We start from the raw sequence: 55,149 nt of genomic DNA, 5'->3' as shown, positions 1-55,149 counted from the left end.
ATGCAGACCCGTACCCCGGCAGGCCGCACCGGCCGCCCCCGCAGCGCCAGCGCGGACGCCGCGATCCTGGCGGCCACCCGTCAGGCGCTGGTGGAGCTGGGCTGGTCCAAGCTGACGCTGGGCGACGTGGCGACCCGCGCCGGGGTCGCCAAGACGACCCTCTACCGCCGCTGGTCGGGCAAGAACGAACTGGTCGTCGACGCGGTGGCGGAGCTCTTCGACGAACTGAGCCTGCCCGACCGCGGCTCGCTCGCCGCCGACATCGAGGGCGTGGTGCTCCAGTTCGCCTCGATCCTGGCCCGCCCCGAGGCGCGCAGCGGCCTGATGGCGGTGGTCGCCGAGGCCACCCGCGACGAGGCTCTTCGCGAACGCATCCGGGCGTCCATCGTCGACCGGCAGAAACGGCTTGTTCTCGCCGGGCGGTCCCGCGCGGAGCAGCGCGGCGAACTCCCGCCGTCCACCGATCCCGAGGAGTCGGCCCGCACGGTGGACCTGATCTTCGACATGGTGGCCGGAGCGGTCGTCCACCGCACCCTGGTCAGCGCGGAGCCGGCGGACGAGGCGTGGGTCAGGAGCTTCACCAGGGTGCTGCTGCAGGGCCTGGCGGCGGCGTAGCGACAGCAAAGCCGTCAAAGCGCCCGGAAGTCTCGCGAATCCACCGCCGCCCGGAAGCCCCGCGAATCCACCACCGCCCGGGAGCCCCTCGATCCACCGTCGCCCGGGACCTCGGAAGGACCCGGGCGACCGGTGTTTCAGTGCTCCGGCAGGACTCTCAGAACCTGGCGGTACCCGGCGGTACCCGGCGAGGTCTCAGAACCCGGCGGTACCCGGCGAGGTCTCAGAGCCTGGCGGTACCCGGCGAGGTCTCAGAGCCTGGCGGTACCCGGCGGGGCTTCTCAGAATCCCGCGGGCTCGGTGTACACGCCCCACTCGTCGCGCAGCGCACCGCAGATCTCGCCCAGGGTGGCCTCCGCCCGCACGGCCTCGAGCATCGGCTCGATCATGTTGGCGTCGGACCGGGCGGCCTCGATCATCGCGTCCAGGGCGCCGCGCACCGCCGCCTCGTCGCGGGCGGCCTTGCGCTCCTTCAGCAGGCGCACCTGCTCCCGCTCCACCTCGTGGCTGACCCGGAGGATCTCCAGGTCACCGGTGACGGAGCCGGTGTGCACATTGACGCCGACGACCTTCTTGTCGCCCTTCTCCAGCGCCTGCTGGTAGCGGAAGGCGGACTCGGCGATCTCGCCGGTGAACCACCCGTCCTCGATCCCGCGCAGGATGCCGGAGGTCATCGGTCCGATCGGGTGCTTGCCGTCGGGGTGGGCGCGCAGGCCGCGCTCCTTGATCTGGTCGAAGATCTTCTCCGCGTCCGCCTCGATCCGGTCCGTCAGCTGCTCGACGTACCACGAACCTCCCAGCGGATCCGCGACGTTGGCGACGCCGGTCTCCTCCATCAGCACCTGCTGGGTGCGCAGCGCGATCTCGGCGGCCTGCTCGCTCGGCAGGGCGAGGGTCTCGTCCAGGGCATTGGTGTGCAGGGAGTTGGTGCCGCCGAGCACCGCGGCCAGCGCCTCCACGGCGGTACGCACCACGTTGTTGTAGGGCTGCTGGGCGGTCAGCGAGACACCGGCGGTCTGGGTGTGGAAGCGCAGCCACTGCGCCTTCTCGGTCTTGGCGCCGTAGACGTCCCGCATCCAGCGGGCCCAGATCCGGCGCGCGGCGCGGAACTTGGCGATCTCCTCGAAGAAGTCGACGTGCGCGTCGAAGAAGAACGACAGGCCCGGACCGAACACGTCCACGTCCAGGCCGCGGCTGAGGCCCAGCTCCACGTACCCGAAGCCGTCCGCGAGGGTGTACGCCAGCTCCTGCGCGGCCGTCGCGCCGGCCTCACGGATGTGGTAACCGGAGACGGACAGCGGCTTGTAGGCGGGGATGTGCGCGCTGGTGTACTCCATCAGGTCGCCGATGAGGCGCAGATGGGGCTCCGGCTGGAAGAGCCACTCCTTCTGGGCGATGTACTCCTTGAAGATGTCCGTCTGCAGCGTGCCGTTGAGCACGGAGGCGTCCACGCCCTGGCGCTCGGCGGCCACGAGGTACATGCAGAAGACGGGCACGGCCGGCCCGCTGATCGTCATGGACGTGGTGACGTCCCCGAGCGGGATGTCCTTGAACAGGACCTCCATGTCGGCGGCCGAGTCGATGGCCACGCCGCAGTGGCCGACCTCGCCGAGCGAGCGGGGGTCGTCGGAGTCGCGGCCCATGAGCGTCGGCATGTCGAAGGCGACGGACAGGCCGCCTCCGCCGTTGCCGAGGATCATCTTGTACCGCTCATTGGTCTGCTCGGCGTTCCCGAACCCGGCGAACTGCCGGATGGTCCAGGTCCGCCCCCGGTACCCCGTGGGATACAGCCCGCGCGTGAACGGGAACTCACCCGGCCACCCGATCCGCTCGAACCCCTCGTACCGGTCCCCGGGCCTCGGCCCGTACACCGGCTCCACGGGATCCCCGGAGAGCGTGGTGAAGTCGGCGTCCCGCTTGCGAGCAGCGTCGTACCGGGCCTGCCAACGACGGCGGCCCTCCTCGATGGCGTCAGCGTCCATGCTTCAAATTTACTTGGACGTCCTACTAAATGTCGATGGCTGACCGCCGTGCGCTGCTCCGCACGGCGGTGACCAGCGAAAACGTTAGGCCTTGGCGACCACGGGCGACTCGCCGTCGACGGTCGCCTCCAGTTCGCGGCTGATCCTGCGCTCCACGAAGAATGCGGCCGTCGGGACGGTGCCGGCCAGCAGGACCCAGAGCTGCTTCTTCACCGGCCACTTCGCCTTGGAGCCCAGGTCGAAGGCGAAGATCAGGTACAGCACGTAGAGCCAGCCGTGGGCGATGCTGACCACCTGGGTGAAGTCGGCCGCGCCGTCCATCTTCAGCGCGTACTTGCCGATCATGCCGATCGTCAGGGCGACGAGAAGCACACCGGTGACGTAGGCCATGACGCGGTAGCGGGTCAGCACGCTCTTCTTCATGGAGTCGAGCGTAACCGGCGGTTCCGGGAGATCTTGGACCGGGGCACCGGAACCCGCGGTGACGATCAGCGGACGGCCCCATCGGGCCACAGGACGCGTACCGGAACACCGTTCCGCTTCGCGTATGCGACCACGTCCGCCGTGCCGCCGTAGCCCCGGGCGGGCTTGCCGTCCCACACGGCCAGCAGCTCGTCGGACAGGTCCACGAGGATCTCCGAGCCCGCCATGTGCGCCTCGGACGTCGACTCGCCCATCCCGGTCTCGTGGGTCTCGGACGCCTGCCGCAGCAGGGCGTCGTAGGTGGCGTGGTGCCAGTCCGGAAGGCCGTCCCGGTATCCGGCGGCCGGAATCACCGCCTCGAGACGGCCGCCGCGCTTCACCACGGCCTCGGCGAACCAGGAGTCGGGCCCGTCCGCGAGACACGAGACGCCGACCAGTCCGGCGGGGTCGTAGTCGCCCACCACCTGCTCGAGCATCGCCCGCACCCGCCGCTCCACCCCCGCGTCCAGTCCACGGTGCCCGGTGATCCCCACCCGCATGGCTGTCCTCCTACAGATACGCGCCGTGCAGGCGCTCGTCGAAGTCACGCACCACTTTGGGCGGTGCGCCGGTCGTCAGGGTGCGGCGCAAGGCCCGGGCCCGTTCCACCACACGCCCGGACTTGTACGTCAGCCCCGTGTCGAGCGCCCACCGGGCGAGCGCGAACGCCGGTTCGATCCGACCGCCGGCGAGGTGTCCGGCGGCGATGTCGAGCAGCAGCAGTGCACGCTGCTTCGCATGACCGGTGGCAAGGGCCTCCACGTCGTCCGAGAGCACCCAATCGGCCAGACCCAGCCGTGCTCCGCAGGTCACCCGGCATGCGGCCACCTTCTCCGGATCGAAAGCGAACACCCAGGGCCAGGGCGGAGGGTCCCCGGGCAGCGCCTCGGCCGCCGCACGGCTCGCGGTCAACGCTCGGTCGGTCGAACGGCGGTCGCCGCCGGCGGCATGGGCAAGGGCCTCCACGGACAGCAGCCAGGCCTCCGCGACCGGCGGACACCGGTCCCCCAGCACGCGCCGGGCTCGTCCAGCCAGATTGAGGGCCTCGGTGCCGTTGCCCGCGTGAGCCTCGAATTGGGCCAGACTGCCCGCCTGGTAGGCCACCAGGAGCGGGTCGCCGGAGGCCCGGGCCGCCTTGAGCGCGGATCCGTACCAGGTACGAGCGGACCCGTTGTCACCCATGTCCCAGGCCAGCCATCCGGCGAGGCTCGCGGCCTCACTGCCCACCGCAGCGAGGCGGTGGCGATCGCCTTCCCCCGTCGCCTTGGCGGTGATGCTCTGGATCAGCCGCATGTGCGACTTGACGGCCTCGGAAAGATCACGAGACGGCGTGGAACCGTCGAGTCTGCGATAGGCCGACGTCGAGAGTCTCAGTGCGGCAGCCCGTCCTTCCGAGGGGCCGTCCCTGTGGGGCAGCGCGGTCAGCACCGGCATCGCCGCTGTCGCCGCGACGCCGCCGAGAAATCGTCGTCGATCCACGTCATCATCACCGTTCACATGTCCTGGCGAGCGGCTGTCCGCAAGCCCCACCCACGAGGGCGGAATCCCAAGGTGGGCCGACGCCGCCGCCAGGACTTCCGTGCTGTAAGTGCGGGCGCCTCGCTTCTCCAGCCGTGAGACGGCCGACTGCGAGAGACCGATCGCGCCGCCGAGTTGCGCCTGGGTCATGCGACGGTCCTGCCGGACCAGTTCGATGACCTTGCCGTAGTCCCCCGCCCGGGCTGCCTCCCGGACTGCTTTCGCCTGCCACACAGCGGCACCCCCACGTAACGGCTTCCCTCACGTTAAGAGCCCTCGCGGCACCGGACGTCTGCCCGTACCCGCCATGCGGATATCCGTATGCGGGGGCCGCATGGGTGATGGTCCCACAGCGCAGCGTGACCGTTGACTGACTGTCAGACCAGCAACGAGCCCATGACCAGGGGACGTTCTGGACGCGGCGACCTCCCACCCGGCTCCGGCGGATGGTCGCCGCATGCCCCAGCCGCTCGAGCGTGAGGCCGCGATGCCCTGTATGACCGCGAAACGATCACTCCTCATCGTTCCCCGACTGCACGCCCGTGGTGCGGGACGCCCCGGCTACGACATGCACCTCGCCCGTCAAATCCGGAGCGCAGCGCTCGCTCGCCGGGCGGTACGCACCGTGCTGATGTGCTGGGGGCTCCCGGGTGCTCTCGTGTCGGACGCCGAACTGATCGCCTGCGAATTGGTCACCAACGCAATCCTGCACGCGGACCCCGCCCGAAGAACGCGGCCCGGACACTGCCGTCTGACCCTGGAGCGTCCGGCGCGGCACGCCGTCCGGATCGAGGTCTCCGACGATTCCCCGGCCCTGCCGGCGAAGCGTGAGCCGGGTGGGGACGAGCCCGGTGGCCGCGGCCTGGTTCTCGTGGAGGCCCTCGCCGCCGACTGGGGTGTGACGCTCCGTCCTCCCGGCAAGGTCGTCTGGGCCTTACTGCAGGTCCAGCCGTGAGCGGAGCTCATGCGCGCCCCCGGCCGAGCGGTCCTGGCTCCGCCGTCGCCGTCCTGGCCGTCCTGGGACTGACGCCACCCGTGGTCGTCCTCAGCCCGCACCTCTTTGACTCGCTCCCCGTGCCTGCACCGCCGTCAGGCTTCGACCCCTCACCGGCGGCGGAGCAAGCCGCTTGTCATCACCCGGCACAACCCTCGGAGGGCAATACATGACCGCCTCGACGCCGGATGGCTCGCAAGAAGGACCGCAACCAGGACGACCACGACATGATCACGGTGCCAGGACGTCTGGAGCGTCTCCGCGCGAACTTCGACGAAGTGGCCGCCAACGACCCCACTGCCGTCACCATCGACACGGACGACCGCACCCCCGGCGAACTCGCCGACATCATCACTCGTCACCTGACAGAACCGAGCACATGACCGAATCCCCGAATCTGCAGGACGCGTCTGTCATCGTCGCCGTCGACGATGACAGACGCGTCGCCGTCCTCAGCTCCGCCAGCGCCGGGCATGGCGAGCTGTTCCTCCCCGGAGGCCGGCGAGACCCTGGTGAAGAACCCGAGCAGTGCGCCCGTCGTGAACTTCGGGAGGAGGCCGGTGTCACCGCTGCGCGGTGGCGTCACCTCGGGACATACGCCATCACCCTTGGCAGCTCCGCCCGGGTCTCCCTCTACCTCGCCGAGGACCTCACCCTGGGGCACCAGGAGCTCCATGAGACGGAAGAGGACTTCAAGCTCTCCTGGTGGCCGCTGGACGAGGCGGTGACTGCGGCTACCAAGGGGCGCTTCCTGCTCCCCGCCGGACCTCTGGCGCTCCTGCTGGCCGAGCGGTTGATCAAAAAGAGCGAACTCGCGGGCAGCGCCCGATGACGCTACTCCTCCTTGAAGTCCCCCGCAGCCATGCGGAGGGGGCGGAGGATGGCGAAGAGTTCGGCGCATTCCTCGGCGTCGTAGACGCTGAGGCCGAAGTCCATGGCCATCAGGTCGCGCGTGGCGGACTCGACGACCTCGCGGCCCTTGTCGGTGATGGAGGCGAGGGTGCCCCGGCCGTCGTTGGGGTTGGGGCGCTTGGCGACCAGGCCGGAGCGGACCAGGCGGTCCACCGTGTTGGTGACCGAGGTGGGGTGCACCATCAGGCGCTCACCGATCTTGGACATCGGCAGCTCGCCGGACTTGGAGAAGGTCAGCAGCACCAGCGCCTCGTAGCGCGCGAAGGTCAGCCCGTACGGCTTGACCACCGCGTCGACCTCGGCCAGCAGGATCTGGTGCGCGCGCATGATCGACGTGATCGCCGCCATGGACGGCACATTGCCCCAGCGCTGCTTCCAGAGCTCGTCGGCGCGGGCGATGGGATCGAACGAGAGACTGAGCGGCTTCGGCACGGCACCGACCTTACCGGCCGGTCATATGCTGGTCAGCCCTGTCTCGCCTATCGGTCGGCGAGACGGTTCGCCGTGGACAAGACGGTTCGCCATGAACTGGACGGCCGTCAGCGCAGGACGTAGCTCCCCGCCCCCAGAACCGTGCGCAGGCGGCCCTCCTCCCGGAGGGCGACAACGGCCTTCTGGACCGTCGACTGCGTCACGCCGTACTCCGCTGCCAGCGTGACCGTGCCGGGGAAGCGCTCACCGGGCTTCCACTCACCTGCATCCAGACGGCGACGGAGGTCGGCGGCCACCTGGGGCCAGACGGGAACGGAGCGATCAAGTTCCATGTCCCAAGCGTCCGCGGGAATGCGGATACGAGCTACCGCGTAATCGCGTAACCGCGTAAGGTTGCCTCAGAAAAGGACCCCGGCGACCGCGGCGAACGGTCCCGGGGCGTGGCCGACGCTACGAGGGAGCGACGACATGCACGACACTACCCAGCTGCGACGCCTGCCTTGGCAAGAGGGCGATCGACCCGCCTTCGTCTCACCGGGCGATGGAATCGTCAGCCGACTGGCAGACGCTTTCGAGGCCGAACTGATCGAGACCGCACGATCGGACGCCCGGCGGGCACGGAGTCTGGCCGACGACGCCGGGGCGACACCACCGGAGCTGAGGACCGCTCTGCGCTTCGTCGCGCACTCCGCCGAGGACGCCATCCTGGTCGCGGTCCTGCGGGGAGAGCGGCTGGGACTGAACAGTCCTGAGCCGTCAGCCGGCGCACAGACAGGCGGGCCCGGCCGGTAGCGCGGGCGAGGGGCGTACGAACGAGGCCCAGGGACCCTGGTCACCGGGGCCTCTGGGCCTCGGTGATCACCCCCGCACCCGGCTACTCGGCCAGATGCCGTTCGACCGTCTCCACCTTGGAGGTCAGGCCGTCCGTCACGCCGGGGCGGATGTCCGCCTTGAGGACCAGCGAGACGCGGGGCGCACGTGCCTCCACCGCGGCCACCGCGCGCCGGACGACGTCCATCACTTCGTCCCACTCGCCCTCGATCGAGGTGAACATCGCGTCGGTGCGGTTGGGCAGACCGGACTCGCGGACCACGCGCACGGCGTCGGCGACGTACTCCCCCACGTCCTCACCGACGCCGAGCGGCGTCACCGAGAAGGCGACGATCACGCGTTCACCACACCTTCCTTGCGGGCGCGGGAGGCGATCACCGCGTCCTCGGCCTCACGGCGCAGCCTGCGGTCGGCGAAGAAGCCGCCGGCGGGCAGCACCGCCATCACGAAGTAGTAGGCGGCGGTCTTCAGCGGCCACTTGGTGCGGTTCCAGGCGTCCGCCCAGAAGAGCACGTACAGCGTGAAGAGCAGACCGTGGACCGCGCCCATCACCGGGACCGCGTTGAACTCCGTGGTCCGCTTCAGCACCGAGCAGACGAGCAGCAGCAGGAAGGACACGGCCTCCGGCGCGGAGACGAGGCGCAGCCGGCGGAGAGCGGTGGCGGTTTTGATGTCCACGGATCACCTTCGGGGGAGAGGCAGAAAGCGACTGTTCTTGTGAATGTACGCACAAGCGCTTGCGCCATTGTGGCAAACCGCGTTCCTGGGGGTTCGCTCAGGGTCCGTCTCCCCCTTCAGGCCCTGTTCGGCCGGGCAAACCGGCGGCTACCGTGCCATCCGTGGCGATGTTCCGACTTCAGAGCAGCAAGGTGCTCGCCGTCGACATGACCGGAGATGCCGTGAAGGCGAAGAACGGCTCGATGGTCGCGTACGACGGCGAGATGGCGTTCAAGAAGCTCACCGGGGGCGGTGAGGGCATCCGGGGCATGGTGACCCGCCGGCTGACCGGCGAGCAGATGACCCTGATGGAGGTGAAGGGACACGGCACCTGCTTCTTCGCCGACCGGGCCAGCGAGATCAACCTGATCACGCTGCAGGGCGACAAGCTGTATGTGGAGTCCAGCAATCTGCTGGCCACCGACGGCGGCCTGCGCACCGGCACCACCTTCACCGGCCTGCGCGGCGCCTCCCAGGGCAACGGCCTGTTCACCACGACGGTCGAGGGTCACGGGCAGGTGGCGGTGATGTCCGACGGCCCGGCGGTGGTGCTCCGGGTCAGCCCGCAGTACCCGCTCTCCGTCGACCCCGGCGCCTATGTCGCGCACCAGGGGAACCTGCGCCAGTCCTTCCAGTCGGGTGTGACCTTCCGCACCCTGATCGGCGAGGGCGGCGGCGAGGCCTTCCAGATCCGCTTCGAGGGCGACGGACTCGTCTATGTCCAGCCCAGTGAGCGCAACACCATCGCGGGGGACGTCTGACATGGGCTTCCGGGAGATCAACTCGAAGATGATCGAGGCGACCGTGGCGCCCGGTCAGCGGCTGTTCAGCCAGCGCGGCGCGATGCTCGCCTACAAGGGGGAGGTCAGCTTCACCCCCAACACCATGGGCGGCCAGGGCGGCGTGATGTCGATGATCGGCCGGCGCGTGGCGAACGAGGACACGCCCCTGATGACGGTCGAGGGCAACGGCACCGTCCTGTTCGGGCACGGCGGCCACCACATCCAGGTGATCGACCTCTCCGGCGACACCCTCTACGTGGAGGCGGACCGCCTGCTGGCCTTCGAGGGCACCCTGCAGCAGAGCACGGTCTTCCTGGGCTCCCAGGGCGGGGTGATGGGCATGGTGCGGGGCCAGGTCTCCGGGCAGGGCCTGTTCACCACCAGCCTCACGGGGCACGGCGCGGTCGCCGTGATGGCGCACGGCGGCGTGATCGAGCTCCCGATCACCCCGGGCCGCCCGGTCCATGTGGACCCGCAGGCCTATGTCGCCCACCACGGCGACGTCCGCAACAAGCTGTCCACGGCACTCGGCTGGCGGGACATGGTGGGCCGCGGCTCGGGCGAGGCGTTCCAATTGGAGCTGAGCGGCAGCGGAGCGGTGTACGTCCAGGCCTCGGAGGAGAAGCTGTGAGCACCTATCAGACGACCCCGGGCGCCGGCCCCGCCGTGTACGACCCGATGACCCTGCCGTCCGACGACAACGTGAACCCGTACACCTTCTGCGTGGAGCTCAAGGGGAACCAGTGGTTCCTGCAGAAGGGGAAGATGATCGCCTACTACGGCTCGATCGAGTTCAACGGCATCGGGCACGGCCGACTCGACCGACTTGTCCGAACCTCGTTCCATTCGCCACTGCACGCGAGCGACTGGGTGGTGGCCGGGGGCTCGGGCAAGATGCTCCTCGCCGACCGGGCCTTCGACGTGAATTCGTACGACCTGGATGAGGGCAACCTGACCATTCGCTCGGGCAACTTGCTCGCTTTTCAGCCAAGTCTGTCACTGAAGCAGTCGATCGTTCCCGGCTTTCTCACCCTCATCGGAACCGGAAAGTTCGTGGCCGCGTCAAACGGTCCGGTGGTGTTCATGGAACCCCCGGTCCGGGTCGACCCCCAGGCCCTGGTCGGATGGGCCGACTGCCCCTCGCCGTGCCACCACTACGACCATGGGTACATGACCGGCGTAATGGGCGGTCTACGTGCACTGACGGGCCTCGGCGGGGTCTCCGGCGAGGAGCATCAGCTCGAGTTCGTGGGGGCGGGCACGGTGCTGATGCAGTCGTCGGAGACGCTGATGCCGGAGCAGGACACGGGGGCCACTCCGCAGCAGGCGGGAGTCCCGGGCGCCGGGATGTCCGGCGGTCACGGGCAGGGCCCGGGCACACCGCGCCTTCCCGGACAGCTGGGCGACCTCCAGCGTCGCTTCGGGCTGTGAGCGGTAGTCTGCGGAGTGTGACATCGAACGCGTGCACGCCGTCTACGTCACACGCCACCCCTCACTAGTTCGCTTTTCAACTTCTTAGGTAGACTTCATTCATGGAGACCGAGACGGCCACCCGCTGGCTGACCGATGCGGAGCAGTGCGCCTGGCGCACCCACCTGGAGGTCAACAAGTTGTTGACGTACCAGCTCGAGAAAGACCTGCAGCCGTTCGGCCTGACAATGAACGACTACGAGATCCTGGTGAACCTCTCCGAGACGGATGACCACCGGATGCGGATGAGCGACCTCGCGTCCGCCACCCTGCAGTCCAAGAGCCGCCTCTCCCACCAGATCACCCGGATGGAGAACGCCGGCCTGGTCCGGCGGGAGAACTGCGAGTCCGACCGCCGGGGCCTGTACGCCGTGCTCACCGACTACGGCATGGAGACCATGCAGAAGGTCGCACCGCACCACGTGGCATCCGTGCGCCGGCACTTCATCGACCTGCTGTCGCCGGACGCCCTGATGGAACTCGACAAGGCGCTCAAACCGATCGCGGAGCACTTGCGGGGGCAGCGCGGACGCCCCTGACGCGGGGCACACGCGGGGGGCTGCGCACCGCGCCCTCACCCAATCCGGACTCACGGAACGACGGACCGGCCCCACGAGGCGGCCCGACCGGTCGGCCGGTCAGTTGCCGCGTCGGCCATCGGCCATCGCGTCAGTGTCGGCCATCGTGTCAGGTGTCGCGCCCGTCGTCGCCCACCACCGGCAGGCGGAGCTCGAACAGGGCTCCGCCGGCCGGGGCGTCGCCGACCGTGAGCGTCCCGCCGTGCCGCACGGCGACATCCCGGGCGATGGCCAGGCCCAGACCCGCGCCGCCGTCGTCGCGGCTGCGGGCCGCGTCCAGCCGCACGAACCGCTCGAAGATCCGCTCCCGGTCGGCCTCCGGGACGCCCTCGCCGTCGTCGGCGACGCCCAGCACCGCCCAGCCGCCCTCGCGGCGGACGGTGACCGTGACCGTCTCCCGGGCGTGCCGCTGGGCGTTGTCGAGGAGGTTGGCCAGCAATCGCCCCAATTGCCCCCGCGATCCGGCCACTTCGACCGGCTCCGCGTCCACGACCACCCCGGTGCGCCCGGCGGACTCCTCCCGGGCCAGCGCCGCCAGGTCCACGGGGGTGCCGGCCGGCTTCTCCCCCGCGTCCAGGCGGGCGAGCAGCAGCAGGTCGGCGGCGAGCTGCTGGAGCCGCACGGTGTCGTGCACGGCGCCGTCGAGGTCCAGCAGCCCGGGGTGGGCGGCGGCCACCTCAAGCTGGGTGCGCAGGGAGGCGATGGGGCTGCGCAGCTCGTGCGAGGCGTCCGCGACGAACCGCCGCTGGCGCTCCACCGACGCCTCCAGCGCGGCCAGTGTCTCGTTGGTGGTGCGGGCCAGCCGGGCGATCTCGTCGTGCGTGGCCGGTTCCGGCACCCTGCGGGCGAGATCCTCGGAGGCGGTGATCGCGGCCATCTCCCGGCGGATGCCCTCCACCGGGCGCAGCGCCCGCCCGGTGACCAGCCAGGTCACCCCGGCGACGACGGCCAGCAGCACGGGGAAGCCGATCAGCATCCCGGTCAGTGCGGTGTTCACCGCGCTGCGCTCGGCGGACAGTGCGGCACCGGCGTACACGGTGAGGCGGCCCCGGTCCTTCGTCTCCACCTCGACCTCGGCGAAGCGGTAGTCCGCCGTGTCGCCGTCGAGCGTGGCGGACCCGTTGGTGAAGTCCGTCTCCGGGGCGATCTCGCCCGGCTCGAGGCGTTCACGGTGATCGTCGTCGTCGCCGTCACCGCCCTCGTCGGAGCTGTCGGAGTCGTCCGAGCCGCCGTCCCCCCGGTCTTCCCGGTCTTCCCGGTCTTCCCGGTCTTCCCGGTCTTCCCGGTCTTCCCGGTCTTCCCGGTCTTCCCGGTCGTCGTTGCGCTCCGTCGCGGACGGCGCCGGGGTGACGTCCGCGTTCCCCGTACCGCTGATCCGCTCCAGGTCCTCGGTGGCCGCGACCAGCCGCCCGTCGTCGTCCACGACCTGCACCGGGCCGTCGTCGCCGTCCAGCCCGGACAGGTCCTTGTACGGCGTACCGGCGGCCAGTTCGGAGGCGACGGCACGGGCGGAGCGCTCCGCCCGCGTGCCCGCCTCGCCGATCAGGTTGGAGCGCAGCGAGAGCAGGACGGCGGTGCCGGCGGCGAGCAGCGCCACGGCGACCACCAGGGTCGCGGCGACGGTCGCCCGGGCACGCACCGAGCCGAACAGCCGCCTCATCACGCCGGCTCCGTCTCTTCCGGGGCCTCCAGGCGGTAACCGGCGCCGCGCACGGTGCGGATCAGCGCGGAACGGAGCTTGCGGCGCAGGGCGCTGATGTACACCTCGACGATGTTCGGGTCGCCCTCGTAGGCGAAGTCCCAGACGTGCTCCAGGATCTCCGCCTTGGACACCACCTCGCCGGCGCGCAGCACCAGGTACTCCAGGACGGAGAACTCCTTGGCGGTGAGCGCGACTTCACTCGAGCCGAGGAAGACCCGCCGGGCGGCCGTGTCCACCTTCAGATCGCCGTGCACATGGACCGGGGAGGCCCCGGCGACCTGGGCGTGACGGCGCAGCAGCGCCTTGACCCGGGCGACCAGGACGACATACGAGAACGGCTTGGTCAGGTAGTCGTCCGCGCCGGTGTCCAGGCCCTCGGCCTCGTCGTATTCGCCGTCCTTCGCGGTGAGCATCAGGATCGGCACGTCGTGCCCGGCGGCGCGCAGGGCGGCGCAGACGCGGTAGCCGTTCAGGCCGGGGAGCATGATGTCGAGGATCACCAGGTCGTACGTCCCCTCGGTGGCCTGGTGCAGGCCCTCTCGGCCGTCGTGGACGACGTCCACGAGGTAGCCCTCGGCGGCGAGGCCCTTGGCGAGCGAGACGGCGAGGCGCTTCTCGTCCTCGACGATCAGCAGCCGGCAGGGGCGGCGCGGGGCGCCTCCGGCGGGGCGGTGGTGGGACACGGGCGGGCGCATGCCACCAGGGTGGCAAAGGGAACCTGAAGTTCCCTTCAGGTGGCTTCAGCTTCCTCTCAGGGTCGTTCGGCGACATTGGCGGTGTCGGAATCGCAGTGACTCGGGAGGAGTCGGCATGAAGCGCAACATCGTGATCGCCGTGGTGACGGGCGCGGCACTGGTGGGCGGCGGCACGGCCACCGCACTCGCGGTGTCGGGGGACGACGACGCGCCCGCGACCAGGACGCAGGCGCAGACGCAGACACAGAATCTGGCGCAGGCTCAGCAGGAAGCCGATGACGACGACACGGACCGCGACGACCGCGACGAGCCGAACGACGATCGAGACGACCGGGACGACCGCGACGAGCCGAACGACGACCGGGATAACCGGAGGGACCGGGATGACCGGGACGACCGGGACGACCGGGACGACCGGGACGAAGCAAACGACGACCGAGACGAATCCGGAGCCGCCGGCTCCGGGAACGTGACCGCGGCCGAGGCGATCGCCGCCGCGCTGAAGCACACCCCGGGCACGGCCGTCTCCGCGGAGCTGGACGACCACGGGGACGACGGCGGCAGGGCCGTATGGGAGGTCGACGTCCTGGACAAGGGCGACACCTGGTACAGCGTGTGGATCGACCCGAGCAGCGGAAAGGTGCTGGGCTCCCACCAGGACGACGAGGACGACGCCGCCGAGGTCCGCGCCGCGCTGAAGGGCGCCTCGGTCACGGCCGAGGAGGCGGCGAAGGCCGCGTCGGCCAAGGGCACCGTCACGTCGGTGGAACTGGACGACGACAACGACAAGGGCTGGGAAATCGAGACGAACGGCTCCGCCGAGTGGAAGGTCGGCCTCAACAGCACCGCCGTCACCCCTGACCGGGACGACTCGACCGACGACGACTGATCCCGCCCCCGCCGCCCCTTCCCATCCCCGACCCCGGGGGCTACCGCCCCCGGACCCCGTCACCGGCCCTAACGGGCCTCGTCCTCAAACGCCGGACGGGCTGATTTTGCTCACCCGTGCCACTTCACAATTGACCGAGTCAGGCGACGAGCACGCGAGCCCGGCCCCCAGGCCAGCGCCTATAGCCAACCGATTGGGGCGGCGGGCGGGCAAGGCCCGGAGGTTCGGGGGCGCAGCCCCGGGACGGGCACTGTCAGCCAACCGAGCGCCCGGCAAGCGCGCGAGCCCGGCCCCCCAGGGCCGGCGCTTTCGGCCGACCGAGTCGGGCGGCGGGCAGGCACAGGCCGGGGGTCCGGAGGCGGAGCCCCCCGAGGCGGGCGCTGTCAGCCAACCGCGTCGGGCGGCGGGCAGGCACAGGCCGGGGGTCCGGAGGCGGAGCCCCCGGTTTGGGTGCGGTGAGAGGGGGTCAGTTTTCGGTCAGGCTTTGGACGAGTTCGTCCGCCGCGCGGTAGGGGTCCAGCTCGCCGGAGACGATGCGCTCGGCGAGGGCACCCAGGCGGCGGTCGCCGTGGAGGTCTCCGATGCGCTCCCGCAGAGCGGTCACGGCGATCGTCTCGACCTCGCGCGCGGCACGCGCCCTGCGCCGCTCCGCGAGAACGCCCCGCTCCTCCATCCACGCCCGGTGCTTGTCGAGCGCCTCGACGACCTCGTCGACGCCCTCCCCCTTCGCCGCGACCGTCTTCACGATCGGCGGACGCCAGTCGCCGGGCTTGCGGGCCTCGCCGAGGCCCAGCATGTGGTTCAGCTCCCGCGCCGTCGCGTCCGCCCCGTCCCGGTCGGCCTTGTTGACGACGTACACGTCACCGATCTCCAGGATTCCGGCCTTGGCCGCCTGGATCCCGTCGCCCATCCCCGGCGCCAGCAGCACCACCGACGTGTCGGCCTGGGAGGCGATCTCCACCTCCGACTGTCCGACGCCGACCGTCTCGACCAGGATCACGTCGCAGCCGGCCGCGTCCAGCACCCGGATCGCCTGGGGTGCCGCCCAGGCGAGCCCGCCCAGGTGGCCCCGGGTGGCCATGGAGCGGATGTAGACACCGGGGTCGGAGGCGTGCTCCGACATCCGGACCCGGTCACCGAGCAGGGCCCCGCCGGAGAAGGGCGAGGAAGGGTCGACGGCCAGGACGCCGACCCGCTTCCCCTGTTTGCGGTAGGCGGTGACCAGCGCCGAGGTGGACGTCGACTTGCCCACCCCGGGAGAGCCGGTCAGACCGACCACGTACGCGTTGCCGGTCAGCGGCGCCAGCGCCGCCATGACCTCCCTGAGCTGCGGGGACGCCCCCTCCACCAGGGAGATCAGCCGGGCCACGGCCCGGGGCCTGCCCTCCCTGGCCTGGGCCACCAGAGTGGAGACGTCCTGCATCACAGCTCCGTTCACGAGAGTCGACCAGCAAACAACGAGGCGGGGCTCAGGCCTTCGGCACCCGCACGATCAGCGCGTCGCCCTGACCGCCGCCACCGCACAGCGCCGCCGCACCGACACCGCCGCCGCGCCGCTTCAGCTCCAGCGCCAGGTGCAGCACCAGCCGCGCACCGGACATGCCGATGGGGTGGCCGAGGGCAATCGCACCACCGTTGACGTTCACCTTTTCGGTGGACACGCCGAGGTCCTTCATCGACTGCACGGCGACCGCGGCGAACGCCTCGTTGATCTCGATGAGGTCCAGGTCGGAGACCTCCAGGCCCTCCTTCTTCAGCGCGTGCCGGATCGCGTTGGACGGCTGCGACTGGAGCGAGTTGTCGGGGCCGGCCACATTGCCGTGGGCGCCGATCTCGGCGATCCACTCCAGGCCCAGCTCCTGCGCCTTGGCCTTGCTCATCACGACCACGGCCGCCGCACCGTCCGAGATCTGCGAGCTGGAGCCTGCGGTGATGGTGCCGTCCTTGGCGAAGGCGGGGCGCAGCTTGCCGAGGGACTCGACGGTGGTGTCGCCGCGGATGCCCTCGTCCTTGCTGAACAGCACCGGGTCGCCCTTGCGCTGCGGGATCTCCACCGGGGTGATCTCGGCCTCGAAGACGCCGTTCTTCTGGGCGGCGGCGGCCCGCTGGTGGGACAGCGCGGCGATCTCGTCCTGCTCGGCGCGGCCGATGCCGAGGCGGGCGTTGTGCTTCTCGGTGGACTCGCCCATGGCGATGCCCTCGAAGGAGTCGGTCAGACCGTCGTGCGCCATGGCGTCGAGCATCTGCACCGCGCCGTACTTGAAGCCCTCGCGGGACTTCGGCAGCAGGTGCGGGGCGTTGGTCATGGACTCCTGGCCGCCGGCGACGATCACGTCGAACTCGCCCGCGCGGATCAGCTGGTCGGCCAGCGCGATGGCGTCGAGGCCGGAGAGGCAGACCTTGTTGATGGTGAGCGCCGGCACGTTCATCGGGATGCCGGCCTTGACGGCGGCCTGGCGGGCCGGGATCTGCCCCGCCCCGGCCTGGAGCACCTGCCCCATGATCACGTACTGGACCTGGTCGCCACCGATCCCCGCACGGTCGAGGGCGGCCTTGATCGCGAAGCCGCCGAGGTCGGCTCCGGAGAAGGACTTCAGCGAACCGAGCAGCCGCCCCATCGGGGTGCGGGCGCCCGCGACGATGACGGACGTCGTACCGTTCGCTGCGGAAGTCGTTGCGGAAGATGCAGAAGACATGAGCTGCGATCCCCTTACCGGCCTGCACAGCCGAGGAGTGAACGAGGGTTTACTTCGAATGTACTGACGCTGTGCGGACCGCGTCATCGGCCCTTCGGTGTGATCGCGCGCACGTTGCGTAACCACGCCGGGGGCGCTGCACTGAATCCATGCTGACGCGAATCGACCACATCGGGATCGCCTGTTTCGACCTGGACAAGACCGTCGAGTTCTACCGGTCGACCTACGGCTTCGAGGTCTTCCACACCGAGGTCAACGAGGAGCAGGGCGTGCGCGAGGCCATGCTCAAGATCAACGAGACCTCGGACGGCGGCGCCTCCTACCTGCAGCTGCTTGAGCCGACCCGGAAGGACTCCACCGTCGCCAAGTGGCTCGCCAAGAACGGCGAGGGCGTGCACCACATCGCCTTCGGTACGGCGGATGTCGACTCCGACGCAGCCGCCATCAAGGACAAGGGCGTACGCGTTCTGTACGAAGAGCCCCGGCGCGGCTCCATGGGGTCACGCATCACCTTCCTGCACCCCAAGGACTGCCACGGCGTACTGACCGAACTGGTCACTTCGGCGCCCGTTGAACCGTCCGAGCACTGACCCACGTACATATGGGCCGGTAGGGTTGGGTGCGGTCGCCGCTCGATCCAGGGTGACCAGGTCCTGCCGTCACGGGTGGCAGGACCACCGGGGTCCGGTTTCGGGGGGCGAGCGCCGGGGCAGCAGCCCATGCTCAGCCGTTGATCTGACACCATTCCCCGGGGGCCCCGTTCGGCGGATGGACGGGAGCCCGGCCAGACTTGCGACCAGGGGACGGATGGGACCGCGCAGTGCGGGGCTACGAGAGCCAGGAGCGAGAGCCGGCGGCTGACGTCGACCACCTCTCTCGGTTCGAAGCCGAGATGAAGCGGCTGAAGACCGAGCGGGAGAAGGCGATCCAGCACGCCGAAGACCTCGGCTACCAGGTCGAGGTGCTGCGCGCCAAGCTGCACGAGGCGCGCCGCACCATCATGTCCCGGCCCGCCTACGACGGCGGCGACATCGGTTACCAGGCCGAGCAGTTGCTGCGGAACGCGCAGCTGCAGGCCGATCAGCTGCGGGCCGAGGCCGAGCGGGAGCTGAGCCAGGCCCGCGCCCAGACGCAGCGCATCCTCCAGGAGCACGCGGAGCAGGCGGCGCGGCTCCAGGCCGAGCTGCACCAGGAGGCGGTGACCCGGCGCCAGCAGCTCGACCAGGAGCTGGCGGAGCGCCGGCAGACGGTCGAGACGCACGTCAACGAGAACGTGGCGTGGGCGGAGCAGCTGCGTGCCCGCACCGAGCAGCAGGCCCGCCGGCTGCTCGAGGAGTCCCGCGCGGAGGCCGAGCAGGCGATGGCCGCGGCGCGTGCCGAGGCCGAGCGGCTGACCGCCGAGGCCCGCCAGCGGCTGCAGAGCGAGGCCGAGGCGGCCCGTGCGGAGGCGGAGCAGATTCTGCGGCGGGCCCGGGCGGACGCCGAGCGGCTGCTGAACGCCGCCTCCACGCAGGCGCAGGAGGCCACCGACCACGCCGAACAGCTGCGCACCTCCACGGTCACCGAGTCGGAGGCCGCGCGCCGCCAGGCGATGGAGATGAGCAAGGCCGCCGAGCAGCGCATGGCCGAGGCGGAGGCGGCGCTGCGCGAGGCGCGGGCCGAGGCGGAGAAGGTGCTCGCCGAGGCGAAGGAGACCGCCGCCAAGGCGATCGCCTCCGCGGAGGCCGCCAACGAGACCCGTACGCGCACCGCCAAGGAGCAGGTGGCGCGGCTGGTCGAGGAGGCCACGAAGGAGGCCGAGCAGACCAAGGCCGAGGCCGAGCAGGTCATCGCCGACGCCCGCGCGGAGGCCGAGAAGATCGTCGCCGAGGCGTCGGAGAAGGCCCGGACGCTCACCGCCGAGGAGACCGCGACCCAGCTGTCGCAGGCCGCGCGGACCGCCGAGGACGTGCTCAACAAGGCGTCCGAGGAGGCCAAGCAGACCACCAAGGCGGCCGCCGAGGAGGCCGAGCGGATCCGCCGCGAGGCGGAGGCCGAGGCGGACCGGCTGCGCGCGGAGGCGCACGACATCGCCGAGCAGCTCAAGGGCGCGGCGAAGGACGACACCAAGGAGTACCGCGCCAAGACGGTCGAGCTGCAGGAGGAGGCCCGCCGGCTGCGCGGCGAGGCCGAGCAGCTGCGCGCCGAGGCGGTCGCCGAGGGCGAGAAGATCCGCGCGGAGGCCCGCAAGGAGGCCGTGGCGCAGATCGAGGAGGCGGCGAAGTCCGCCGAGGAGCTGCTGGCCAAGGCGAAGGCGGACGCGGACGAGCTGCGCTCCACCGCGCAGACCGACAGCGAGAAGGTCCGCACCGAGGCGATCGAGCGGGCCACCACGCTGCGCCGGCAGGCCGAGGAGACACTGCAGCGCACCCGCAAGGAGGCCGAGCGGCACCGCGAGGAGGCGGTGGAGCAGGCCGAGGCGCTCATGGCGGACGCCGAGCGGGCGGCGCGGGAGCTGCGCGAGGAGGCGGAGCGTGCCGCCGAGGCCCGGCGTGCGGAGGCCGCCGACGAGCTGACGCGTCTGCACCGGGAGGCCGACGAGCGGCTGGCCGCCGCCGAGCAGGCGCTGAGCGAGGCCCGCGAGGAGGCGGCCCGGATCCGCCAGGAGGCCGCCGAGGAGACCGAGCGGCTGCGTGCCGAGGCCGCGGAGCGGATCCGCACCCTGCAGCAGCAGGCGGAGGCGGAGGCCGAGCGGCTGCGCACCGAGGCGGCCGCGGACGCGTCGGCGTCCCGCGCGGAGGGCGAGGCCGTCGCGGTGCGGCTGCGCTCGGAGGCCGCGACGGAGGCGGAGCGGCTGAAGGCGGAGGCGCAGGAGACCGCGGACCGGGTGCGCGCCGAGGCGCAGGCCGCCGCCGAGCGGCTGGGCACCGAGGCGTCGGAGACGCTGGCCGCCGCGCAGGAGGAGGCCGCCCGGCGCCGCCGCGAGGCGGAGGAGCTGCTGGGCGCGGCCCGGCAGGAGGCGGACCAGGAGCGCGAGCAGGCCCGCGAGCAGAGCGAGGAGCTGCTGGCCGCGGCGCGCAAGCGGGTCGACGAGGCGCAGGCCGAGGCCGTGCGGCTGGTGGAGGAGGCCGACCGGCGGGCCACCGAGATGGTGTCGGCTGCCGAGCAGCACGCGGCGCAGGTGCGCGAGTCGGTGGCCGGGCTGCACGAGCAGGCCCAGGAGGAGATCACCGGGCTGCGCAGCGCCGCCGAGCACGCGGCGGAGCGCACCCGCCGGGAGGCCGAGGAGGAGGCGGACCGGGTCCGCGCCGACGCCTACGCGGAGCGGGAGCGGGCGAGCGAGGACGCGAGCCGGCTGCGCGCCGAGGCCCGGGAGGAGACCGAGGCCGCCAAGACGCTCGCCGACCGCACGGTGTCGGAGGCGATCACCGAGGCCGACCGGATCCGCTCGGAGGCGAACGAGTACGCCCAGCGGGTGCGCACGGAGGCGTCGGAGGCGGTCGCGGAGGCCGAGCAGAGCGCGGCGCGCACCCGTGCGGAGGCCCGCGAGGACGCCAACCGGATCCGTTCGGAGGCGGCGACGCAGGCGGACACGCTGGTCACCGAGGCGCGCAAGGAGGCGGAGCGGCTCACCGCGGAGACGGTCGCGGAGGCGGACCGGCTGCGGGCGGAGTCGGTGGCCAAGGCGGAGAAGCTGATCTCGGACGCCACCAGCGACGCGGAGCGGCTGCGGGCCGAGGCGGCGGAGGCGGTCGGTTCGGCGCAGCAGCACGCGGAGCGGGTGCGCGAGGAGGCCGACCGGGTGAAGGCGGAGGCCGAGGCGGAGGCGGAGCGCCTGGTGGCGTCCGCCCGCGAGGAGGCCGAGCGCACCCTGGACGAGGCGCGCAAGGACGCCAACAAGCGGCGCAGCGAGGCGGCCGAGCAGGTCGACAAGCTCATCACGGAGACCACGGCCGAGGCGGACAAGCTGCTCGCGGAGGCGCAGCAGCAGGCGCTGAAGACCACCGCGGACGCGGAGTCGCAGGCGGACACCATGGTGGGCGCGGCCCGCAGCGAGGCCGAGCGGATCGTCTCCGAGGCGACCGTGGAGGGCAACTCGCTGGTGGAGAAGGCCCGTGCGGACGCGGATGAGCTGCTGGTCGGCGCGCGCCGGGACGCCACGCAGATCCGGCAGCGCGCCGAGGAGCTGCGGGACCGCATCACCAGCGAGATCGAGGAACTGCACGAGCGGGCCCGCCGGGAGGCGGCCGAGACGATGAAGTCGACCGGTGACCGCTGCGACGCGCTGATCAAGGCGGCCGAGGAGCAGCTGGCCAAGGCCGAGGCGAAGGCGAAGGAGATCGTCTCCGAGGCCAACTCGGAGGCCGGCAAGGTGCGTATCGCCGCCGTCAAGAAGGCCGAGGGCCTGCTGAAGGAGGCCGAGCAGAAGAAGGCGGCGCTCATCAAGGAGGCCGAGGAGCTGAAGGCCGAGGCGGTCCGCGAGGCGCGGCGCACGGTCGAGGAGGGCAAGCGCGAGCTGGAGGTGCTGGTGCGGCGCCGTGAGGACATCAATGCCGAGATCTCGCGGGTGCAGGACGTCCTGGAGGCCCTGGAGTCCTTCGAGGCTCCGGCGAGTTCGAAGGAGAACGGGGTCAAGGCGGGAGCGTCGGTGGGCGCACCCCGCTCGGGTGGCAAGTCCTCCGAGAGCTAGGGACCGTTGGGCGGCCGGTCCCCGGGCCCTCGGGACCCGTTGGGCGGCCGGTCCCCGGGCGGCCCTCGGGACCCGTTGGGCGGCCGGTCCCCGGGTGGCCGGGATCCGTCGGGCGCCCCGTCACCGGACGGCAGGGGCCTTCCGGCCGCTCGGCCCGCGCGGCGGCGCTCCGATGGCGCACGGTCCGCCCTCGCATCGGGCCACGGGGTCGGGTCACACGGGCGGAGGAGACAGGCCCGGCGAAACGGGTGAAATCACCCCGACTCAGGGGGCTTTGACCAAGGCTTTGGCAAGTGGTCCGGCGGTCAGCCACTCAAAAGGGGTGTCATTCTCCGTATCAAACGTGCATCCGCTCGATGACACACCGCTTCGGCCCCTAGGATTCCACCTATCACCTCACCGGTCTCATTCGACAGGAACCCCATGAGCGACACTTCCCCCTACGGCTTCGAGCTTGTGCGGCGTGGGTACGACCGCGCTCAGGTGGACGAACGTATCTCCAAGCTCGTCTCCGACCGTGACAGTGCACTCGCCCGCATCAGCGCCCTGGAAAAGCGGATCGAGGAGCTCCACCTCGAGACGCAGAACGCCCAGGCACAGATCAACGACGCCGAGCCGTCGTACGCCGGCCTCGGCGCCCGGGTCGAGAAGATCCTGCGGCTCGCCGAGGAAGAGGCGAAGGACCTGCGCGAGGAGGCCCGGCGCGCGGCCGAGCAGCACCGCGAGCTCGCCGAGTCGGCGGCCCAGCAGGTGCGCAACGACGCCGAGGCCTACGCGGCGGAGCGCAAGGCCAAGGCCGAGGACGAGGGCGCCCGGATCATCGAGAAGGCCAAGAGCGAGGCCGCCCAGCTGCGTGCCGAGGCGCAGAAGGACGCGCAGTCCAAGCGCGAGGAGGCGGACGCCCTCTTCGAGGAGACCCGCGCCAAGGCCGCGCAGGCCGCCGCCGACTTCGAGACGAACCTCGCCAAGCGCCGCGAGCAGTCCGAGCGCGACCTGGCCTCCCGTCAGGCGAAGGCCGAGAAGCGCCTCGCGGAGATCGAGCACCGCGCCGAGCAGCTGCGTCTGGAGGCGGAGAAGCTGCGCACCGACGCCGAGCGCCGTGCCCGCCAGACGGTGGAGACCGCGCAGCGCCAGGCCGAGGACATCGTGGCGGACGCCAACGCCAAGGCCGACCGGATCCGTTCGGAGTCCGAGCGCGAGCTGGCCGCCCTGACCAACCGCCGCGACTCCATCAACGCCCAGCTGACGAACGTCCGCGAGATGCTCGCCACGCTGACCGGTGCCGCGGTGGCCGCGACCGGTACGCCCGCCGAGGAGGAGCCGGTCTCCCGCGGGGTCCCGGCCCAGCAGTCCCGGTAACGTCCTCGGGGACATCGGCCGCACAGTGTGAAGCCCTCTGCCACTGAGGTGGCAGAGGGCTTTGTCGCCCTCTAGCGTGGGCGTCATGATCGAGCTCGAGGGGCTGACCAAGCGGTACGGCGAGAAGATCGCGGTGAACAATCTGACGTTCACCGTCAGGCCGGGCATCGTCACGGGCTTTCTCGGCCCCAACGGGGCGGGCAAGTCGACCACGATGCGGATGATGCTGGGCCTGGACCGGCCCACCGCGGGCGATGTGCGGATCGACGGCAAGCACTACCACCAGCTGAAGGACCCGCTGAAGTACATCGGCGCGCTCCTTGACGCCAAGGCGGTGCACGGCGGGCGCACCGCCTTCAACCATCTGCTGTGCCTCGCCCAGAGCAACGGCATCCCGAAGCAGCGGGTGCACGAGGTGCTGGACACGGTGGGTCTGACCGCCGTGGCGAAGAAGAAGGCCAAGGGGTTCTCCCTCGGCATGGGCCAGCGGCTCGGCATCGCCGCCGCGCTGCTGGGCGACCCGCGGATCCTGATGTTCGACGAGCCGGTCAACGGTCTCGACCCCGAGGGCATCCACTGGATCCGTACGCTGATGAAGTCGCTCGCCGCGCAGGGGCGCACGGTCTTCGTCTCCTCCCACCTGATGAGCGAGATGGCGCTGACCGCGGACCATCTCGTGGTCATCGGCCAGGGCCGGCTGCTCGCCGACACCTCGATGGCCGACTTCATCGCCCGCAACTCGCGCTCCTACGTCCGGGTGCGCAGCCCGCAGCGGGAGAAGCTGCTCGACGTGCTGCACCAGGCCGGCATCACCGCCCAGGAAGGCGGGGACGGGGCGCTGGAGGTGGACGGCAGCAAGGCCGAGTACATCGGGGAGCTGGCGGCCCGGCACCAGCTGGTGCTGCACGAGCTGAGCCCCCAGCAGGCCTCCCTGGAGGAGGCGTTCATGCAGTTGACCGCGGAGTCGGTGGAGTACCACGCGCACTCCGACGCGCCGTCCGCCCCGCAGCAGTGGGGCGAGGGCTGGAAGAAGGGCTGAGCTGAGCATGGCGGCAACGCAGGTCGTCCGGTCCGAATGGACCAAGATCCGGTCGGTGGCGTCCACGGTGTGGACGCTGTCCCTGGCGGCGGTGGTCACCATCGCGCTCGGCATGCTGATCTCGGCGCTGTCGAAGGCCGAGTTCGACAACATGAGCACCCGGGACCGGCTCTCCTTCGATCCCACCTTCATCAGCTTCGCCGGGATGAGCCTCGGTCAGCTGGCGATGATCGTCTTCGGTGTGCTGGTGGTGTCGAACGAGTACAGCACCGGCATGATCCGCGTCTCGCTGGCGGCCGTTCCGCAGCGCGGCACCTTCCTGTTCGGCAAGATCGCGGTCGCCACCGCGCTCGCCCTGGTCGTCGGCATGGCCACCAGCTTCGCCGCGTTCTTCCTCGGCCAGGCGATGCTCGGCGAGCACAAGGCCTCGATCGGGGACGACGGGGTGCTGCGGGCGGTGATCGGCGGCGGCCTCTACATGACGCTGATCGCGATGTTCTCGATGGGCGTGGCCGCGATGCTGCGCTCGCCGATGCTGTCGCTGGGCATTCTGATGCCGTTCTTCTTCCTGATCTCCAACATCCTCGGCAACGTGGACGCCACGAAGAAGATCGGCCAGTTCCTGCCCGACCAGGCGGGCAGCAAGATCATGCAGGTGGTCCCGCCGGTCGGCGACGACACCCCGTACGGGCCCTGGGGCGGGCTGGGGATCATGGCGCTGTGGGTGCTGGCCGCGCTCATCGGCGGCTATGTGCTGCTGAAGCGGCGCGACGCACAGTGAATGATCACGTGCGAGCGGTTTTTACCTCGTCTTGAACGGAACCGTCAGCGCCTGGATATCCTCCTAACCCTTACGGGGGCGTGTGCCCCGCTGTCCTGAACCTTGCGATGGGTGCGGAGCATGATCGAGGCAGTCGGCCTGACCAAGCGGTACGGCGACAAGACCGCTGTGTACAACCTTTCCTTCCAGGTGCGGCCCGGTGCCGTCACCGGCTTCCTGGGCCCCAACGGCTCCGGCAAGTCGACGACGATGCGGATGATCCTCGGCCTGGACAACCCCACCGCCGGGCACGTCACGATCGGCGGCTACCCCTACCGCAAGCTGCCCAACGCCCCCCGCCAGGTCGGCGCGCTGCTGGACGCCAAGGCGGTGCACGGCGGCCGGTCCGCCCGCAACCACCTGCTGAGCCTCGCCCAGCTGTCGGGCATCCCCGCCCGCCGGGTGGACGAGGTGCTCGGTGTGGTGGGTCTGCACCAGGTGGCCGGGAAGCGGTCCAAGGGCTTCTCCCTCGGCATGGGCCAGCGGCTCGGCATCGCCGCCGCGCTGCTGGGCGACCCGCAGGTGCTGCTGTTCGACGAGCCGGTCAACGGCCTCGACCCCGAGGGCATCCTCTGGGTGCGCAATCTGATGAAGTCCCTCGCGGCCGAGGGCCGCACGGTCTTCGTCTCCTCGCACCTGATGAGCGAGATGGCGCTGACCGCCGACCACCTCATCGTGATCGGCCGCGGGCAGCTGCTGGCCGACATGAGCGTGAAGGACTTCATCGCCGCCAACTCGGCCGGCTTCGCGCGGGTGCGCACCCCGGACACCGAGCCGCAGGCCCGGGAGAAGCTGTCGGCCGCCCTCACCGAGGCGGGCGGGCATGTGCTGCCCGAGCAGGACGGCGCGCTGCGGGTGACCGGACTGCCGCTGCCCCGCATCAGCGACATCGCCCACGACAACGGCGTACGGCTGTGGGAGCTGTCGCCGCATCAGGCCTCGCTGGAGGAGGCGTACATGCGGATGACGCAGGGCGCCGTCGACTACCGCTCGACCACCGACCAGAAGGCCGGCCTCCAGCAGCCGCTGCCGCCCGGCGCGCAGCCGCCGGTGCCGGTGCCGGGCCAGGGCCAGCCGGGCTGGTATCCCCCGCCGCCGCCCCAGCAGGGGCAGCCCTACGCGGCCCCCCAGGCCCCCGCAGGCGCCCCTGAGGCCAATCCGTACGCCCAGCCCGCCGGACAGCCCGGACAGCAGGCCCCGCAGGCCCCGGCCGCGCCCGCCGCGGCGCCCGCGAACGCTCCCTCCGCCGCCGACCTGACCAAGCCCGAGGACGCCCGATGAGCACGCCCCAGCCCCCGATGCCGCAGACCGCACCCGAGTGGCAGGCCGCCCGGCCCGGCTACACCTCACCCATCCCGGTGGTGCGCACGCACCTCGGGCACGCCCTCGCCTCCGAGTGGACGAAGATCCGGTCGGTGCGCTCCACGATGTGGACGCTCGGGGTGTTCGTGCTGCTCGTGGTCGGCATCGGTCTGCTGACCGGTCTGGTGGTCTCCAGCCAGGACGCCGACCTCGGCGGTGAGAGCCCGCTCGGGCTCGGCTTCTTCGGGCTGCTGCTCGGCAGCATGTGCCTCATCACGCTGGGCGTGCTGACCACGGCCTCCGAGTACGGCACCGGCATGATCCGCACCACCATGGTCGCCTGCCCCTCACGGGCCCGGGTGCTCACGGCGAAGGCGATCGTCTTCTTCCTGGTCGCCTTCGTGGTGACCCTGGTGTCCGCCACGCTCATCGGCGTGCTGCACGTGGCGATGCTCGAGGGCAACGGGGCGAAGGACCCCTCGGGCGGCGAGTGGCTGAAGGGCACCGTGGGCGTCTCGCTCTACCTCGCCCTGCTCGGCACGCTGTCGCTGGCGGTCGGCTCGATCATCCGGCACTCCGCCGGGGCCATCACCATCATGATCGGTGCGCTGCTCGCCCCGCTGGTGATCGCGCTGTTCATGTTCTCGGAGTCGCTCAAGGACGTGCAGCAGGCGCTGTTCGAGTACTCCATCCCGAACCAGATGAGCGTCTTCTACGCCAACTCCCTCAGCGAGTCCGGCCCGTCCGGCTGGGACCCGGTGTGGATCATGCTGAGCATCACGGCCGCCGCGCTGGCCGGTGCCTTCGCCCTGCTGGAGAAGCGGGACGTGTGAGCACACGGCGGTGACCGCTTCCGCACCGGCCGCGAGGGCTTCCGCACCGGCCGCGGGGCTTCAGAACCTCGGCGCGTTACGGGACCGCTGCACCCGCGTGGTGCGGCGGTCCTTCGCGTTCCAGCAGGACTTGTGCCAGTGCCGGCGCTCGTCCACCCCGGAGAACTCCGGCCAGGCCACCACGTGCGGCACCCCGTCCGGAATCAACTGGTCGCAGCCCGGGCAGCGGTAGGCCTTGCCCCGCGCGCTGGCGCCCGCCACGTGCCGTACGCTCCACTCCTCGCCCTGCCAGCTCTCCGTGGACTGCCAGCCGCCGTAGCGGCCGGAACGGTCGTCGGCGCTCCGGCCGGACGAACCGGATCCCTTCGGTCGGTTGCGACGCGGGGACACAGGACACCTCACGGGCTATACAGGATGCACGGGCCGTATCCAGCCTACGTGTCCCGCGCAGGGGTACGCGTACGGCTCCGGTCGTCACACGGCCCCGTCCGGCGACGCCGCACCCGCTCCCGAGCGGCCGATTCTGCAGACAATCCGCAAATTCCGCCGCCCGGCCGTGTCCTCGGCACGTGTCAGGCGGTTATGCCGTGCGGGGGAGCTCCGCGTCGGAGCCAAGGAAGCAGGAAAGCAATGCGCGTTGGAAGTTTCGTGTTGGCCGCCCAGTTCCCCGGGCAGGGCGAGGGGGAGGCGCTGCACCGCGCGGTCCGCTCGGCCGAGGTGGCCGAGGAGGCGGGGCTCGACACGGTCTGGCTGGCCGAGCACCACTTCGTGCCGTACGGCACCTGCCCTTCGGCGGTCACGCTGGCCGCCCTGCTGCTGGGCCGCACCCGCCGGCTGAGGGTCGGCACGGCGGTCAGCGTACTGCCCACCACCCACCCCGTGACCCTCGGCGAACAGGCCGCGCTGCTGCACATCACCAGCGGCGGCCGCTTCTCGCTGGGCGTGGGGCGCGGCGGCCCCTGGGTGGACCTGGAGGTCTTCGGCTCCGGTCTCGAGGCGTACGAGAAGGGTTTCCCCGAATCACTCGATCTGCTGGTGCGCTGGCTGCGCGAACCGTCCGTGGCGGCCGACGGCGAGCGCTACCGGTTCCGTGAAGTCCCCGTCGTGCCCCGCCCGTCGGAGGCGCTCACGGAGACGGACGGCCCCGAGATCGTCGTCGCCTGCACCTCGCCGTCCAGCGTGCGGCTGGCCGCCGAGCGCGGGCTGCCGATGCTGCTCGGCATGCACGTGGGCGACGAGGAGAAGGCCGAGATGGTCGCCCTGTGGCGGCGGCACGCCCGCGCCAGCGGCCGGTCCCCCGAGGAGATCCACCGCGCCGCGCATGTGTCGGCCGGTGTCTGCCAGATCGCCGACCGGCGGGCCGACGCGGCGGAGGCGCTGCTGAAGGCGATGCCGGGCTGGCTGCGCCAGGGCCTGGGCGCCCATGTCACCGTGGACGGCCGGTCGCGGCAGATGCGCGATCCGCTGGCGTACACCGAACTGCTCTGCGGACTGCACCCGGTGGGCACCCCGGCGCTGTGTGCGGACCGGCTGGCGGCGACCAGCGAGCGGACCGGCATCTCCCGTTTCGCGCTGCTCGTCGAGGGATCCGGCGATCTCGCGGCGACCGAGGAGAACGTACGGCGCCTCGGTGCCGAGGTGCTGCCCCGGCTCGCCTGAACCGAGCGGGTCGGCCTGCGTTGGATCACGTGCCATGGAGGCTTGCCGCCCCTGGTACTGACTGCACCTCCCGCGTACGGAGCGGCAAGCAGACGATGGGGCGCGTCAGCAGTCGCGCAGCTCCGGCGACTGGTTCAGCAGCTGACTGCGGACCGAGGTGAAGCGGGCCAGCGTCTCGTCGACCGAGGAGTCAAGCGGGAACACGGCCACCCGGTGGCAGTTCTGGAAGGCCAGCCGAACACCGAAGTGCCGTTGCAGCGCGCCGCGTATCGCGTCACTCGCGAGCGCACGCAGCAGCTGACCGCGTGCCTGCTCGTCCGGCGGGGGCGTCTGGTTGTCGGCGAACTCTCCGCCGTCCACCTTCAGCTGGGCCACCAGGGAGCTGATCATCTCCCACGCGTAGGGCAGGGAGGTCCGGACGCAGTCGACGAATTCTGCTTCGTCGACCTCGCCTCGCTCGGCCTGTTCGAGTAGGGCCGGTGAGACGTCGAGCGACATGGGTTCTCCTCTCGCACCCCCGACGAGCAGGGGTTGCCTGACAGATATGGGAGCCCGCGTAATCGGACACGCTGCGTACACACCTCGCGACCTCCCGTTCAATACCGTAAGCAACCGGAGGTGCCCGCACCAGGACATTGCCCGGATGACAAACATCCCGTGGGCAGGTAATCGGCCATCGTGGAACACGGGTTTTCCAGGAGATTCAGGACGTGTCGCAGCGCCTGGTGAGGCGAGTGGGAGGCTTCCTCGAGGGGCGGCTGCGGACGCCCCGGGCACCGGTCGCGGACGGCCGGCCCGGCCGGGCCGGGGGCGGGTTGCGAGGGCGAATCGCGTCGGGGCGGGGCGGTCGAGTAGCGTTGCCGACCATGCGTCTCGTCATTGCCCGCTGCTCCGTGGACTACGCCGGACGGCTCACCGCGCACCTGCCGTCGGCACCCCGTCTGATCCTGATCAAGGCGGACGGCAGTGTCTCCATCCACGCCGACGACCGGGCCTACAAGCCCCTGAACTGGATGTCGCCGCCCTGCACCCTCAAGGAGGGCACGGACGACCAGGAAGGCGTGTGGACCGTCGTCAACAAGGCGGGTGAGAAACTCATCATCACCATGGAGGAGATCCTCCACGACTCCACGCACGAACTGGGCGTGGATCCCGGCCTGATCAAGGACGGCGTGGAAGCGCACCTCCAGGAGCTGCTCGCCGACCGGATCGAGACACTCGGCGAGGGCTACACCCTGATCCGCCGCGAGTACATGACCGCCATCGGCCCGGTCGACATCCTGTGCCGGGACGCCGAGGGGCAGACCGTGGCGGTGGAGATCAAGCGGCGCGGCGAGATCGACGGTGTGGAGCAACTCACCCGCTACCTCGAGCTGTTGAACCGCGATCCGCATCTCGCCCCGGTGCGCGGCATCTTCGCCGCCCAGGAGATCAAGCCGCAGGCGCGGGTGCTCGCCACCGACCGGGGCATCAGCTGCCAGATCCTCGACTACGACGCCCTGCGCGGCATCGAGGACGACAAGCTGCGGCTGTTCTAGGACTCTTACCGCGGCTGTTCCAGGGCACTTCGGCACGCGCGCAAGGGCCGTCCGCACACACGCAAGGGCCGGGTCCCGTGCAGGGGACCCGGCCCTTTTGTCCTGTCGTGCGGCCGGCGTCAGATGACCGTCCCGGCGCTGCCCGAACCGCTGGGCGTGCCCGCGCCGCTGCTCTCCGGGGCACTGGCCGAACTGCTCGTATCCGCCGGGGAGGACGAGGCGGGACCACTGGCCGAGTCGCTGGTGGACGGCTCCTCGGGCGGCGTGGTCGGGGTGTCGGTCGGGTCCGGCTCGGTCTCGGTCGGCTCCGGGTCCGGCGAGGTCGGGTCCGGGGACTGGGACGTGGGCGGCTTGGTGGTCTTCGTCGGCTTGGACGTGGGCGACTTCGAGGGCGACTTCGTCGGGGACTTGGTCGGCTCGTCCGGCTCCTTGCTGTCGTCCTCGGACGGCTCGCCCGACGTCGAGGCCGTCGGTGTCGGGTCGTCGGCCGTGCCCAGCTTGCCGTCCGGGCCCGGGTCGGAGGGCCGGCTGGTGGCCTTGCCGGTGTCGCCCTCGTCGCCGGCCGCCGGGTCGGCGCCCAAGCTGCCGTCGTCGATGCCCTGGGTGGCGGAGGGGTTGACGCCGACGTTCTCCGAGGGCCGGCCCGCCTCGCCGTCCGAGGTGGCCCCGAGGGTGACGACGGTGCCCAGCACGGCGACGAGCAGGGCACCCGCGCCGGCCGCCACCAGGTTGCGCCGCGCCAGGTTCTTCAGACCGCCGCCCTGCTCGGGCGTCGAGGCGGCCGGAGGCGTGGACGCGGAACGGTTGATGATCAGCGCGGTGTCGGCGGGAGGCTTCAGCTCCGGGAAGGCCGTCGGCACCCCGCGGGGCGGCGAGGCCGACTCCTCGGCGTGCGCCTCGGGCACCTCCTCCCCCGCGGTCGGCGCGAGCGCCAGCGGCGTGCCGGAGCGGTCGGCGACCAGGGCGAGGGCCCGGCGTCCGGCGACCGTGCCGCGCTTGTCGGAGAGCGCTCCGCGCAGCCCGATGGACGCCTCCAGTTCGGCGCGCGACCGGTCGAGCTGCCCGCAGCACAGGGCGAGGATGCCGAGCTCGTGGTGGAAGTAGGCCTGTTCGGTCACGTCCCCGGCGAGCCGTGCGGCCTCGGCACCCGCCCGCAGCGCGCGCTCCCAGGCGCTCCAGTGCAGGCCCGCGGCGAACGCGGGCGCGGCGGTGCGGGCCAGCTGCACGGCGACGGGCTGCTCGCCGTCACCGGTGGCGGTGGTGAGCGGGACGACGACGGTGAGCGCGGCGAGCACCGCGTCCGCCTCGGCGCAGACCCGCTCGGCGGTGACCGAGGGGTGCCCGGCCCACCAGGCGTAGTGCTGGGCGGCCGTGCGGGCCTGGGCGTCCAGGCCCTCGGCGTATCCGGCGGCCTCGAGCTGCGTCAGCACCCCGGCGGCCAGCCGGTAGTGGGAGCCGACGGGGGTGACCAGTCCGCAGGCGGCCAGTTCGCCGAGCGCGGCGTCCGCGTGGGTGTCGCCCACCAGGGCGGGCAGATGCGCCTGGTGCGGCACCTCGCCGCCGAGCGCCACCGCGAACCGCAGGGTGGCGCGGGCGGAGGCGCTGAGCCGGGAGGCGAGCAGCGGCGCGGGCGCGGCCGCGTCGCCCAGCGGGGGCAGCGGGACCTCGGCGCCGTCGACGGGCTCGTAGGGCAGGTCGTCGGGGCGGGCGTCGGCGAAGACGCCGAACTCGTCGACCGCGCCGGCCCCGGCGCGCAGCCGGTCGCGCTGCCGCAGCAGGGCGCCGGCCTGGACGAAGCGCAGCGGCAGCCCCTCGGACTCGAACCACAGGTCGCCGGCCCAGTTGGCCTCGTCCTCGGTGAGCCGGCGCCCCACGGCGTGCTCCAGCAGGTCGAGGCCGGCGGCGCGGTCGAGGCCCTCCAGGGCGACCTCCTCCACGGCGGCGTCGGCGGAGGGCGCGGGCACGTCCGGGGTGGCGGCGAACAGGAAGGCGCACTCCGGGGTCGCGTCCAGCAGCTCGTCGAGGCTCTCCCCGCCGAACTCCAGGTCGTCCAGGACGACGACGGCGCCGATCTCGCGGATGTGCTCGATCAGCTCCGCCCGCTCCGGGCGGTACAGCGGGGCGTTGTGGACGGCGTAGAAGAGGTCGTAAAGCAGGTCGTCGGGGGTGCGCCGGTGGCCGCTGAGGCGGACGACGCCGTCGGGGGCGAGGTCCGCGCAGTCCTCGGCGACGGTGTCGAGGAGCCGGGTGCGGCCGGAGCCGCCGGGGCCGGTGAGGCGCACCGAGCGGCCGCGGGCGAGCAGCCGGACCAGCTGTTCGCGGGTCTCCTGACGGGCCAGCAGCGGCAGCGTGGGCTGCGCGGGTCCGGGCGGGACGGGCGGGCGGGCCGCGCGTTCCACCTCGGCGCGCTCGGCCGCGTCGAGCTTCACGGGCCGGGCGGGCCGTTCGACCGGCGGGCAGGGTTCCATCTCGCTGCCGTCGACGGGGTTGACGGTGAGCAGGAAGTCGCCGGAGACCAGCTGCACCGTGCGGGCGAGTGCGGGCGCGTGCGGTGAGAAGTCGGATGTGAGGGAGTCCCGGGGCGGACGCTGGCGCGGTGCGTCACCGTCACCGTGCCGGCCGTACTCCTCGGGTCCCGGAATGTTCGGGTCCATAGGTACCTAGCCCCCCAAAAGCGTCGTGTGCCCGAGTCCCACGGACAGGACCCAAAGCCCCTCCCGGCCTTGCTGTGCACACCGCGCTGTCGCTTCTGGTCCGGGCCCGCTCGAGGGTTGCAAGGCAGCGGGCAGCCGAACCCTAAACCTTTGCTCAGTATCTACGACAGTCCGGGGTACCGCGCCGCCCGAGACGTCACAGTCTCGTGAGGATTGTGCGGACCGCCCGCGCCGGACCGACCCGTGACGGTCTGATCGCCGTGAACCGGTCGCCGTAAACCGATCGCGGCGGACCGATCGCCGCGGATCTGTCGCCGTGGACCGATCGCCGCGGATCTGTCGCCGTGGACCGATCGCGGCGGATCCGTCGCAGCGGACCGTCGGCCGGACGGCTCACCGAGCGGGACCTCACACCCGGGGCAGGCTGTCCACCCCGATGCCCCCCTCGATCGCCAGGATCCGGTGCAGCCGGGTGGCCACCAGCAGGCGCTGCATCTGCGGCGGCACACCGCGCAGCACCAGGCGCCGGCCGCAGCGGCCGGCCCGCCGGTGGGCCCCCATGATCACCCCGAGTCCGGTGGCGTCCCAGGAGTCCAGTTCGGACAGATCCAGCACCAGGTCGCCGACTCCGTCGTCGACGGCCGAGTGCAGGACCGTGCGGGCGTCCGCCGCGCTGCGGACGTCGAGGCGGCCCCCGACGACCAGCTCGGCGTGGTCGCCCCTGATGTGCATATGCGCTCCCCGTGGCCTGCGTTCTCGTGCTCCGAGTGATTCGTCGTTGATCGTTGTTCGTTTTTGTACAGCCGGTGATGCAAGGTCTGACTGCGTGAGGGCCGCCGAGGTTGCTGGCTGTGAGCGAACCGATACCGAATTCACCCCGGCGTGTGATGCCACGCCGGGGTGGGGCGGTGTCAGTGCTTGTAGAAGCCCTGCCCGCTCTTGCGGCCGATGTCACCGGCATCAACCATCCGGCGCATCAGCTCGGGGGCGGCGAACTTCTCGTCCTGGGACTCGGTGTAGATGTTGCTGGTCGCGTGCAGCAGGATGTCCACGCCGGTCAGGTCGGCGGTGGCCAGCGGGCCCATGGCGTGGCCGAAGCCCAGCTTGCAGGCGAGGTCGATGTCCTCGGCGCTGGCGACGCCCGACTCGTAGAGCTTCGCGGCCTCGACGACGAGGGCGCAGATGAGGCGGGTGGTGACGAAACCGGCGACGTCACGGTTGACGACGATGCAGGTCTTGCCGACGGACTCGGCGAACTCCCGCGCCCTGGCCAGCGTTTCGTCGCTGGTCTTGTAGCCGCGGACCAGCTCGCACAGCTGCATCATCGGCACCGGCGAGAAGAAGTGCGTGCCGACGACGCGCTCCGGGTGCTCCGTCGCGGCCGCGATCTTGGTGATCGGGATGGCGGAGGTGTTGGAGGCGAGCACCGTGTCCTCGCGGACCAGCTTGTCGAGGGTGCGGAAGATCTCGTGCTTGACCTCGAGCTTCTCGAACACGGCCTCGACCACGACATCGGCGTCCGCGCAGGCGTCCAGGTCGGTCGTGGGGGTGATCCGGGCGAGGGCGGCCTCGGCGTCCTGCGCCTGCAACTTGCCCTTGCTCACGAACTTGTCGTACGACGCCTTGATGCCGTCGGTGCCCCGCGTGAGCGCCTCGTCGGTGACGTCGCGCAGAACGACGTCCCAGCCCGCCTGAGCGGAGACCTGGGCGATGCCGGATCCCATGAGACCGGCTCCGATGACGGCGAGCTTGCGTGCCACTGTGCGACTCCCCTGATACGCGCTGTCGTTGTTCTCTCGGGCGGACACTAGCGCCCGCGAGTCGCCATGTGGCGGGTTAGTAACGCGCGTCACGTCTCACATGACGGACATCACACCGCCCCGGCCCGGTGGGCGCCCCGGACGGCGTACGGAGTGTTCCGGACAGCCGGGCACAACTAGGCTGGCCGCATGGTCAATCTGACGCGTATCTACACCCGCACCGGCGACAAGGGCACCACCGCGCTCGGTGACATGAGCCGGGTCGCCAAGACCGATCTGCGGATCGCCGCGTACGCCGACGCCAACGAGGCGAACGCGGTGATCGGCACGGCGATCGCGCTGGGCGGGCTGGAGGACGAGGTGGTGCAGGTCCTCACCCGCGTCCAGAACGACCTGTTCGACGTGGGCGCGGACCTGTCCACCCCGGTCGTGGAGAACCCGGAGTACCCGCCGCTCAGGGTGGAGCAGTTCTACATCGACCGGCTGGAGGCGGACTGCGACCGCTTCAACGAGCGGCTGGAGAAGCTGCGCTCCTTCATCCTGCCCGGCGGCACCCCGGGCGCGGCCCTGCTGCACCAGGCCTGCACGGTGGTCCGGCGGGCCGAGCGCTCCACCTGGGCGGCGATGGAGGTGCACGGCGAGACCATGAACCCGCTCACCGCCACCTACCTCAACCGTCTCTCCGACCTGCTGTTCATCCTGGCCCGCATCGCCAACAAGGAGACCGGCGACGTGCTGTGGGTGCCGGGCGGGGAGCGCTAGGAGCGTTCCTCCTGGCGGGCGGGGCGGGCCGAGCGGTTCAGGCCCCACAGCAGCAGAACTCCGCCGACGCACATCATCACCGTCCCGACCTTGGTGAGCGTGAACACCGGGACCTCGACGTCCTCGGTGGTCAGCCTCAGCACCAGTCCGACGGCGAGGGTGACCGCGCCCTCCGTGATGTCCTTCGCTGCCCGTGTCACCGGTGTGCTCCCTCCCGTTCGGCGTCCTTCCGAGTGCTCGTGCTCGCGGTGACCGGATCGGTCTCCGCCGGGGCCTTCCTCGGCCAGACGAAGTACGACAGCGCGACCAGTCCATGGATGCCGGCCGCCCGCCAGGCGCCGAAGCGCCAGTCCTCCAGCGAGGTGACGCGGCTCGGGTCGTCGACGTACCAGATCGCGCCCTGGAGCAGCACCGTCGCGACCACGGCACCGACCAGCGTGCCCAGCCACACCCTGCCCTCGTGCCGCGCCCGGGCCATGCCGTAGCGCGGGGGCCGGACCAGCGGGCGGCCCTGGAGGCGGTGCGCCGCGTGGCCGTCCAGCCACTTCACGGTGCGGTGGCCGTGGCCCACGGTGTAGCCGATGTAGAGCGCGGCCAGCCCGTGCGTCCAGTCCGGTTCGGCGCCGTTCTTCAGGTCGATCGCGGTGACGATCAGCAGGACGACCTCCAGCAGCGGCTCGCACAGCAGCAGCGCCAGGCCGGTGCGCGGCATCTTCAGCAGGTAGCGGCAGGCCAGTCCGGCGGCCAGCAGCACCCAGAAGCCGATCTCGCAGGCGGCGATCAGTGCGACGATCACGGTTCGCTCCTCTCGGTCACCCTTTCAGGCTCCCGCTGACCGCGCCCGGATGCGTCGTCACCTGCGATGAACTCGCGGTACATCGAAAGATGCAGTCCGGTACCGTCCCGGGGCATCAGGCGCCGGGTGCGCGCAGCGTGTTGGATGGTGCCCATGGCCGCCGTACGTCTCCCCCGCCCGCACCGCTTCGACGTCTGGGCCGCGCTCGGCGGGCTGCTGGGCGGGCTGGTGCTGTGGGGTTTCGGGCTGGGCCTCAGGCAGAGCGACGACCCGATGGTGCAGCTCGCGGGCCGCGGGCCGATCCTCGTCCCGCTGGTCGTGATGGCCGGATGCGAGCTGCTGCGCCGCAGCGCTCCGCGTGCCGGTCTGGGCATCGGCACCCTGGCGCTGACCGCCGACCTGCTCACCCAGGGCAGCATCGCCACGGTGGTGATGTACACCGACCTGATGTACGCGGCCGTGCTCTACGGCCCGGCCTCCACCGCCCGCCGCCTGCCCTGGGTCACCGGGCTGCTGTCCCTCACCGGGGTTCTGGTGCCGTACGCGGTGTGGCGGGAACCCGAGGCCCTGCTCATCGGTGTCGTGACGGCCGGAGTCGCCTTCGCCCCCGCCTCCACCGGCCTCATCGTGCGCAACCACCGCGAGGCGGCGGACGCGGCGCTGCTGCGCGCCGAACAGACCGCGCTGCTGGCCGAGATGGACCGCACCCAGGCGGTGACCGCGGAACGCGCCCGGATGGCCCGGGAGTTGCACGACCTGGTCGCCAACCACCTGTCCGCCATCGCCATCCACTCCACGGCCGCGCTCTCCCTGGAGGACGAGCGGACCTCCCGCGAGGCGCTCTCGGTCATCCGGGAGAACAGCGTCCAGGGTCTGTCCGAGATGCGTCGGCTGATCGGCATCCTGCGCGACGGCGCCCAGGACCGGGAACCGGCGGCCACCCCGACCCTCGACGGCCTCACCGCCCTGGTGGAGGGCGCCCGCGCGAACGGCCTGGACGCCGCGCTCGACGCCGAGCACGAGGCGGTGCCCGCGCCGGTGGAGCTGGCCGCCTACCGGATCGTCCAGGAGTCCCTGACCAATGCCCTCAAGCACGGCGCGCCGGGGCGGGTCACGGTGTGGCTGCGGCAGCAGGACGGCACCCTCGCGCTACGGGTGACCAGCCCGTACGGCGGCCGGGACGCGCCGCGCGCCCCCGGTTCCGGTGCCGGCCTGGTGGGCATGCGGGAGCGGGCGGCGCTGCTGCACGGCACCTTCGACGCGGGTCCCCAGGACGGCCCCGACGGCAAGGTCTGGGTGGTCCGCGCGGAGCTCCCCGTCCACGACATCGACCGAGGAGGCAATGAATGATCCGGGTCCTGGTCGCCGAGGACCAGTCGGCGGTGCGCGCCGGGCTGGTGCTGATCCTGCGCAGCGCCCCCGGCATCGAGGTGGCCGGCGAGGCGGAGGACGGCGTGCGGGCGGTGGAGCTGGCCCGCCGGCTGCGGCCCGATCTGGTGCTGATGGATGTTCAGATGCCGCGTCTGGACGGGGTGTCGGCGACCCGGCAGGTGGTCGGGGAGGGTCTGGCCGATGTGCTGGTGCTGACCACGTTCGATCTCGACGAGTACGTCTTCGGCGCGCTTCGGGCGGGTGCCGCCGGGTTCCTGCTGAAGAACACCGAGGCGAAGGACCTGATCGAGGCGGTGCGGACGGTGGCGCGCGGCGAGGGGATCGTCGCCCCGGCGGTCACCCGCCGGCTGATCGCCGAGTTCGCGGCGCAGCCCGCGGCGCGGGAGCCGTCGGTCGATCCGGCGCTGCTTCAGTCGCTGACGCGCCGTGAGCGGGAGGTGCTGTCCTGCCTGGGCGAGGGCCTGTCCAACGCGGATGTGGCCGAGCGTCTGGACATGGCGGAGGCGACGGTGAAGACGCACGTCAGCCGTCTGCTGAACAAGCTGGGGCTGCGCAGCCGGGTGCAAGCGGCGGTACTGGCGCAGGAGTTGGGGATCTGAAGCGGACCGTGAGCGTAGTGGTCCAGACCTATTGACCGCTGGTCCAGACCTTTCTATTCTCGCGGCACTGCGGGCGTGAAGGCTCAGTCATGCCCCCACCACACTCCCCATAAAGGAGGCGCACGATGCGCTTCAGACGAAGAGTCGCAGCGGCGATCGCGACGCTGGCCCTTCCCCTCTCCGGTCTCGTGGCACTCGCGAGCCCCGCTCAGGCCGCGGCCTCCGCCACCGCCACCTACGTCAAGACCCAGGACTGGGGCACCGGCTTCGAAGGCAAGTGGACGGTGAAGAACACCGGCACCACGACCATCAACTCCTGGACCGTCGAGTGGGACTTCCCCTCCGGCACCAAGGTCACCTCCGCCTGGGACGCCACCGTCACCAACTCCGGCAACCACTGGACCGCGAAGAACGTCGGCTGGAACGGCACCCTCGCCCCCGGGGCGTCCGTCAGCTTCGGCTTCAACGGCACCGGCTCCGGCTCCCCCGGCAACTGCACGCTCAACGGCGGCAGCTGCGACGGCGGTTCGGCACCCGGCGACGAGGCCCCCTCCGCGCCCGGCACCCCCACCGCCTCGGACATCACCGACAGCTCGGTGAAGCTCTCCTGGACGCCGGCCACCGACGACAAGGGCATCAAGAACTACGACGTCCTGCGCGACGGCGCCAAGGTCGCGACGGTGACCACCACCTCGTACACCGACACCGGGCTCAGCAAGGGCACCGACTACTCCTACTCGGTGCAGGCCCGGGACACCTCCGACCAGACCGGCCCGGTCAGCGGCTCGGTACGGGTGCGCACCACCGGTCAGACCGAGGAGCCCCCGCCGCCCGGCGACAAGGTCAAGCTCGGCTACTTCGTCGAGTGGGGCGTCTACGGCCGCAACTACCACGTCAAGAACCTGGTGACCTCCGGCTCCGCGTCGAAGATCACCCACATCAACTACGCCTTCGGCAACGTCAAGAACGGTCAGTGCACCGTCGACGACACCTTCGCCGCCTACGATAAGGCCTACACCGCCGACCAGTCGGTCAGCGGCAAGGCCGACACCTGGGACCAGCCGCTGCGCGGCAACTTCAACCAGCTGCGCCAGCTGAAGGCCAAGTACCCGCACATCAAGGTGCTGTACTCCTTCGGCGGCTGGACCTACTCCGGCGGCTTCGGCCAGGCCGCGCAGAACCCGGCCGCGTTCGCCAAGTCCTGCAAGGCCGTCGTGGAGGACCCGCGCTGGGCCGACGTCTTCGACGGCATCGACATCGACTGGGAGTATCCGAACGCCTGCGGTCTGACCTGTGACAGCAGCGGACCGGCCGCCTTCAAGAACCTCATGCAGGCACTGCGTGCCGAGTTCGGCAAGGACTACCTGGTCACCGCCGCGATCACGGCCGACGCCTCCGCCGGCGGCAAGATCGACGCCGCCGACTACGGCGGTGCGGCGCAGTACCTCGACTGGTACAACGTGATGACGTACGACTACTTCGGCGCCTGGGACCGGACCGGCCCGACCGCCCCCCACTCGCCGCTGACCTCGTACAACGGCATCCCGAAGGAGGGCTTCAACTCCGCCGCCGCCATCGCCGGGCTCAAGGGCAAGGGCGTCCCGTCGGACAAGCTGCTGCTCGGCATCGGCTTCTACGGCCGCGGCTGGACCGGCGTCACCCAGTCCGCACCCGGCGGCACCGCCACCGGCCCGGCGACCGGCACCTACGAGGCGGGCATCGAGGACTACAAGGTCCTCAAGAACAGCTGCCCCGCCACCGGCACGGTCGGCGGCACGGCCTACGCCCACTGCGGCAGCAACTGGTGGTCCTACGACACCCCGTCCACCATCAACGGCAAGATGTCCTGGGCCAAGAACCAGGGCTTGGGCGGGGCGTTCTTCTGGGAGTTCAGCGGAGACAGCGCGAACGGAGAGCTGGTGAGCGCCATCGACAGCGGACTGAGGTAGATCCCAAAGGGCTATAGGCCCTAAGCAACGTTGACGCGCTGGCCGGGCGGGGCTGCTTCCAGCCACGCGAGGAATCCGGTCAGCGCGTCTTCGCTCATCGCCAGTTCGAGCCGGGTGCCGCGATGCAGACAGGCGAGGATCACCGCGTCCGACAGCAGCGCCAGCTCCTCCTCGCCCTCCGGGAGCCGGCGGCCGGCCACCTCGATCGCGGAGCGCTCCAGGATGCGGCGCGGGCGGGGGGCGTAGGAGAAGACCCGGAACCACTCGATCCGGTCGCCGTTGTAGCGAGCCACCCCATAGGCCCAGCCCTTGCCGGTGCCGTCGCCCGCCTCGGGGGCGTTCCAGCGCAGGCTGCAGTCGAAGGTGCCGCCCGAACGCTGGATGAGCCGGCGGCGCAGCCCGAAGACGAAGAGGCCCACCACCACGAGGGCCACGACGATTCCGCACACAGTCAGAGCGAGGATCATCGACACCGACCTCCTCGTCTGCCTAGGTTACGGAACGTAAAAATCATCCATATCTGCCTCAGCCGCGGCCGGCTCCGGATCACTCCGGTGCCGACCGCGGCTGAGTTACGTCATGACACCTCGCGGTGTCAGCGCGCCGCCGAAGCCGCGCGCAGTCGGGCGGCCGCGCGGCGCTCGGCCTCCGCGTCGTCCTCCGCCTTCGCACGGGCCAGCTCCTGCTCCGCGCGCTGGACGTCGATCTCTTCCGCCAGCTCGGCGATCTCGGCCAGCAGCGACAGCTTGTTGTCCGCGAACGAGATGAAACCGCCGTGCACCGCGGCGACGACCGTCCCACCGTCACTCGTACGGATGGTCACCGGGCCCGGCTCCAGCACACCGAGCAGCGGCTGGTGACCGGGCATGACGCCGATGTCGCCGGACGTGGTGCGCGCGACGACCAGGGTGGCCTCGCCGGACCAGACCTCTCGGTCGGCCGCGACCAGCGCGACGTGCAGCTCAGCAGCCAAGGTGGCTCCTCGGGTCACCACCCGGCGGGACTGCCGGGTGTTGGTTACAAGTCTAAGGGGCGTGACCGAGGGGGCGGGACGCGCCCGCCCCCTCGGGTGTGAACCTCACAGGTTCACGGTGAGCTCGGTGCTCAGGAGACGCCCAGCTCCTTCGCGTTCTTCTTCAGGTCCTCGATGCCACCGCACATGAAGAACGCCTGCTCCGGGAAGTGGTCGTACTCACCGTCACAGATCGCGTTGAACGCGGCGATCGACTCGTCCAGCGGCACGTCCGAACCGTCCACGCCGGTGAACTGCTTGGCGACGTGGGTGTTCTGGGACAGGAAGCGCTCCACGCGACGGGCACGGTGGACGACGAGCTTGTCCTCCTCGCCCAGCTCGTCGATACCGAGGATCGCGATGATGTCCTGGAGGTCCTTGTACTTCTGCAGGATGTTCTTGACGCGCATGGCGCAGTCGTAGTGCTCCTGCGAGATGTAGCGCGGGTCCAGGATCCGGGACGTGGAGTCCAGCGGGTCCACGGCCGGGTAGATGCCCTTCTCGGAGATCGGACGGGAGAGAACCGTCGTCGCGTCGAGGTGGGCGAAGGTGGTGGCCGGGGCCGGGTCGGTCAGGTCGTCCGCGGGGACGTAGATCGCCTGCATCGAGGTGATCGAGTGACCGCGGGTCGAGGTGATGCGCTCCTGCAGAGCACCCATCTCGTCGGCCAGGTTCGGCTGGTAGCCCACCGCGGAGGGCATGCGGCCGAGCAGGGTCGACACCTCGGAACCGGCCTGGGTGAAGCGGAAGATGTTGTCGATGAAGAACAGCACGTCCTGCTTCTGCACATCGCGGAAGTACTCCGCCATGGTCAGACCGGCCAGGGCCACGCGCAGACGGGTGCCCGGCGGCTCGTCCATCTGACCGAAGACCAGCGCGGTCTTGTCGATGACGCCGGACTCGGTCATCTCCTGGATGAGGTCGTTGCCCTCACGGGTGCGCTCACCGACACCGGCGAACACGGACACACCGTCGTGGTTGTTGGCGACGCGGTAGATCATCTCCTGGATGAGCACCGTCTTGCCGACGCCGGCGCCGCCGAACAGACCGATCTTGCCGCCCTTGACGTACGGGGTCAGCAGGTCGATGACCTTGACGCCGGTCTCGAACATCTCGGTCTTCGACTCGAGCTCGTCGAAGTTCGGCGCCTTGCGGTGGATCGGCCAGCGCTCGCCGTCGTAGTCGGCGTCGGTGTTCAGCACCTCACCGAGGGTGTTGAACACCTTGCCCTTGGTGAAGTCGCCGACCGGCACGGTGATCGGGGCGCCGGTGTCGACCACCGGGGCCTGGCGGACCAGACCGTCGGTGGGCTGCATGGAGATGGCGCGGACCAGGCCGTCACCCAGGTGCTGGGCGACCTCCAGGGTCAGCGTCTTCTTCTCGCCGGCCTTGGCCGGGTCGGACACCTCGACGTGGAGGGCCTGGTAGATGTCCGGCATCGCGTCGACGGGGAACTCCACGTCGACGACCGGGCCGATGACCCGGGCGACGCGGCCCGTAGCCGTCGCGGTCTCAACAGTGGTGGTCATTTATCGGTCACTCCCCGCGGTCGCGTCGGCCAGGGCACTGGCGCCACCGACGATCTCGCTGATTTCCTGGGTGATTTCGGCCTGGCGGGCCTGGTTGGCAAGCCGGGTGAGAGTCTCGATGAGCTCGCCCGCGTTGTCGGTGGCCGACTTCATCGCGCGCCGCGTGGCGGCGTGCTTCGAAGCGGCCGACTGGAGCAGTGCGTTGTACACACGGCTCTCCACATAGCGCGGCAGCAGGGCGTCGAGGACGTCCTCCGCCGAGGGCTCGAAGTCGTACAGCGGCAGGATCTCGCCCTTCGGAGCGGCCTCCGCGGCGGCCTCGTCGAGGCGCAGCGGAAGCATCCGGGAGTCGACCGCCGTCTGCGTCATCATCGAGACGAACTCGGTGTAGACGATGTGGAGTTCGTCCACGCCGCCGTCCGCCGTGCTCTTCTCGATGGCCTCGATCAGCGGAGCCGCGACCTTCTTGGCGTCCGCGTACGAGGGGTCGTCGGTGAAGCCCGTGAACGACTCCGCGATCTGGCGCTCACGGAAGTTGTAGTGGGCGACACCGCGCCGGCCGACGATGTACGTGTCGACCTGCTTGCCCTCGCGCTCCAGGCGCTCGGTCAGCTGCTCCGCCGCCTTGATGGCGTTGGCGTTGAAGGCGCCGGCCAGGCCGCGGTCGCTCGTGAGGAGCAGGACCGCGGCACGGGTCGGGTTCTCCGCCTCCGTGGTCAGCGGGTGCTTGGTGTTCGAACCGGTACCGACCGCCGTGACCGCGCGGGTGAGCTCCCGCGCGTACGGCGTGGAGGCCGCCACCTTGCGCTGCGCCTTGACGACGCGCGAGGCGGCGATCATCTCCATCGCCTTCGTGATCTTCTTGGTCGCGGTGACGGATCGGATGCGACGCTTGTAGACCCGGAGCTGGGCTCCCATGAGTCAGGTCCCTTCCTTACGTCACTTGGAGGCGCTGGTCGCCTTCGGGGCGGCGGGAGCGTCCTCACCGAGCAGCTTGCCGTCGCTCGTCTCGAACTGCTTCTTGAACTCGGCGATGGCGTCGGCAACGGCCTGCAGGGTGTCGTCCGACATCTTGCCGCCCTCCTTGATGGAGGTCATCAGGCCCTGCTCCTTGCGGTGCAGGTACTCCAGCATCTCCTTCTCGAAGCGCCGGATGTCGGCGACCGGCACGTCGTCCATCTTGCCGGTGGTGCCGGCCCAGACGGAGACGACCTGGTCCTCGGTGGCCATCGGCTGGTACTGGTCCTGCTTGAGCAGCTCGACCATGCGCTGACCGCGCTCCAGCTGGGCCTTGGAGGCCGCGTCCAGGTCGGAACCGAAGGCGGCGAAGGCCTCCAGCTCACGGAACTGGGCGAGGTCCACACGCAGACGGCCGGAGACCTGCTTCATCGCCTTGTGCTGGGCGGAACCACCGACTCGGGAGACGGAGATACCGACGTTCAGCGCGGGACGCTGACCGGCGTTGAACAGGTCCGACTCCAGGAAGCACTGGCCGTCGGTGATGGAGATGACGTTGGTCGGGATGAACGCCGAGACGTCGTTGGCCTTGGTCTCGACGATCGGCAGACCGGTCATCGAGCCGGCACCCATGTCGTCGGAGAGCTTGGCGCAGCGCTCCAGCAGGCGGGAGTGCAGGTAGAAGACGTCGCCCGGGTAGGCCTCGCGGCCCGGCGGACGGCGCAGCAGCAGCGACACGGCACGGTAGGCGTCGGCCTGCTTCGACAGGTCGTCGAAGACGATCAGGACGTGCTTGCCCTGGTACATCCAGTGCTGGCCGATGGCGGAACCGGTGTAGGGCGCCAGGTACTTGAAGCCGGCCGGGTCGGACGCCGGGGCGGCGACGATGGTCGTGTACTCCAGGGCGCCGTTCTCCTCCAGCGCGCGGCGGACCGACGCGATGGTGGAGCCCTTCTGGCCGATGGCGACGTAGATGCAGCGGACCTGCTTCTTCGGGTCGCCGGAGCGCCAGTTGTCGCGCTGGTTGATGATCGTGTCGACGGCCAGCGCGGTCTTGCCGGTCTGGCGGTCACCGATGATCAGCTGGCGCTGACCACGGCCGATCGGGGTCATGGCGTCGACGGCCTTGTAGCCGGTCTCCATCGGCTCGTGCACCGACTTGCGCTGCATGACCGTGGGGGCCTGCAGCTCGAGGGCGCGGCGGCCCTCGGTCTCGACCTCGCCGAGGCCGTCGATCGGGTTGCCGAGCGGGTCGACCACTCGGCCGAGGTAGCCCTCGCCGACCGGGACGGACAGAACCTCGCCGGTACGGGTGACCGACTGGCCCTCCTCGATGCCGCTGAACTCACCGAGGACGATCGCACCGATCTCGCGCTCCTCGAGGTTGAGGGCGAGGCCGAGGGTGCCGTCCTCGAACTTCAGCAGCTCGTTGGCCATGGCCGAGGGCAGGCCCTCGACCTTCGCGATGCCGTCGCCGGCCAGGGTGACCGTACCGACCTCCTCGCGCGAGGCCGCGTCCGGCTTGTACGACTGGACGAAGTTCTCCAGCGCGTCCCGGATCTCCTCCGGCCGGATCGTGAGCTCCGCCATCTGAGTTCCCTGCTCTCCTTGTTGGGCCCGAAGTTTCACTTTGGGGGGATGGGGACTCCCCCCAACAGGAGGTGAATCCTCTGCACGGCCCAACCAGGGCCGTAGGTACGTACTGCGTTCGTTGCTATGAAATTGCTGCTAGCCGGCCAGCCGGCGGCTCGCGTCTTCCAGCCGGTCCGCGATGGAGCCGTTGATGACCTCGTCGCCGATCTGCACCCGGATCCCGCCGATGACCGAGGGGTCCACGTCGAGGTTGAGGTGCATCTGGCGGCCGTAGAGCTTCGCCAGGGCGGCGCCCAGGCGCTGCTTCTGCGTCTCGCTCAGCGGCACCGCGGAGGTGACCACGGCCACCATGCGGTTGCGGCGGTCGGCGGCGAGCTTGGACAGGGACTCCAGTCCCGACTCCAGGCTACGTCCCCGCGGGGCGGTCACGAGACGCGTCACCAGACGCACGGTGACCTCGTTCGCCCTGCCCCCGAGCAGGCTGTGCACCAGCTCGGTCTTGGCGGACGCGGTGGCCTTGCGGTCGGTCAGCGCGGCGCGCAGCTCGGTGCTGCCGGAGACGATCCGGCCGAACCGGAACAGCTCGTCCTCGACGCTGTCGAGCGTGCCCGCCCGCTGGGCGGCGGCGAGGTCGGCGAGATCGGCCAGCTGCTCCAGTGCGTCCACCAGGTCGCGGGACTGCGACCAGCGGGAACGCACCATGCCGGCCACCAGGTCCACGGCCTCGCCGCTGACCTGCGAGCCGAGCAGGCGCTGGGCCAGCTCCGCCTTGGCCTCTCCGTCCTGCGCCGGGTCGGTGAGGACCCGACGCAGCGACACCTCGCGGTCGAGCAGCGCGGTGACGGCGGCCAGCTCGTCGGCGAGCTTCGCAGCGTCGACGGTCGTGCTGTCCGTCAGCGCGTCGAGACGCTCACGGGCGGCTGCCAGGGCCTCGCGGCTCGCTCCGTTCATCGTGCGGCCTCAGCCTTCTGGTCGAGTTCGTCCAGGAAGCGGTCGATCACGCGGCTCTGCCGGGCGTGGTCCTCGAGGGACTCGCCGACGAGCTTGCCGGCCAGTTCGGTGGCGAGCTTGCCGACGTCCTGACGCAGCGCGGACGCGGCGGCCTTGCGGTCGGCCTCGATCTGGGCGTGACCGGCGGCGATGATCTCCTCGCGCTGCCGCTGGCCCTCCGCACGCATCTCGGCGATGAGCGCGGCACCCTGCTCCTGCGCCTCCTGGCGCAGACGCGCGGCCTCGTGCCGGGCCTCGGCGAGCTGTGCCTTGTACTGCTCAAGGACGCTCTGGGCCTCGACCTTCATGGCCTCGGCCTCTTCGATACCGCCTTCGATCGCCGCCCGGCGCTCCTCCAGAACCTTGTTGATGTTCGGGAGCAGCTTCTTCCAGAAGAAGAAGAACACGATGGCGAAGGCGATGGTGCCGACGAGCAGCTCGGGGCCCGGAGGAATGAGCGGGTTCTGCTTCTCCTCGGCCGCCAGCTGTACCAGGTTGGCGATCACATCAGTGCCTTTCGTCGAAAGGTTTGGCTCGTCGGCGTTCGTCAGTTGTAGACGAACGGCATGACGATGCCGATGAGGGCGAGCGCCTCACAGAAGGCGAAGCCGAGGATCTGGTTGGCACGGATCAGGCCGGCGGCCTCGGGCTGGCGGGCGAGCGCCTGGGTGCCGTTACCGAAGATGATGCCGACGCCGACACCCGGGCCGATGGCGGCGAGGCCGTAGCCGACGGAACCGATGTTGCCTTCGAGGGCGGCGAGGGTCTCCATGGCAGCCATGCTGATTCTTCCTTCTCTTTCTCGGACCGGCGGGGGTTGGCCACCGGACGTTCTTGGGGGCTTGTGGTGCGGGAGGGCTCAGTGGTGCTCGGCGAGCGCGCCCTGGATGTACGAGCAGGCCAGCAGCACGAAGACGTACGCCTGAACGGCCTGAACGAAAAGTTCGAACATGATCATGACCACGGTCATGACGAAGGAGACGCCGGCCGCCGGGATCATCCAGCTGTTCAGCAGGTACCAGGAGGCGACCGTGAACATCACCAGCATGAGGTGGCCGGCGAACATGTTGGCGAACAGTCGCACGGCGTGGGTGAACGGCCGGACCAGGAGGTTCGAGAAGAACTCGATGACCATGACCAGCGGCAGCACCGCGCCCAGCGACTTGTCGTAGCCGGTCACGTTCTTGAAGAAGCCGACGAAGCCGTGCCGCTTGAAGGTCAGCCCCACCCAGACCAGCCAGACGATCGCCGCGAGCACCATCGGGTAGGCGATGATCGACGACACCGGGAACTGGGCCAGCGGGATCACGGACCAGATGTTCATGACCCAGATGAAGAAGAACAGCGAGACCATGAAGGGGACGTACTTCTCGCCCTCCTTCTTGCCGAGCGTCTCGTAGACGATGCCGCGTCGGACGAAGTCGTATCCGGCCTCACCGATCATCTGCAGCTTGCCCGGCACCACCTTCGCCTTGCCGAACGCCGCGTAGAAGAAGCTCACGACGACGAGGCTGGTGATGAGGGCGAGCAGCATCACCTTGTTGAACTCGATCCCACCGACAGTGGCGATCGGCTTGAAGAGGAACGAGTGCAGGCCCGGAGCCGGAAAGCCACACCCGTTGTCGGACATGATCCGACAGCTCCAGTCAAAGGCGAGCTGGGTCTGGTCAGCACTCACCGCGGGCTCCTTCGGCGTGACGCATAGGTACGGCAACCTCGTTGTGTCGGCGCGGCGTGCAGCCGCGGATCGGCACCGGACAGGTGTTACGGATGTGGGGGCGGCTGGGGGGCAACAAGCCTCGCGATGTAGCAGGCGTCAGCTCGGATGCCCGCGCCCGCGATGCCGCAGTTGGCACCGGACGATAGCAGGATCTCTCACGCGTCTTTATCCCGGCCCTACCTCTCACGACGAGTGCCCCGGCTTGTCGGGCTTCCCGCCCGTCGTCGACTCGGGCTCGACGTAGAGGATCTTGGCTTTCATATGGGCGCGCGTCTGTGCGGCGATCCACACCAGAGTGCCGCCGACCAGCGTGAACGCAAAGGCCTTGGCGTTGAACAGCGTGGTGTCCTTGAACGCCGAAAGGAAGATGAAGAGCAGCAGGATCTGCGCCGCGTAGAGCATCAGGCCCATCATCTGGAACAGGTGCGGAAGCGTTCTGGCGGTGCGCTGCAGGACGTAGAGGCCGATTCCCATGAAGAGGATGACCACCACGGTCGCGACGAGCGCTCCGATCGCCCCCTTGCCTCCGGCCACCACCGTGCTGACAACGACGCCGACAGCGCCGGCGGCGGCCGTGGGCACGGCGGCCTGGGCCAGATTCCGGACGTCGTTGGACAGCATGGCGGCAACTCCGCTTTTCACAGGGGGCAGGGGTGTCGTCATGGACGAGCGTAAACCCCTGGGCCGAGTGTGAAGTTCTCACACCATCGGACCGTCGCACTACGGCCCTTCGGCTCTCCGCGGGGTTCTCGTGAACGGTATCACAAACTATTTGATGCAGTCTTTACCCGAAAGGTGTGCCCACTCTCACACATGAGGATGAACACGCGCGCGTGAGCGAGAAGCGGGGCGAGTTGTCTGATATGGGGGGATTCGCACCCCCAAAGCGGACCCATCACACCCCCACGAGTTGGCAATGCTCTAGGCGGATTCTTACCTTGACCGAGATCCGCCCCATGTGACGGTGCCTCACCCCTGGTCGGGCGTGATCGGCGCCCCTAGCGCGAGCTGCTCGCCCTGCGGCGGTCGGCCAAGCGTGCGCGGGGTCCGACGGCGGTGGCGCCGTTGACGCCGGAGACGCCGGCGGCGACCGGTGTGCGGGTGCCCGGCTGCTCCGCCGCATCGGCCGGCCCGGCCTCCGCCGCGGCAGGTGCCTGCCGGGAGGCGCGGGCGGCGCTGCGGCGGGCCCGGCGGTAGCGGGGCGGGACGAAGGCCTCCATCCAGCGCGGGATGCGCGGGGTGAAGCGGGGCAGCAGGAGCAGAACCAGCCCGATCGCGCTGAGGAACACCACCCCCAGGACGATCCACATGGACGCCGAGTTGACCGAATAGGCCAGCGCGCCGAAGGCGATCAGCGCCGACCAGAAGTACATGATCAGCACCGCCCGGCTGTGCGAGTGGCCGATCTCCAGCAGCCGGTGGTGCAGATGGCCCCGGTCCGCCGCGAACGGCGACTGGCCGCGCCAGGTGCGCCGCACGATCGCCAGGATCAGGTCCGCCATGGGCAGGGCGATGATCGTCAGCGGCATGATCAGCGGGATGAAGACGGGCACCATGGCGTGGGTCGCCTCACGCGTGCCGCCCAGGTCGACGTTGAGCGCCTCGACGTCCAGCTGACCGGTGACCGACACCGCGCTCGCCGCCAGGACGAGGCCGATCAGCATCGAGCCGGAGTCCCCCATGAAGATCCGGGCCGGGTGCAGATTGTGCGGCAGGAAGCCGAGGCACATGCCGATCAGCAGCGCGGAGAACAGGGTGGCGGGGGCGGCGGCCTCGGCGCCGTAGCCGTACCAGATCCGGTAGCTGTAGAGGAAGAACGCGGTGGCCGCGATGCACACCATGCCCGCGGCGAGACCGTCGAGTCCGTCGACGAAGTTCACCGCGTTGATGGTGATGACCACCAGCGCCACCGTGAGCAGATTGCCCTGCCACGGGGTGACGGCGACCGTGCCGACGCCGGGGATGGGCAGCCACAGGATCGTCAGGCCCTGCAGGATCATGACGCCGGCGGCGATCACCTGGGCGCCCAGCTTGATCAGGGCGTCGATCTCGAACTTGTCGTCCAGGACGCCGAGCAGCCAGATCAGCGCCGCCCCCGACAGCAGGGCGCGGGCCTCGTTGGAGTCCTCGAACACCTGGTTCAGGTTCGTCAGGTGACTGGCCACCAGCAGGCCCGCACACAGCCCGAAGAACATCGCGATCCCGCCGAGCCGCGGGGTGGGCTCCCGGTGCACGTCACGCGCGCGGATCTCCGGCATCGCCCCGGCCACGATCGCGAACTTGCGTACCGGGCCGGTCAGCAGGTACGTCACCGCGGCCGTGATGCAGAGCGTCAGGAGGTATTCACGCACGGGCTTTCCTAGGAGTCACTGGTGTGTCAGCACCACACCTTAGCCCTCGCGGCTGTCCACGGGTCCGGCCCGCCCTGAGGCCGGAGACAGACCGTTACATCCCCCGTACAGTCACGTCTGCGCCCCGCCGTACGGTCATGGCGGGAAGGCGACGGCCAGGTCCCGCACCTGCTCCCGCACCCTGGGCGCGCTGGCCTCGTCCCGCAGGGCCCGGCCGATGAACGCCGAGATCCGGATCATCTCCGCCTCCCCCATGCCCTGGGTGGTGACCGCGGCCGTGCCGAGGCGCAGTCCGCGCAGATCGGCGTGAGGCAGGGCACAGCTGTCCATGACCAGTCCTGCCGCCGCCAGCCGCCCGCGGGCGGTGCGGCCGTCGACGCCGAGCGGGGCCGGGTCGGCGGTGATCAGGTGGGTGTCCGTGCCGCCGGTGGTGACGACCAAGCCCTCGGCGGCCAGTGCGGCGGCCAGCGCCTTGGCGTTGGCGACCACCTGGTGTGTGTACGCGGCGAAGGCCGGGGTCGCCGCCTCGCCGAAGGCCACGGCCTTGGCGGCGATGGTGTGCATCTGGGCGCCGCCCTGGGTGAAGGGGAACACGGCCCGGTCGACCCGCTCGGCCAGCTCGCCGCCGCACAGGATCATGCCGCCGCGCGGGCCTCGGAGCACCTTGTGCGTGGTCGCGCACACGATGTCCGCGTACGGCACGGGGCTGGGCGCCGCTCCCCCGGCGACCAGCCCGATGGGGTGCGCGGCGTCGGCGATGAGATAGGCGCCCACCTCGTCGGCCACCTCGCGGAAGAAGGCGTAGTCGATGTGCCGGGGGTAGGAGATGGAGCCGCAGACGATGGCCTTGGGGCGGCGGGTGCGGGCCAGGGTGCGCACCTGGTCGTGGTCGATGAGCCCGGATTCGGCGTCGACGCCGTAGCCGACGAAGTCGAACCAGCGCCCCGAGAAGTTCGCGGGCGAGCCGTGCGTGAGGTGGCCGCCGTGGGGCAGGCCGAGGGCGAGCACGGTGTCCCCGGGGCGCAGCAGCGCCGCATAGGCGGCCAGCACCGCCGACGAACCCGAGTGCGCCTGCACATTGGCGTGCTCGGCCCCGAACAGCGCCTTGGCCCGCTCGACGGCCAGCCGCTCGGCGACGTCGACGATCTCGCAGCCCCCGTGGTGCCGGGCGCCGGGGTACCCCTCGGCGTACTTGTTGGCCAGCGGCGACCCGAGGGCGGCCAGCACGGCCGGCGAGGTGAAGTTCTCGGCGGCGATCAGCTGCAGCGTGCTCGCCTGCCGCTCGCGCTCCCCCAGCAGCAGGTCGGCAAGCTCGGGATCCTGCCGCCGCAGCACATCGCCCTCGAGGGCATGGGTGACCGTCATGACGAACTCCCGGGCGTCGACGCTGACGTAGGACCAATGTAGGCCCGGCAGTACGCCCGCGCCCGAGTTGTTGCACCACGGCCCCTGCGGCACGCCCGTGAGGCCGCCGCGGCCGGCTGGCGGCTAGGTGTGCGCCGGTACCCCGGTCAACGCCGTCACGACCGGGTCCAGGGCCTGGTGTATCTCGTCGCCGATGGAGCGGAAGAAGGTCAGGGGGGCGCCGTACGGGTCGTGGACCTCGTCGGCCTCCGCGGTGGGGGCCAGGAGCCAGCCGCGCAGCGCGGCCGCGGCGCGGACCAGGGCGCGGGCGCGCATCACCAGGCCGTCCTCCAGCGGGGGCAGCGTCGCCGGGTCGATGGCGTTCACCAGGCGGGTGAACTCCTTCAGGGTGAAGGTGCGCAGGCCTGCCGAGTGGCCCATCGAGATCACCTGCGCCCGGTGGTCCCGGGTGGCCGTGAGTACCAGGTCCGCCCGGATGACGTGCTCGTCCAGCAGCTCGCGGCCCTTGAAGCCGGAGGCGTCCGCCCCGTACTCGGCCAGCACCGTCTCCGCGTGGGACTCCATGGGCGCGCCCTCGTGGCCCCAGGTGCCCGCGCTCTCCACGATCAGCCCGCCGCCCAGCACGCCCAGCCGCTGCTGCACGAAATGCCGGGTCAGCCGCTCGGTGATCGGCGAGCGGCAGACGTTGCCGGTGCTGACGTGGAGGATGCGGAAGGTGTCGCGCGGGAAGCCGAACGTCGTCGTCTGCTCCGCGCTGCTCTCCCCGTTGCCTATGCCACGCCCCGCGTCAGGGGCCGTCAATTCGCCACCTCGAGGTCGGGTACCACCTTGCGCAGCTCCTCCGGCGAGAGCGCTCCCTCGCGCAGCAGGACCGGCACGGAACGGGTGACGTCGACGATGGACGAGGGGACGTTGCCCGGGGTCGGGCCGCCGTCGAGGTAGACGGAGACCGAGTCGCCGAGCATCTCCTGCGCGGCGTCGCAGTTCTCCGGCGCCGGGTGCCCGGTGAGGTTGGCGGAGGAGACGGCCATGGGGCCGACCTCGGTCAGCAGCTCGATGGCGACCGGGTGCAGCGGCATCCGCACCGCGACCGTGCCGCGCGAGTCGCCGAGGTCCCACTGCAGCGACGGCTGGTGCTTGGCGACCAGCGTCAGGGCGCCCGGCCAGAACGCGTCGACCAGCTCCCAGGCCAGCTCGGAGAAGTCGGTGACCAGGCCGTGCAGGGTGTTCGGGGAGCCGATCAGGACGGGCGTGGGCATGTTGCGGCCCCGGCCCTTCGCGGCCAGCAGGTCGGCCACGGCGTCCGAGGAGAACGCGTCCGCGCCGATGCCGTACACGGTGTCCGTGGGCAGCACCACGAGCTCGCCGCGGCGGACGGCGGCGGCGGCCTCGCGCAGACCGGTCGCGCGGTCGGTTGCGTCGTTGGTGTCGTAACGCCGAGCCATCTAACGGGCCTCCTCGTACACGTGCTGCTGGCGGAAAGACGTAAGCCGGTCCCGGCCGGTCCGGCCGGCCCACCCGGCCTGCCGGGTCTGCGGGGTCTGCGGGGTCTGCGGGGTCTGCCGGGTCTGCGGGGTCTGCCGCGTCGGCCGGGCGGTCACGGCAGCGCCTTGCGGGCGGTGGCGAACCGCGGGCGGTTGTTCAGGTCCGGGTGGTCGGCCGCGTCGGTCCAGCCGCGGTCCTCCGCGAAGATCCACGGCACCTGGCCGCCCTGGGTGTCGGCGTGCTCCACCACGACCACCCCGCCGGGACGCAGCAGCCGGTGCGCGGTGCGCTCCAGGCCGCGGATCAGGTCCAGGCCGTCCTCGCCGGAGAACAGCGCCATGCCGGGGTCGTAGTCGCGCGCCTCGGGGGCGACGTACTCCCACTCCGACAGCGGGATGTACGGCGGGTTGGAGATGACCAGGTCGACCTGACCGTCGAGGTCGGGGAAGGCCGTCAGGGCGTCGCCCTGACGCAGCTCGACCCGGGACCCCTCCATGTTCTTGCGGGCCCACACCAGCGCTTCCTCGGACAGCTCCACCGCGTAGACGCGCGAGCGCGGCACCTCCTGGGCGAGCGCGAGCGCGATGGCGCCCGAGCCGGTGCACAGGTCGACGATGCACGGCTCGACGACGTCCATGGCGCGCACCGCGTCTATGGCCCAGCCGACCACCGACTCGGTCTCCGGCCGCGGCACGAACACCCCGGGGCCGACCTGCAGCTCCAGGTAGCGGAAGTAGGCGCGCCCGGTGATGTGCTGCAGCGGTTCGCGGGCCTCCCGGCGGGCGACGACCTCCCAGTACCGGGCGTCGAAGTCGGAGTCCTTCACGTTGTGCAGCTCGCCGCGCTTGACGCCGTGCACGAACGCGGCGAGTTCCTCCGCGTCGGTGCGCGGCGAGGGCACGCCGGCGTCGGCGAGCCGCTGGGTGGCCTGGGCCACCTCGGCGAGCAGCAGATTCACGTGGTCCTCCGGGCTGTCTACGTAAGTTACGCGGCCGCGAGCTTGGCGGCCGAGTCGGCGTCGACGCAGGCCTGGATCACCGCGTCGAGGTCGCCGTCCAGCACCTGGTCCAGGTTGTACGCCTTGAAGCCGATCCGGTGGTCCGAGATGCGGTTCTCCGGGAAGTTGTAGGTGCGGATCTTCTCGGAGCGGTCGACGGTGCGGACCTGGCTGCGGCGGGCGTCGGCGGCCTCCCGCTCCGCCTCCTCCTGCGCCATGGCGAGCAGCCTGGAGCGCAGGATACGCAGGGCCTGCTCCTTGTTCTGCAGCTGGCTCTTCTCGTTCTGGCAGGAGGCGACGACCCCGGTCGGGATGTGCGTGATGCGCACCGCGGAGTCGGTGGTGTTGACGGACTGGCCGCCGGGGCCGGAGGAGCGGTAGACGTCGATGCGCAGATCGTTGGGGTTGATCTCCACGTCGACCTCCTCCGCCTCGGGCGTGACCAGCACACCGGCGGCGGAGGTGTGGATGCGGCCCTGCGACTCGGTGGCCGGGACGCGCTGCACGCGGTGCACGCCGCCCTCGTACTTCAGCCGGGCCCACACGCCCTGGCCGGGCTCGACCGGGCCGCGGGCCTTCACGGCGACCTGGACGTCCTTGTAGCCGCCCAGCTCGGACTCGGTGGCGTCGATGATCTCGGTCTTCCAGCCGACCCGCTCTGCGTAGCGCAGGTACATGCGCAGCAGGTCACCGGCGAACAGCGCGGACTCGTCGCCGCCCGCACCCGCCTTGATCTCCAGGATG

The 55,149-nt window shown here is 70.7% G+C and carries 59 protein-coding genes (1 of these 59 running past the window's edge); 23 read left to right on the top strand and 36 right to left on the bottom strand.

What is annotated here, in order from left to right; all coding sequences use genetic code 11:
• Nucleotides 1-615: a TetR/AcrR family transcriptional regulator gene (locus tag ABD207_RS05780; protein WP_344010538.1), complete on the top strand. Its 615-nt coding sequence runs from the start codon at nt 1-3 to the stop codon at nt 613-615.
• A 281-nt stretch (nt 616-896) separates the two neighbouring features.
• On the opposite strand, the gene icmA is transcribed toward ABD207_RS05780, so the two are convergent.
• From icmA to ABD207_RS05760, 4 genes are all read right to left on the bottom strand, one after another.
• The gene (gene icmA, locus ABD207_RS05775) at nt 897-2,597 is read right to left on the bottom strand and encodes a coenzyme B12-dependent isobutyryl-CoA mutase large subunit (RefSeq protein ID WP_344010536.1); all 1,701 of its coding nucleotides are present in this window, start codon (nt 2,595-2,597) and stop codon (nt 897-899) included.
• An 84-nt stretch (nt 2,598-2,681) separates the two neighbouring features.
• On the bottom strand, nt 2,682-3,020 hold the full coding sequence (locus ABD207_RS05770) for a DUF3817 domain-containing protein (RefSeq protein WP_344010534.1): 339 nt from the start codon (nt 3,018-3,020) through the stop codon (nt 2,682-2,684).
• Nucleotides 3,021-3,085: 65 nt separating this feature from the next.
• Nucleotides 3,086-3,559 (bottom strand): hypothetical protein, encoded by a 474-nt coding sequence (locus ABD207_RS05765; protein WP_344010532.1) that lies wholly within the window; start codon nt 3,557-3,559, stop codon nt 3,086-3,088.
• 10 nt (nt 3,560-3,569) lie between these two features.
• Nucleotides 3,570-4,811: a helix-turn-helix domain-containing protein gene (locus tag ABD207_RS05760; protein ID WP_344010530.1), complete on the bottom strand. Its 1,242-nt coding sequence runs from the start codon at nt 4,809-4,811 to the stop codon at nt 3,570-3,572.
• 223 nt (nt 4,812-5,034) lie between these two features.
• On the opposite strand from ABD207_RS05760, the gene ABD207_RS05755 reads away from it, so the two are divergent.
• From ABD207_RS05755 to ABD207_RS05745, 3 genes are all read left to right on the top strand, one after another.
• Nucleotides 5,035-5,532 (top strand): ATP-binding protein, encoded by a 498-nt coding sequence (locus tag ABD207_RS05755; RefSeq protein ID WP_344010529.1) that lies wholly within the window; start codon nt 5,035-5,037, stop codon nt 5,530-5,532.
• 227 nt (nt 5,533-5,759) lie between these two features.
• A complete protein-coding gene (locus ABD207_RS05750; RefSeq protein WP_344010527.1) occupies nt 5,760-5,954 on the top strand; it encodes a hypothetical protein in 195 nt (64 codons plus the stop codon).
• The gene (locus tag ABD207_RS05745) at nt 5,951-6,403 is read left to right on the top strand and encodes an NUDIX hydrolase (protein WP_344010524.1); all 453 of its coding nucleotides are present in this window, start codon (nt 5,951-5,953) and stop codon (nt 6,401-6,403) included. The genes ABD207_RS05750 and ABD207_RS05745 overlap by 4 nt, the downstream gene beginning before the upstream one ends.
• A 2-nt stretch (nt 6,404-6,405) precedes the next feature.
• Here the strand turns inward: ABD207_RS05745 and ABD207_RS05740 are convergent, their stop codons facing one another.
• Together ABD207_RS05740 and ABD207_RS05735 are read right to left on the bottom strand one after the other, a co-directional pair.
• The gene (locus ABD207_RS05740; protein WP_344010521.1) at nt 6,406-6,915 is read right to left on the bottom strand and encodes a MarR family winged helix-turn-helix transcriptional regulator; all 510 of its coding nucleotides are present in this window, start codon (nt 6,913-6,915) and stop codon (nt 6,406-6,408) included.
• 107 nt (nt 6,916-7,022) lie between these two features.
• Nucleotides 7,023-7,247 (bottom strand): GntR family transcriptional regulator, encoded by a 225-nt coding sequence (locus ABD207_RS05735; RefSeq protein WP_344010519.1) that lies wholly within the window; start codon nt 7,245-7,247, stop codon nt 7,023-7,025.
• A 136-nt stretch (nt 7,248-7,383) separates the two neighbouring features.
• Between ABD207_RS05735 and ABD207_RS05730 the strand changes: the two genes are divergently transcribed.
• Nucleotides 7,384-7,707 carry a sulfatase gene (locus tag ABD207_RS05730; RefSeq protein WP_344010517.1) on the top strand — a complete coding sequence of 108 codons (324 nt, stop codon included), beginning with the start codon at nt 7,384-7,386 and terminating at the stop codon, nt 7,705-7,707.
• Nucleotides 7,708-7,789: 82 nt separating this feature from the next.
• Here the strand turns inward: ABD207_RS05730 and ABD207_RS05725 are convergent, their stop codons facing one another.
• Both ABD207_RS05725 and ABD207_RS05720 read right to left on the bottom strand, forming a co-directional pair.
• Nucleotides 7,790-8,083: an MTH1187 family thiamine-binding protein gene (locus ABD207_RS05725; RefSeq protein WP_189739141.1), complete on the bottom strand. Its 294-nt coding sequence runs from the start codon at nt 8,081-8,083 to the stop codon at nt 7,790-7,792.
• Nucleotides 8,080-8,424 carry a DUF3817 domain-containing protein gene (locus tag ABD207_RS05720; protein ID WP_344010514.1) on the bottom strand — a complete coding sequence of 115 codons (345 nt, stop codon included), beginning with the start codon at nt 8,422-8,424 and terminating at the stop codon, nt 8,080-8,082. Before ABD207_RS05720 ends, ABD207_RS05725 begins: the two co-directional genes overlap by 4 nt.
• Nucleotides 8,425-8,591: 167 nt before the next feature.
• Here ABD207_RS05720 and ABD207_RS05715 point away from each other — a divergent pair, with 167 nt between their 5' ends.
• The 4 genes from ABD207_RS05715 (at nt 8,592) to ABD207_RS05700 (ending at nt 11,254) form a co-directional block, all read left to right on the top strand.
• On the top strand, nt 8,592-9,224 hold the full coding sequence (locus ABD207_RS05715; RefSeq protein ID WP_344010551.1) for an AIM24 family protein: 633 nt from the start codon (nt 8,592-8,594) through the stop codon (nt 9,222-9,224).
• A gap of 1 nt (nt 9,225) precedes the next feature.
• Nucleotides 9,226-9,876, top strand: coding sequence for an AIM24 family protein (locus ABD207_RS05710; protein WP_344010512.1), 651 nt, complete (start codon nt 9,226-9,228; stop codon nt 9,874-9,876).
• Complete coding sequence (locus ABD207_RS05705) at nt 9,873-10,676, top strand: AIM24 family protein (RefSeq protein ID WP_344010510.1); 804 nt, start codon at nt 9,873-9,875, stop codon at nt 10,674-10,676. The genes ABD207_RS05710 and ABD207_RS05705 overlap by 4 nt, the downstream gene beginning before the upstream one ends.
• A gap of 101 nt (nt 10,677-10,777) precedes the next feature.
• Nucleotides 10,778-11,254, top strand: a complete 477-nt coding sequence (locus ABD207_RS05700; RefSeq protein ID WP_167997629.1) for a MarR family winged helix-turn-helix transcriptional regulator — start codon at nt 10,778-10,780, stop codon at nt 11,252-11,254.
• A gap of 148 nt (nt 11,255-11,402) precedes the next feature.
• On the opposite strand, the gene ABD207_RS05695 is transcribed toward ABD207_RS05700, so the two are convergent.
• Nucleotides 11,403-12,953, bottom strand: a complete 1,551-nt coding sequence (locus tag ABD207_RS05695) for a sensor histidine kinase (RefSeq protein ID WP_344010507.1) — start codon at nt 12,951-12,953, stop codon at nt 11,403-11,405.
• On the bottom strand, nt 12,953-13,690 hold the full coding sequence (locus ABD207_RS05690) for a response regulator transcription factor (protein ID WP_344010505.1): 738 nt from the start codon (nt 13,688-13,690) through the stop codon (nt 12,953-12,955). Before ABD207_RS05690 ends, ABD207_RS05695 begins: the two co-directional genes overlap by 1 nt.
• A 115-nt stretch (nt 13,691-13,805) precedes the next feature.
• Here ABD207_RS05690 and ABD207_RS05685 point away from each other — a divergent pair, with 115 nt between their 5' ends.
• Nucleotides 13,806-14,579: a PepSY domain-containing protein gene (locus ABD207_RS05685; RefSeq protein WP_344010503.1), complete on the top strand. Its 774-nt coding sequence runs from the start codon at nt 13,806-13,808 to the stop codon at nt 14,577-14,579.
• A 466-nt stretch (nt 14,580-15,045) separates the two neighbouring features.
• Here the strand turns inward: ABD207_RS05685 and meaB are convergent, their stop codons facing one another.
• Complete coding sequence (gene meaB / locus ABD207_RS05680; RefSeq protein WP_344010501.1) at nt 15,046-16,002, bottom strand: methylmalonyl Co-A mutase-associated GTPase MeaB; 957 nt, start codon at nt 16,000-16,002, stop codon at nt 15,046-15,048.
• Between the two features lie 46 nt (nt 16,003-16,048).
• Entirely contained in the window at nt 16,049-17,275 is a 1,227-nt protein-coding gene (locus ABD207_RS05675; RefSeq protein WP_344000703.1) for an acetyl-CoA C-acetyltransferase, read from the bottom strand.
• A 149-nt stretch (nt 17,276-17,424) separates the two neighbouring features.
• On the opposite strand from ABD207_RS05675, the gene mce reads away from it, so the two are divergent.
• The 7 genes from mce (at nt 17,425) to ABD207_RS05640 (ending at nt 27,297) form a co-directional block, all read left to right on the top strand.
• Nucleotides 17,425-17,865 carry a methylmalonyl-CoA epimerase gene (gene mce, locus ABD207_RS05670; RefSeq protein WP_344010499.1) on the top strand — a complete coding sequence of 147 codons (441 nt, stop codon included), beginning with the start codon at nt 17,425-17,427 and terminating at the stop codon, nt 17,863-17,865.
• 230 nt (nt 17,866-18,095) lie between these two features.
• Entirely contained in the window at nt 18,096-21,944 is a 3,849-nt protein-coding gene (gene scy, locus ABD207_RS05665) for a polarized growth protein Scy (RefSeq protein ID WP_344010498.1), read from the top strand.
• Nucleotides 21,945-22,367: 423 nt separating this feature from the next.
• Nucleotides 22,368-23,303 (top strand): coiled-coil domain-containing protein, encoded by a 936-nt coding sequence (locus tag ABD207_RS05660; protein ID WP_167997637.1) that lies wholly within the window; start codon nt 22,368-22,370, stop codon nt 23,301-23,303.
• Between the two features lie 85 nt (nt 23,304-23,388).
• Nucleotides 23,389-24,342, top strand: coding sequence for an ABC transporter ATP-binding protein (locus ABD207_RS05655; RefSeq protein WP_344010496.1), 954 nt, complete (start codon nt 23,389-23,391; stop codon nt 24,340-24,342).
• 7 nt (nt 24,343-24,349) lie between these two features.
• A complete protein-coding gene (locus ABD207_RS05650) occupies nt 24,350-25,123 on the top strand; it encodes an ABC transporter permease (RefSeq protein ID WP_344010494.1) in 774 nt (257 codons plus the stop codon).
• A gap of 120 nt (nt 25,124-25,243) precedes the next feature.
• Complete coding sequence (locus ABD207_RS05645; protein WP_344010492.1) at nt 25,244-26,443, top strand: ABC transporter ATP-binding protein; 1,200 nt, start codon at nt 25,244-25,246, stop codon at nt 26,441-26,443.
• Nucleotides 26,440-27,297, top strand: coding sequence for an ABC transporter permease subunit (locus ABD207_RS05640; RefSeq protein WP_344010490.1), 858 nt, complete (start codon nt 26,440-26,442; stop codon nt 27,295-27,297). The genes ABD207_RS05645 and ABD207_RS05640 overlap by 4 nt, the downstream gene beginning before the upstream one ends.
• Before the next feature lie 60 nt (nt 27,298-27,357).
• Here the strand turns inward: ABD207_RS05640 and ABD207_RS05635 are convergent, their stop codons facing one another.
• On the bottom strand, nt 27,358-27,687 hold the full coding sequence (locus ABD207_RS05635; protein ID WP_344010489.1) for an ATP/GTP-binding protein: 330 nt from the start codon (nt 27,685-27,687) through the stop codon (nt 27,358-27,360).
• Between the two features lie 240 nt (nt 27,688-27,927).
• Here ABD207_RS05635 and ABD207_RS05630 point away from each other — a divergent pair, with 240 nt between their 5' ends.
• The gene (locus tag ABD207_RS05630) at nt 27,928-28,956 is read left to right on the top strand and encodes an LLM class flavin-dependent oxidoreductase (RefSeq protein ID WP_344010488.1); all 1,029 of its coding nucleotides are present in this window, start codon (nt 27,928-27,930) and stop codon (nt 28,954-28,956) included.
• Nucleotides 28,957-29,061: 105 nt separating this feature from the next.
• Here ABD207_RS05630 and ABD207_RS05625 read toward each other — a convergent pair whose 3' ends face one another.
• Entirely contained in the window at nt 29,062-29,454 is a 393-nt protein-coding gene (locus ABD207_RS05625) for an SCO5389 family protein (RefSeq protein WP_167997644.1), read from the bottom strand.
• A gap of 368 nt (nt 29,455-29,822) precedes the next feature.
• Here ABD207_RS05625 and nucS point away from each other — a divergent pair, with 368 nt between their 5' ends.
• The gene (gene nucS / locus ABD207_RS05620; RefSeq protein ID WP_344010486.1) at nt 29,823-30,494 is read left to right on the top strand and encodes an endonuclease NucS; all 672 of its coding nucleotides are present in this window, start codon (nt 29,823-29,825) and stop codon (nt 30,492-30,494) included.
• A gap of 119 nt (nt 30,495-30,613) precedes the next feature.
• Here the strand turns inward: nucS and ABD207_RS05615 are convergent, their stop codons facing one another.
• The 3 genes from ABD207_RS05615 to ABD207_RS05605 all read right to left on the bottom strand — a co-directional run bounded on the left by ABD207_RS05615 (nt 30,614) and on the right by ABD207_RS05605 (nt 34,908).
• Complete coding sequence (locus ABD207_RS05615) at nt 30,614-33,148, bottom strand: ATP-binding protein (RefSeq protein WP_344010484.1); 2,535 nt, start codon at nt 33,146-33,148, stop codon at nt 30,614-30,616.
• Nucleotides 33,149-33,556: 408 nt separating this feature from the next.
• Complete coding sequence (locus tag ABD207_RS05610) at nt 33,557-33,880, bottom strand: STAS domain-containing protein (protein WP_167997647.1); 324 nt, start codon at nt 33,878-33,880, stop codon at nt 33,557-33,559.
• A 179-nt stretch (nt 33,881-34,059) separates the two neighbouring features.
• The gene (locus tag ABD207_RS05605) at nt 34,060-34,908 is read right to left on the bottom strand and encodes a 3-hydroxyacyl-CoA dehydrogenase family protein (RefSeq protein ID WP_344010483.1); all 849 of its coding nucleotides are present in this window, start codon (nt 34,906-34,908) and stop codon (nt 34,060-34,062) included.
• A 189-nt stretch (nt 34,909-35,097) separates the two neighbouring features.
• Here ABD207_RS05605 and ABD207_RS05600 point away from each other — a divergent pair, with 189 nt between their 5' ends.
• A complete protein-coding gene (locus ABD207_RS05600) occupies nt 35,098-35,670 on the top strand; it encodes a cob(I)yrinic acid a,c-diamide adenosyltransferase (RefSeq protein ID WP_344000719.1) in 573 nt (190 codons plus the stop codon).
• Here the strand turns inward: ABD207_RS05600 and ABD207_RS05595 are convergent.
• Nucleotides 35,667-35,870, bottom strand: coding sequence for a DUF5708 family protein (locus ABD207_RS05595; RefSeq protein WP_344010481.1), 204 nt, complete (start codon nt 35,868-35,870; stop codon nt 35,667-35,669). The two genes, ABD207_RS05600 and ABD207_RS05595, sit on opposite strands and share 4 nt — an antisense overlap.
• Nucleotides 35,867-36,466 carry a hypothetical protein gene (locus ABD207_RS05590; protein WP_344010479.1) on the bottom strand — a complete coding sequence of 200 codons (600 nt, stop codon included), beginning with the start codon at nt 36,464-36,466 and terminating at the stop codon, nt 35,867-35,869. The genes ABD207_RS05595 and ABD207_RS05590 overlap by 4 nt, the downstream gene beginning before the upstream one ends.
• A gap of 153 nt (nt 36,467-36,619) precedes the next feature.
• On the opposite strand from ABD207_RS05590, the gene ABD207_RS05585 reads away from it, so the two are divergent.
• The 3 genes from ABD207_RS05585 to ABD207_RS05575 all read left to right on the top strand — a co-directional run bounded on the left by ABD207_RS05585 (nt 36,620) and on the right by ABD207_RS05575 (nt 40,406).
• Nucleotides 36,620-37,816 (top strand): sensor histidine kinase, encoded by a 1,197-nt coding sequence (locus ABD207_RS05585; protein ID WP_425580628.1) that lies wholly within the window; start codon nt 36,620-36,622, stop codon nt 37,814-37,816.
• Nucleotides 37,813-38,457 (top strand): response regulator, encoded by a 645-nt coding sequence (locus tag ABD207_RS05580; protein WP_344010477.1) that lies wholly within the window; start codon nt 37,813-37,815, stop codon nt 38,455-38,457. Before ABD207_RS05585 ends, ABD207_RS05580 begins: the two co-directional genes overlap by 4 nt.
• A 125-nt stretch (nt 38,458-38,582) precedes the next feature.
• Nucleotides 38,583-40,406 (top strand): glycosyl hydrolase family 18 protein, encoded by a 1,824-nt coding sequence (locus ABD207_RS05575; protein WP_344010475.1) that lies wholly within the window; start codon nt 38,583-38,585, stop codon nt 40,404-40,406.
• Nucleotides 40,407-40,426: 20 nt separating this feature from the next.
• On the opposite strand, the gene ABD207_RS05570 is transcribed toward ABD207_RS05575, so the two are convergent.
• From ABD207_RS05570 to prfA, 17 genes are all read right to left on the bottom strand, one after another.
• A complete protein-coding gene (locus ABD207_RS05570) occupies nt 40,427-40,873 on the bottom strand; it encodes a DUF2550 domain-containing protein (RefSeq protein ID WP_344010473.1) in 447 nt (148 codons plus the stop codon).
• 128 nt (nt 40,874-41,001) lie between these two features.
• On the bottom strand, nt 41,002-41,379 hold the full coding sequence (locus tag ABD207_RS05565) for a F0F1 ATP synthase subunit epsilon (protein WP_344010472.1): 378 nt from the start codon (nt 41,377-41,379) through the stop codon (nt 41,002-41,004).
• Between the two features lie 131 nt (nt 41,380-41,510).
• Complete coding sequence (gene atpD / locus ABD207_RS05560) at nt 41,511-42,947, bottom strand: F0F1 ATP synthase subunit beta (RefSeq protein WP_344010470.1); 1,437 nt, start codon at nt 42,945-42,947, stop codon at nt 41,511-41,513.
• Complete coding sequence (locus ABD207_RS05555; protein ID WP_344010469.1) at nt 42,948-43,865, bottom strand: F0F1 ATP synthase subunit gamma; 918 nt, start codon at nt 43,863-43,865, stop codon at nt 42,948-42,950.
• A gap of 21 nt (nt 43,866-43,886) precedes the next feature.
• Nucleotides 43,887-45,494, bottom strand: coding sequence for a F0F1 ATP synthase subunit alpha (atpA, locus tag ABD207_RS05550; protein ID WP_344010468.1), 1,608 nt, complete (start codon nt 45,492-45,494; stop codon nt 43,887-43,889).
• Nucleotides 45,495-45,632: 138 nt separating this feature from the next.
• On the bottom strand, nt 45,633-46,448 hold the full coding sequence (locus tag ABD207_RS05545; RefSeq protein ID WP_344010467.1) for a F0F1 ATP synthase subunit delta: 816 nt from the start codon (nt 46,446-46,448) through the stop codon (nt 45,633-45,635).
• Nucleotides 46,445-46,993, bottom strand: a complete 549-nt coding sequence (locus ABD207_RS05540) for a F0F1 ATP synthase subunit B (RefSeq protein WP_167997661.1) — start codon at nt 46,991-46,993, stop codon at nt 46,445-46,447. The genes ABD207_RS05545 and ABD207_RS05540 overlap by 4 nt, the downstream gene beginning before the upstream one ends.
• A 41-nt stretch (nt 46,994-47,034) precedes the next feature.
• The gene (gene atpE, locus ABD207_RS05535; protein ID WP_013000660.1) at nt 47,035-47,268 is read right to left on the bottom strand and encodes an ATP synthase F0 subunit C; all 234 of its coding nucleotides are present in this window, start codon (nt 47,266-47,268) and stop codon (nt 47,035-47,037) included.
• Between the two features lie 78 nt (nt 47,269-47,346).
• Complete coding sequence (gene atpB / locus ABD207_RS05530; RefSeq protein WP_486388833.1) at nt 47,347-48,165, bottom strand: F0F1 ATP synthase subunit A; 819 nt, start codon at nt 48,163-48,165, stop codon at nt 47,347-47,349.
• Nucleotides 48,166-48,390: 225 nt separating this feature from the next.
• Nucleotides 48,391-48,828 carry a Cg1360 family ATP-synthase-associated protein gene (locus ABD207_RS05525; protein WP_344010466.1) on the bottom strand — a complete coding sequence of 146 codons (438 nt, stop codon included), beginning with the start codon at nt 48,826-48,828 and terminating at the stop codon, nt 48,391-48,393.
• 377 nt (nt 48,829-49,205) lie between these two features.
• A complete protein-coding gene (locus ABD207_RS05520; RefSeq protein WP_344010465.1) occupies nt 49,206-50,558 on the bottom strand; it encodes an MraY family glycosyltransferase in 1,353 nt (450 codons plus the stop codon).
• 135 nt (nt 50,559-50,693) lie between these two features.
• Complete coding sequence (locus ABD207_RS05515) at nt 50,694-51,923, bottom strand: serine hydroxymethyltransferase (protein WP_344010464.1); 1,230 nt, start codon at nt 51,921-51,923, stop codon at nt 50,694-50,696.
• Nucleotides 51,924-52,046: 123 nt separating this feature from the next.
• Nucleotides 52,047-52,724 (bottom strand): arsenate reductase/protein-tyrosine-phosphatase family protein, encoded by a 678-nt coding sequence (locus ABD207_RS05510; protein WP_344000746.1) that lies wholly within the window; start codon nt 52,722-52,724, stop codon nt 52,047-52,049.
• Entirely contained in the window at nt 52,721-53,368 is a 648-nt protein-coding gene (locus tag ABD207_RS05505) for an L-threonylcarbamoyladenylate synthase (RefSeq protein WP_344010462.1), read from the bottom strand. The genes ABD207_RS05510 and ABD207_RS05505 overlap by 4 nt, the downstream gene beginning before the upstream one ends.
• A complete protein-coding gene (locus ABD207_RS05500) occupies nt 53,369-53,524 on the bottom strand; it encodes a hypothetical protein (RefSeq protein ID WP_344010461.1) in 156 nt (51 codons plus the stop codon).
• A complete protein-coding gene (prmC, locus tag ABD207_RS05495; protein WP_344010460.1) occupies nt 53,521-54,366 on the bottom strand; it encodes a peptide chain release factor N(5)-glutamine methyltransferase in 846 nt (281 codons plus the stop codon). The genes ABD207_RS05500 and prmC overlap by 4 nt, the downstream gene beginning before the upstream one ends.
• Before the next feature lie 26 nt (nt 54,367-54,392).
• Nucleotides 54,393-55,149, bottom strand: the 3' portion of a protein-coding gene (gene prfA / locus ABD207_RS05490) for a peptide chain release factor 1 (RefSeq protein WP_344000751.1). Its footprint extends 311 nt past the window's final position; only the last 757 of its 1,068 coding nucleotides appear in the window; its start codon lies off the right edge, out of view; it ends in the stop codon at nt 54,393-54,395.

The organism is Streptomyces thermospinosisporus (genome assembly GCF_039526425.1).
In the GTDB taxonomy this organism is placed as follows: Bacteria; Actinomycetota; Actinomycetes; order Streptomycetales; family Streptomycetaceae; genus Streptomyces; species Streptomyces thermocarboxydovorans.
The sequence above is the reverse complement of the archived record's forward strand: the minus strand, read 5'-3'. Positions and strand labels throughout refer to the sequence as shown.

Coding starts and splice junctions, on each gene's coding strand:
- ABD207_RS05585 (WP_425580628.1), top strand. CDS start 36,620: ATGGCCGCCGTACGTCTCCCCCGCCCGCACCGCTTCGACGTCTGGGCC.
- ABD207_RS05545 (WP_344010467.1), bottom strand. CDS start 46,448: ATGAACGGAGCGAGCCGCGAGGCCCTGGCAGCCGCCCGTGAGCGTCTC.
- ABD207_RS05615 (WP_344010484.1), bottom strand. CDS start 33,148: ATGGACCCGAACATTCCGGGACCCGAGGAGTACGGCCGGCACGGTGAC.
- ABD207_RS05580 (WP_344010477.1), top strand. CDS start 37,813: ATGATCCGGGTCCTGGTCGCCGAGGACCAGTCGGCGGTGCGCGCCGGG.
- nucS (WP_344010486.1), top strand. CDS start 29,823: ATGCGTCTCGTCATTGCCCGCTGCTCCGTGGACTACGCCGGACGGCTC.
- ABD207_RS05525 (WP_344010466.1), bottom strand. CDS start 48,828: ATGCTGTCCAACGACGTCCGGAATCTGGCCCAGGCCGCCGTGCCCACG.
- ABD207_RS05690 (WP_344010505.1), bottom strand. CDS start 13,690: ATGCGCCCGCCCGTGTCCCACCACCGCCCCGCCGGAGGCGCCCCGCGC.
- ABD207_RS05780 (WP_344010538.1), top strand. CDS start 1: ATGCAGACCCGTACCCCGGCAGGCCGCACCGGCCGCCCCCGCAGCGCC.
- ABD207_RS05515 (WP_344010464.1), bottom strand. CDS start 51,923: ATGACGGTCACCCATGCCCTCGAGGGCGATGTGCTGCGGCGGCAGGAT.
- ABD207_RS05650 (WP_344010494.1), top strand. CDS start 24,350: ATGGCGGCAACGCAGGTCGTCCGGTCCGAATGGACCAAGATCCGGTCG.
- ABD207_RS05600 (WP_344000719.1), top strand. CDS start 35,098: ATGGTCAATCTGACGCGTATCTACACCCGCACCGGCGACAAGGGCACC.
- ABD207_RS05685 (WP_344010503.1), top strand. CDS start 13,806: ATGAAGCGCAACATCGTGATCGCCGTGGTGACGGGCGCGGCACTGGTG.
- ABD207_RS05755 (WP_344010529.1), top strand. CDS start 5,035: ATGCCCCAGCCGCTCGAGCGTGAGGCCGCGATGCCCTGTATGACCGCG.
- ABD207_RS05710 (WP_344010512.1), top strand. CDS start 9,226: ATGGGCTTCCGGGAGATCAACTCGAAGATGATCGAGGCGACCGTGGCG.
- ABD207_RS05700 (WP_167997629.1), top strand. CDS start 10,778: ATGGAGACCGAGACGGCCACCCGCTGGCTGACCGATGCGGAGCAGTGC.
- ABD207_RS05640 (WP_344010490.1), top strand. CDS start 26,440: ATGAGCACGCCCCAGCCCCCGATGCCGCAGACCGCACCCGAGTGGCAG.
- ABD207_RS05645 (WP_344010492.1), top strand. CDS start 25,244: ATGATCGAGGCAGTCGGCCTGACCAAGCGGTACGGCGACAAGACCGCT.
- ABD207_RS05660 (WP_167997637.1), top strand. CDS start 22,368: ATGAGCGACACTTCCCCCTACGGCTTCGAGCTTGTGCGGCGTGGGTAC.
- ABD207_RS05570 (WP_344010473.1), bottom strand. CDS start 40,873: ATGATCCTCGCTCTGACTGTGTGCGGAATCGTCGTGGCCCTCGTGGTG.
- ABD207_RS05695 (WP_344010507.1), bottom strand. CDS start 12,953: ATGAGGCGGCTGTTCGGCTCGGTGCGTGCCCGGGCGACCGTCGCCGCG.
- ABD207_RS05730 (WP_344010517.1), top strand. CDS start 7,384: ATGCACGACACTACCCAGCTGCGACGCCTGCCTTGGCAAGAGGGCGAT.
- ABD207_RS05765 (WP_344010532.1), bottom strand. CDS start 3,559: ATGCGGGTGGGGATCACCGGGCACCGTGGACTGGACGCGGGGGTGGAG.
- atpA (WP_344010468.1), bottom strand. CDS start 45,494: ATGGCGGAGCTCACGATCCGGCCGGAGGAGATCCGGGACGCGCTGGAG.
- ABD207_RS05715 (WP_344010551.1), top strand. CDS start 8,592: ATGTTCCGACTTCAGAGCAGCAAGGTGCTCGCCGTCGACATGACCGGA.
- ABD207_RS05625 (WP_167997644.1), bottom strand. CDS start 29,454: ATGTCGCTCGACGTCTCACCGGCCCTACTCGAACAGGCCGAGCGAGGC.
- ABD207_RS05575 (WP_344010475.1), top strand. CDS start 38,583: ATGCGCTTCAGACGAAGAGTCGCAGCGGCGATCGCGACGCTGGCCCTT.
- atpD (WP_344010470.1), bottom strand. CDS start 42,947: ATGACCACCACTGTTGAGACCGCGACGGCTACGGGCCGCGTCGCCCGG.
- ABD207_RS05630 (WP_344010488.1), top strand. CDS start 27,928: ATGCGCGTTGGAAGTTTCGTGTTGGCCGCCCAGTTCCCCGGGCAGGGC.
- ABD207_RS05505 (WP_344010462.1), bottom strand. CDS start 53,368: ATGGCTCGGCGTTACGACACCAACGACGCAACCGACCGCGCGACCGGT.
- ABD207_RS05655 (WP_344010496.1), top strand. CDS start 23,389: ATGATCGAGCTCGAGGGGCTGACCAAGCGGTACGGCGAGAAGATCGCG.
- mce (WP_344010499.1), top strand. CDS start 17,425: ATGCTGACGCGAATCGACCACATCGGGATCGCCTGTTTCGACCTGGAC.
- ABD207_RS05610 (WP_167997647.1), bottom strand. CDS start 33,880: ATGCACATCAGGGGCGACCACGCCGAGCTGGTCGTCGGGGGCCGCCTC.
- meaB (WP_344010501.1), bottom strand. CDS start 16,002: ATGCAGGACGTCTCCACTCTGGTGGCCCAGGCCAGGGAGGGCAGGCCC.
- ABD207_RS05745 (WP_344010524.1), top strand. CDS start 5,951: ATGACCGAATCCCCGAATCTGCAGGACGCGTCTGTCATCGTCGCCGTC.
- ABD207_RS05750 (WP_344010527.1), top strand. CDS start 5,760: ATGGCTCGCAAGAAGGACCGCAACCAGGACGACCACGACATGATCACG.
- ABD207_RS05675 (WP_344000703.1), bottom strand. CDS start 17,275: ATGTCTTCTGCATCTTCCGCAACGACTTCCGCAGCGAACGGTACGACG.
- ABD207_RS05770 (WP_344010534.1), bottom strand. CDS start 3,020: ATGAAGAAGAGCGTGCTGACCCGCTACCGCGTCATGGCCTACGTCACC.
- icmA (WP_344010536.1), bottom strand. CDS start 2,597: ATGGACGCTGACGCCATCGAGGAGGGCCGCCGTCGTTGGCAGGCCCGG.
- ABD207_RS05735 (WP_344010519.1), bottom strand. CDS start 7,247: ATGGAACTTGATCGCTCCGTTCCCGTCTGGCCCCAGGTGGCCGCCGAC.
- ABD207_RS05555 (WP_344010469.1), bottom strand. CDS start 43,865: ATGGGAGCCCAGCTCCGGGTCTACAAGCGTCGCATCCGATCCGTCACC.
- atpE (WP_013000660.1), bottom strand. CDS start 47,268: ATGGCTGCCATGGAGACCCTCGCCGCCCTCGAAGGCAACATCGGTTCC.